Consider the following 57,671-nt stretch of genomic DNA (forward strand, 5'->3'; position numbering starts at 1 on the left):
CGTCTATGTCGTCAGTGAAGACTCGTGGATTCTGAGAGACAACGCGGAGGATCTTGATCAGCCGAGCGAGATGACCACGAAGTGCCTCTTCACCGAGGGCTGCTGCTTCGCACTCGAAGCGGACCGAAATACCTTGGGGAGCACCTAGCGCGTCGAACGTTTCGTCGACCGACACCACCAGTTCGGCATCGGTGTCGACTGCGGGCGTCGCTTCGGTACCGAACGCCAGCACGACGCGGTAAAAATCCTCGCGTGAGAGTTCCTCGAAGACGTCGGCAATCAACACGTCCGCGTGAGCGAGAGCAGCGGTGTCGCTTTCTTGCGCGCGGGAGGCCAATTCGGCGAACGGTTCTCCGCGCACGACCGAGGTTCGAAACACGATTGTGTTGCCTTCGGTGAACGGTGTTCGCGCGCCGATCGCGATGTCGGTCTCCCCCGAAAGGCGGGCCAACAGTGCGACAAGAGCAGCGTGGACCGTGATGAGAACGCTGGACCCCTTCTTTGCCGCATCGGAAGTAAGCCGTCGGTGGACTCCAAGGTCCACGGTGTCCTCGACTACAAATCTCGGCTGCGGGTGAACCGGGGAAGGTGCGCCCTGCGTGGACGTCCCCAGGCCGACTCCGGCCGGTGCGTCGGCAAGCGTTGCCGACCAGTAAGCCAACTGTTGTTGCTCGAGTCTGCGGCGGCGACCGACCGCTGCGCTCTCGACGTGCACTTCGTCGACCAGATCATATGGGCCGGCCTCGACGAACGCGGACAGAATATCGATGAATCCACGATGGTGACGCGCAAGATCGGCATCGATGTATCTGTTCGGATTTCCGCGGAAGTCTACGAATGTTTTTGCTGGAGAGCCGCTTTGATAAATGTTGACCAAAAGATCGTCGACCGGGCCGGAGGTGACGATGTTGAATTCACCGGAGATCGGCCCGAGATGGATTTCCTGATGAAACAGCATCACGTTGACCATGGGCGCAAGTAGGCCGCTGTCGAGGCCCTTGGCGGTCAGGTCGCGTCGGATGTCCTCGATGCTGAATCGCTGATGCCGCAGCGCTCCCATAAGTTCGAGTTGGACATGCTGTACCAAGTCGCCGATGCTGCCGGCCGGAGAGACCCTGATGGGCAGCGGAGCGACGTTGACGAGCATTCCGCCGGAGCGACGGAGAACTGCGGTCGTTCTTGCGGACACCGGAATGTTCACCAGGACGTCTTCGCGCCCCGTCATGCGTGAGAGGTAGCACGCGAAAGCTGCGATGACCACGGCGGCTGCCGTTGCACTCTTGGTTGCGTCCGACTTCTCGAGGTTCTCTACGACGTGCTCGTCAAGAGCCGCGCTTTCGAGCTTGCTCGCGGCCACTGTGGCGCCATCGGAGTTCGCGAGTGTGGCGCCACCCTGCACGTCACGTACGTGGTCGGCCCAGTACTCGCGGTCGGTTTCGAACCGCCCAGAATGTCGGTATTCCTGATCGAGTGAGTACAGCTTCTTCAGATCCGCTGCACTCGCCGGCTTCGGATCCTTTCCTTCGAGCTCGGCTGTATACAGCTCGGCGGTGCGGTTGACCATGGTCATTGCGCCGTAGCCGTCGAGTGCGACGTGATGGATTTTGCTGTACCACAGGAAACGACTGTCCTCGACTTGCAGAATCCACACTGTGACCAGGCGATCGCGGGTCAGATCGACTGGTGCCGTGTAATTTTCGTCGATCCATGCCTTTGCAGCGGCCATGGGATCCGGTTCGCTACGTAAGTCCAGAAAATCGACGTTGTCGTCTATTCCGTGATCGACGATCTGGATCGGTTCCCCGTCGATCTCGGACAGTCGAAGAAAGGCAGATTGGAATTCGTGCCCGGCGGCACGTGAAGCCTTTCTCAGTAGCTCGAGATCGAGGTCACCTCGTAGGTCCACGTACTGCGCGATGCAGACCGGGACCTGGGGCGCCAATTGCTGCGCAAACCACATTCCACGCTGCGCCGAGGAAAGCGGAAATCCTGCTGTCTCGTCACCACTTCGAGGAAGGGAGCTGTGCGACTCCCCCGAGATCACGGCTCGCATTCATTCGCCTTTCTGACGCGGGAACGTCGTCGAACTGATCGTCGGCTTCGACACCGGTCGTCGATACGATGCGCGAGCAGGATCGATCAATGTGTTCACTGTCCGTTCTGATCGGGTGCAGCTGTGCAGGCCAGTACTGAGCAATCGGGTTCTCGGCGCGGGTTTGCGCTCGGGCAACTCAGGTTGATTCGGAGCGGACCACATCATGGATTGGAAATGTGCGCGGATTCAGAAACATGCTTGCAGTCTGTTTCCGATGTCGTGCAGTGCCGCGAGTCGGCTGTCCATTCACTCCGTGCCCTCTACGGCAAGACTCATCACCGGCGCCCCCTCTCATGTGCATACACCACCGAACGTTCAGGGCCCCGGTCTTCCTGGCGAACGGTTGGCGATATGCGTTGCTGCATATCGCGCTCATGACAATTTCGACCTACCAACACACAATAGTCAGCCGCCATTGCTTTAGCGGACTATTAATTGAGAATCGAGAACAATTCCCTGTCCGTTACACCTTCGGTGAATCCGAGGTGAATCGCGTCAATTGTCCTGGTCTATGGCGACCGATATCAGGATTCGAATATGTTGGCGGCTTATTTACGAACTTTCGAGACGCTTTCTTCGCCGATAACAAACTCTTTGCCTGTTGTCCGCGCGCGCACTGCTGCGTACAACAGAAACAGTGCCGCGCTGACGCACAGGAGACGTTCGGGCCATGCACCCAGATCCGTCGCGACTGTCGTTCGATTGTGTAGTCCGATCTGGGCGACGAGGGCGTCGGCGACGAATAAAGGGGTCTGATCGACGATTGCCCCGTCGGGCGAAACAATTGCACTTACCCCGCTCGTTGCGGCGACAACAACAGATCGCCCATGCTCGACAGCACGAATTCTCGACATCGCCAACTGCTGATAGGTCATCTCGGTATCACCGAAGGTGGCGTTGTTGGTCGGGATTGCGATGAATTCTGCGCCGGATCGGACAGATTCGGTCAATGCTCGGTCGAACGCGACTTCATAGCACGTCGCGATACCGGCAGCGATATCAGCAGCGTGGACGACGCCGTTTCCGCTACCCGGGATGAAGTAGCCTGCTTTGTCGGCGTACTCCGAGAACATTCGAAAAAAGCTTCGGTAGGGTAAGTATTCACCGAACGGTTGGATTATCTTCTTGTCGTGACGTTCGCCGGGCCCCGCGGCGCCATCCCATGCGATGACCGAATTCGTGGTGGTGCGATCGTCGTTGACCAGGACCGTGCCGACAAGAATGGGTGCCCCGACGGCCTCGGATGCCGCGGTGATTTCGGAGGCCGCGTCCGCGTTTCGCAAGGGGTCGATATCCGAAGCGTTCTCGGGCCACACGACCAGATCCGGTCGATCCACGCGCCCTGCCGATACTTCGTCGGCCAACGCGAATGTCTCACGGACGTGGTTGTCCAAGACCGCCCGGCGCTGCGAGTTGAAATCCAGACCCAGCCGAGGCACGCTGCCCTGGATTGCGGCCACGGTGATGGTGCGCTCTCCTGCCTCCGGTTCATTGCTCACCAGCGTCGGAAGAAGCGCAACTGCGACAATGGATGCTGCGCTCGTCGTCGCGACCGAGACGATCAGCATGCCTCGGATGGGACGTCTCTTTCTCGCCGCGAGAGTACAAGCGATCGCAGCAAGTCCAGTGCCTGTCAGCGCAACTCCGAAGCTCAGCAGCGGAGCTCCGCCGATGCTCGCGAGGGGCAGCAACCAACTATCGGGTTGCCCGAACGATAGTCGGCCCCAAGGGAATCCACCGAACGGAAAATTCGACCTTGCCCACTCGACGAGACTCCACACGGCAGCCGTGGAGACCGGCCACCAGCGGTTTCGGGAGACAACGACGGCTAGTACGCCGAAAAGCCCGATGAACAAAGATTCTGCTGCAGCGAGTGCAAGCCACGGCAGCGGACCGACGTAGACACCGATCCAAGGAAGCAGTGGAACGAAGAACCCCAGTCCTGCGAGGAATCCATAGCCGAAACCGCTCTTCTTCGAGACCGACCCGGTAGTTCTGAAACGCCGCAGGACGAGGACGAGAAGTGCCACCCCGACTGGGGCGAGAAACCAAAGGGGGCGGGGAGGGAAGCTCAGGAACAGCAGGAGGCCGGACGCCACAGCGGACAAGACCGACACACCAGTGCGGACCACCTGCGCCCGTGCGACCCCCACCCCTTCAAGCGCCATGAATCGTCCGCCCACGATGCACGGTGCGGAGACAGGTCGGGGACGGCGAGCCAGGCTCGAGCGATGGCAGGGCAGGGACACCGGCGCGCGGGTCGGTCGACCAACGCGCAACACTGTCCTTGGGTGCCCTGACCACGAGATCGGTTGCGTCCCAGATCGCGTAGCTTGCCGGAGCCCCCGGCGTCAGGGTGCCGGCAAGGCCATCCCGCACGCCGCCCGCGCGCCACGCACCGCGCGTAGCGGCCGAGAACGCCGCTCGAGGCGAGATTGCACTCCCCTCGGTCCGGTGATTGACCGCTGCGCGCAGCATCCTCCATGGATCGAGCCCGGTGACGGGCGCATCGGAGCTGAATGCAAGGGAGACGCCGGAGGAGGCCAATTGTGCAAGCGGGTTCAGCATCCGCGCACGATCCACCCCAAGTCGACGCGCATACATCCCCTCCTCGCCACCCCACAGCTCGTCGAACATCGGCTGCATACTTGCGATGACTCCCCAGGACGCCAACTTCGCTGCTTGTTCGCCGGACACCATCTCCACGTGTTCGACGCGATGTCCGAGGGCGGCCAGGGCGGGGCCACCGATGGCGGCCGCAACGCGGGAAAAACCCTGTACGACGGCAGATACAGCAGCATCGCCGATAGCATGGAAGCCCGCTTGGATCCCGACTTCCGTGCAAGCAGCCACATGAGTGGCAATCGCGTCGACGTCGAGGAACGAGAGTCCTGTGCCGGGCCCGTCGTTGTAGGGCGCGCTGAGCCAGGCCGTGCGTGAGCCGATCGAGCCGTCGATGAACAGATCTCCCCCGAGAGCATGCGCACCTGTCGCTTGGGCGAGCGTGCGCGCGTGATCTGCGCTGGAAACAGTCTCACCCCAGTACCCGCGTACTTCGACCCCGTGTTCGGTCGCGAGCAGTTCCTGGAAATCGTCACGGCCAGAGATATCCGGGCCGCCACATTCGTGCACAGCGCAGATGCCCTGCGATGCGGCGTTGTCGAGAGCCAACGTTCTCGCGGACGCGCGAGCGGCGGGGGTCAAGAGTTTCAAGGCGGTGCGACGAACGGCGTGATGAGCGTCGCCGGTAAGTGCGTGCTCGGGATGAAACCCCGCGAGGGCGTTCAGCGCGCCACTGGCAGCGCGGAGAACCGTCGAGCTTGCGGCACTGTGGCCGTCCACTCGGGCGAGATAAATCGGCCTTCCGGGGGCGGCATCGTCCAGGTCCGAGGTCGAGAGCACACCCGGCTCGTCCCACGCCGTGTCATCCCAGCCGTTCCCCCAGATCAACGGATCCGAACTTTCCAGCGCGTAGCGGCGTATCGCCTGCACACACTCCACACGCGAGCGGCACGCACTCAGATCGAGTGCTCCGAGCGCTAGACCGTATGCGGTGGTGTGGACGTGTGTGTCGACGAATGCGGGGGCCACGAATGCGCCGGCAAGGTCGATCTCCTCGGCGCCGGGGTGGAGCGCGCGGCCCGTTCGATCCTCGCCTGTCCAGGTCACGATTCCGTCGGTAATTGCAATAGCGCTCGCGTCGGGAGCCGTCGGACTGTAGATCCGTCCACCGAGAAGCAGTTGGGTACTCACGATGGTTCAGTGTGCCCTCAGCGAACCGGCTTCTGGAAATCCTGCCCGTCGATCTCGACTATCTGTCCCTCGAGCACCGTGGCAGAGGGCGGCCCGCCATAGGTCGTCCGGGTGTGCCCGTCGGACACGACCTCGCCGTCGATGACGGTAGGGCGCATCCTGCCTGCGGCTGTCGCTACCGTCGGCATCCATCTGGCAGCTGCCAGCATCACCAGTGGACGTAGCGCCCAACGCGTGGGGGGCAGAAGAAGCAAGATGCCGAACGCGGTGGTGACCAAGCCTGGAACGAACATCGCGACCGAACCTATGGCGAACAGCACACCGTCGGCGACCGCTCCGCCAGGGGACCGTTCACCGCGACTGGCGCTGCGAAGGCCTTCCATGACGCGACGGCCCTGACCGCGGACGAGTATCAACCCGGCAGCGGAACCTGCGATGAGGAGCAGCACTGTCCAGAGCACGCCGATAGCGCTACCGACAGCGACCAGCGCGGCCACCTCGACGATGACATAGAGGGCAAAGAGCGCAATCACGTGTTCGTTCCTTTCGTCGTCTGTACTGACAACGGACAGCCACGCTGTATTTCTCCCTGAATCCGTCGTCGTTTCGATAACGATTTACAACCGGGGACGCACGACACCCGTTTCGTATGCCAGGACCACCGCTTGAACTCGATCGCGAAGACCTAGTTTCGTCAGTATCCGGCCGATGTGGGTCTTCACCGTGGCTTCGGACAACACCAACTTACCGGCGATCTCGGCGTTGGACAGTCCGGTTGCTAGCAATCCGAGCACCTCCCGTTCACGGTCGGTGAGAGCGTCGAGCACCACCGGGTCCTGTGCAAGGGGTGCGTCCTCCGCGATGAAACGTGACAGGAGACGCCGCGTCACTTTCGGTGAGACGACCGCGTCACCGGCCGCGACGCTGCGGATCGCGGATATCAAATCCTCAGGCGGGGTGTCCTTGAGCAGAAAACCACTGGCGCCTGCCCGCAGTGCTCCCAGCACATGCTCGTCGAGATCGAACGTCGTCATGACGAGCACTCGGGAGTTCGAGTCGGATTCGGTGATCATCGAGGTAGCTCGCACACCGTCGATTCCTGGCATTCGGACATCCATCAGTACGACATCCGGGCGGTGCTCGCGGACAGCGCGCACGGCTGCCGATCCGTCTGCGGCCTCCGCGACGACGGTGATGTCTTCCTGCGCTTCGAGGACCATCGTCAGGCCCATCCGCATCAATTCTTGGTCGTCGACGATGAGAACTGTAATCGGCACGGTCTCAACCTAACGTCATTCGAGCGGCAACTCAGCGCGTACTCGCCACCTGCCGTCCGCCGTTCGGCCGGCCTCCAACGCACCCTGCAGGACGGCAACACGCTCACGCATGCCGAGCAGGCCGTTCCCCGTCCCCTCGAAAGCACTGGTTCCTGATCCGGCACCGTTGACGATCTCGATGAGGATGTCGTCCTCGCGGCGCACGACTGTTACCCGTGCCCGTGGCGCGTGGCCCCCGTGGCGCAGAACGTTGGTGAGAGATTCCTGAACGAGGCGGTGGATACCCAAACTGATCGCGGGACTGATGTCGTCAAGATTCCCGGTTTGTTCGAGTTCTACGTTCAATCCGGCTCGCGACATCATGTCCACCATTTTGGCCAGCCCCGCAGTCCCGTACATCGGCATGTCCTCGGAATGGGGGGTGGTTCGGAGCAGCGCGACCGTGCGCCGTAGTTCCGCGAGCGCCTGCCTGCCGGTAGCAGAGATGTTCGCGACTGCTTCTTCTGCTCGATCCGGATCCCGCCGGATCGCATACGACGCACCGTCGGCCTGAACGATCATCACGCTGACACCGTGTGCGATGACGTCGTGCAACTCGCGAGCGATCCGGGTGCGCTCGTGCGCAACAGCTTCCTCGGCGCGCCTGTCCCGATCATATTCGGCCACAAGCAGTTTCGCCTCGACCGCCTCGTCGTACGCACGGCGAGCTCCGAGGAACTCGGCAGCGATCCAGGCGAACCCGTACAGCAGGACAGTGAACAGCATCGAAAGAACCGCATCGTCGTCCAGTGCCCATACCGCCAGACCTCCATCGAGCAATACCCCGCCCAGATAGAGCAGACCTTGTCGGCGGCCGGCCCACGTAGGCAATAAGTGTGTAGAGCATGATCGGTAGGGCCAGTGCAGCAGGATGAATGTCGGTTGACTCCCCGACGGCAAGTCCGCCGAGCGTGATGAGCAGCGAACCTGCCAGGACCGCCCACGCGACCGTCCGCGGATGCCGTCTTCGCCATGCGATCGGAGCACTCAACGCCGCTGCCCCGACGACGAAAACCATCGGGCTTCTCATTTCGACGTTGCTAAAAAATGACACAATCTCGAAGAAGAACAGAGTGCCTGCTAGCAGCGTGTCGGCGATGGAGGGCTTCCCCCTGAGCCACAAGCTGAATCTACGCATGTGGTTGAGTTTGCCGCATGACTGCCGCCGACTGGGGATTGTTGATGGTCGCAGCGACAGCGGCAGGTTGGGTCGACGCCGTAGTCGGTGGTGGTGGTCTCATCCTCCTACCCGCGATCTTGCTCGTCGCGCCGCAGCTGGCCCCACAGGCGGCGCTCGCCACGAACAAGATGACTGCCGTGTTCGGTACTTTCGCAGCCGTAGTCACCTTCTCCCGTCGAATCGCACTCGACTGGCGACTGCTCGTTCCTGCCGGAGCCCTCGCAGCCGTCGCGTCGGCTGCAGGTGCCGCTGCGGTGTCCTTGATCGACCGCGAATTGTTCATCCCGATCATCATGGTCGTTCTTATCGCTGTCGCGGCTCTGGTGACCGCTCGACCCACGATCGGCTCCGCTGCAGGCTCACACGCCCCGAGCAAGCGGAAGACGCTGACCGTCGTATTCCTCGCAGCGGGCGGATTCGGGTTCTACGACGGCATACTCGGGCCTGGCACCGGGACGTTCTTCATCATCGCCTTTGCGACGTTGCTCGGAACCGAGTTCGTGCGCAGTGCAGCAATGGCGAAGGTACTCAATCTCGGCTCCAATCTCGGGGCACTGGCGTTCTTCGCCGTCACCGGTCACGTTCTCTGGCAGCTGGGAGCGGCGATGGCTGTGTGCAATGTGATCGGCGCAGTGTCGGGCTCACGCATAGCGCTCGCTCGTGGTTCCGGATTCGTGCGAGTGGTGTTGCTGGTGGTCGTGTTCGGGATGGTTATCCGACTCGGATGGCAACAGTTCGGCTAACCTCGATTCCTGTGACCCAGCATCCGCAAAGACATGTGGACCCGGACTTTCTCGAGCTCCCCCTTCGCGAACTTGCCGCGGCAGTACTCGATACCGCGCGGCGAGCGGGTGCCGTCCATGCCGATCTTCGCGTTCACCGGCTGACCACGCAGTCTCTCAATCTTCGCGACGGTGCGGTCCAATCCGCGGTGGACGGCTCCGAGATCGGGCTGGCAGTTCGCGTGGTGATCGACGGTACCTGGGGATTCGCCTCGCACACCGACTTGTCCGTTGCCGCTGCGATACGAACGGCCAAGACGGCCGTCGACGTCGCCACTGCTCTGCGTGCCCTCAATCGCGAGCACGTCGAGTTGGCAGACGAACCGATCTATTCGGACGCAACCTGGGTGTCGGACTACGAGGTGGATCCTTTCGACATCCCTACCCGTGACAAAGTCGAGCTCCTTGCCGAATACTCGTCGCGACTGGCAGCGTCCGACGGCGTCGACCATGTGACGGCTTCGGTTCAACAGGTCAAAGAACAGACGTTCTACGCGGACTCGGCGGGCAGCTCCATCACCCAGCAACGCGTTCGACTGCATCCACAGTTCGAGGCGACCACGGTCGACTCCGACGCCGGTGCCTTCGAGACGATGCGGACTCTTGCGCCACCGGTCAGTCGTGGGTGGGAGTACCTGGCTGCGGACAGCACGTGGGACTGGGCCGACGAGCTCGCGCGCATACCCGACTGGCTCGGTGAGAAAGTGAAGTCCCCCTCGGTAGTAGCCGGTCCGCTGGACCTCGTGATCGACCCGACCAACCTGTGGCTCACGATCCACGAATCGATCGGCCACGCTACGGAGTACGACCGCGCCATCGGATACGAGGCGGCCTACGCCGGTACATCTTTCGCGACGCCGGACAAACTCGGCACACTGAAGTACGGCAGCGAATCCATGCATGTAACAGCCGACCGTACCGAAGTTCACGGGCTGGCAAGCACGGGCTACGACGACGAAGGTGTCGCCGCCCAGAAATGGGACCTGGTGCGCGACGGCGTACTGGTGGGGTACCAATTGGATCGCGTATTTGCGCCACGACTCGGGCTTTCGAGGTCCAACGGGTGCTCGTACGCCGACTCCGCACATCACGTTCCGATTCAGCGCATGGCCAACGTCTCCTTGCAACCGGACCCGAATGTCGATCGCAGCATCGACGACCTGGTGGCGGCAGTCGAGGACGGAATCTATGTCGTCGGTGACAAGTCGTGGTCGATCGATATGCAGCGGTACAACTTTCAGTTCACCGGTCAGCGGTTCTTCCGTATTCGACATGGACGACTCGAAGGCCAAGTACGCGATGTCGCCTATCAAGCGACCACGACCGACTTCTGGGGCTCGATGGATCTGCTGGGTGGTGAATCGACCAGGCGGCTCGGTGGCGCATTCAATTGCGGCAAAGCGCAACCCGGTCAAGTTGCTGCGGTCAGCCATGGCTGTCCGGCAGCTCTCTTCCGAGGCGTCAATGTACTCAACACTCGATCGGAGGGGGTCAAATGATTCGAGCTCAGGACGTCGTCGAGCAGGTTCTACGTGCCGCCACAGTGGACGAGACCCTGGTGATCGTCACCGACTCCAGTGAGTCCTCACTCCGATGGGCCAACAATTCGATGACCACCAACGGCGTCGGAGTGTCCAGACGATGGACGGTTGTCTCCATCGTTCGCGCGGACGATGGGACGCGGGTTTCCTCGTCTTCGTCCAGCAGCGTCGATCCGAAAGACATAGCCGCAACGGTCCGTGCCTCCGAAAATGCCGCTCGCACAGCTGAAACGGCCGAGGATGCAATGCCTCTCGTCGAGGGGAGCACGGTGGCACCGGATTGGGATGCCGATCCCGCACGGACCGACATAGGGGTGTTCGAGTCCCTCACCGGTCCCCTGTCGACCGGTTTCGATGCGCAGGACCAGCTCTACGGTTTCGCCCACCACCAGATCGAAACGGTGTGGCTCGGGTCGTCGACCGGTATCAGACGGCGATTCACGCAGCCGACCGGATCGATCGAGATCAATGGCAAACGTTCGGACGCCAGCGCATGGGTCGGCGCGAGCACGAAGTACTTCGACGACGTGTCGGTCGAAAAGCTGCTCGAAGACCTATCCACCAGGCTCGACTGGTCCAGAAACCGAATCGATCTACCCGCAGGTCGGTACGAGACTCTACTGCCGCCGTCCGCGGTTGCCGACTTGATGATCTATCTGATGTGGACCATGGAGGGGCGTGGCGCACAGGAAGGACATACGGCGCTTTCTCGGGCGGGCGGAACTCGCATCGGTGAGAAGTTGGGCCAGTTGCCACTGACGTTGTTCTCGGACCCTCGGCACGATGGGCTCGAGTACTCGCCGTTCGTCGCAACGGGCTCTTCGAACGACTCCGTATCGCTTTTCGACAACGGCGCGTCCACCTCACGCGTCGAGTGGATCCGAAACGGAACGATCAATGCGCTCGCCTACCCGCGCTTTCTCGCGGAGAAGTACGACACCGAGCTCACCGTCCCGGGCGACAATCTCGTACTTACCGGTGGGTCGGACACCACCCTCGAGGAGATGGTCGCTCGTACCGAACGAGGACTGCTGCTGAGCACCCTCTGGTACATCCGCGAGGTGGACCCGGCGACTCTGCTGCTGACGGGTTTGACTCGCGACGGCGTCTACCTGGTCGAAAACGGCAAGGTTGTCGGAGCGGTCAACAACTTCCGCTTCAACAAAAGCCCACTGGACCTGTTGCGCCGAGCCACGGAGGCCGGGGCAACGGAAAAGACGCTACCCCGGGAGTGGAAAGACTGGTTCACGCGAACGGCTATGCCGCCGTTGCGGATTCCAGACTTCCACATGTCCTCGGTGAGTCAAGCGCAGTAGCTACGAGCTGCGGGTCGGGCTACGCCGGCACGATTGAGATGCCTACCGTGCCGGACTTTCCTCGACGAAGCGAGCTTCCCTTCACCGTAAGCCAACCGAGAATGCCGTACTTGGACGAGATCGCCGAGCGTGCCTTCTCGGTGCCTGCGGCGTCCATGATCTCGGCGACACCGTCGACTGCGTCGCCTTCGACCTTGCCCCGAGCCGAACACGGGGCGATGGTGACCGAGGGATTGCGCTTGATGCGCTTGACCTTCCACGAGTCGGTCGTCGTCCACACGAGCAGGCGATCTCCGTCGCGAGCACCCCACAATGGCGTCGCGACGGGAGTCCCGTCCTTCTTGAAGGTGGTCAGTGACACGTATTTTCCGTCGGCGATGTTCGCAAAGGTGGCCATGACGGTAAAGGGTACGGCTACTCCCCTTCCAGGTCGCCTTCGGTTTCGAGGTACACCTGACGTAGACCGTCGAGGATTGCGGCGTCGGGCTCGGCCCACATCTTTCGTTCCGCTGCTTCGAGCAACCGCTCGGCGATCCCGTGCAGAGCCCATGGATTGGACTGCTGCATGAATTTCTGATTCTGCTCGTCCAGGACGTACGTCTCGGCCAGCTTTTCGTACATCCAGTCGGCGACGACATCTGTGGTGGCGTCGTACCCGAACAAGTAGTCGACCGTGGCCGCCATCTCGAACGCGCCCTTGTAGCCGTGTCTGCGCATCGCTTCGAGCCAGCGAGGATTGATCACCCGAGCTCGGAACACGCGGGCGGTCTCCTCCGACAGCGTTCTGGTCCGCACGGATTCTGGCCTCGTACTGTCACCGATGTACGCGTCGGGAGACTTGCCTGTCAGAGCACGAACAGTTGCGACCATGCCGCCGTGATACTGGAAGTAGTCGTCCGAATCGGCGATGTCGTGCTCACGAGTATCGGTGTTCTTGGCGGCAACAGCGATGCGGCGGTACGCACTGCGCATATCGTCCGAAGCGGGTACTCCGTCGAGACCTCGCCCGTATGCGAAACCGCCCCACGTCGTGTAGACCTGCGCCAGATCCTCGTCGCTACGCCAGGTCTTGCTGTCGATCAGTTGCAGCAGCCCAGCGCCGTATGTTCCAGGCTTCGAGCCGAAGATACGGGTCGTCGAGCGACGCTCATCGCCATGCTCGGCGAGATCTGCCTGAGCGTGTGCGCGAACGTAGTTCTGATCGGCCGGTTCGTCCAATGCAGCGACGAGGCGCACCGCGTCGTCGAGCATGGCCAGCACGTGAGGAAAGGCGTCGCGGAAAAAGCCGCTGATTCGCACCGTGACATCGATACGTGGTCGTCCCAGTTCAGCCAGGTCGATGACTTCGAGCTTGGTGACGCGTCTGGAGGCCTCGTCCCACACCGGTGCGACGCCGAGGAGTGCGAAGACTTCTGCGACATCGTCGCCGGACGTCCGCATGGCGGAGGTGCCCCACACCGACAGCCCCACGGACTTGGGCCACTCCCCGTGGTCCTTGCGGTAGCGGGCGAGAAGCGACTCGGCCATTGCCTGCCCGGTTTCCCACGCCAGGCGCGACGGCACTGCCTTGGGATCGACCGAGTAGAAGTTCCTGCCGGTAGGCAGAACGTTGATGAGCCCGCGCAGCGGGGACCCGCTCGGGCCGGCAGGAATGAACCCGCCGTCGAGCGCATGGAGGATCTGGTCGATCTCCCGAGAGGTTGCCCGAAGCCGGGGAACCACCTCGGTGGCCGCGAAGCGAAGGATCTCGGCAACGACCGTTCCGTGTTCTCCCGCTACTCGTTCGGCGGCGCCAGGATCCCATTGCGTCGTCTGCATCGTCGCCACGAGACCGTGCGCGATCGACTCGATGGCGTCGACTCGTGTTCGCTCCTCGTCCCCGTCTTCGCTCAGTCCCAACGCTTCACGAAGTCCGGGCACGGTTTGTTCGCCGCCCCACATCTGACGTGCACGCAGCATGGCCAGCACCAATTCCACCTCGGCGTCGCCGACCGGCTCCTGACCGAGGATGTGCAGACCGTCCCGGATCTGGACGTCTTTGATCTCGCAGAGCCACCCGTCGACGTGCAGCAGCATGTCGTCGAATACCTCTTCGTCGGGACGCTCCTCCAATCCGAGGTCCTGATGCATCTGTGCCGCAGTCATCAGCGTCCAGATCTGCTGCCTGATAGCAGGCAGTTTGGCCGGGTCCAGCGCCGAAATGTTGGCATGCTCGTCGAGCAACTGCTCGAGCCGGGAGATGTCGCCGTAACTTTCGGCGCGGGCCATCGGCGGAATGAGGTGATCGACCAGAGTGGCGTGGGCGCGGCGCTTGGCCTGCGTCCCCTCGCCCGGATCGTTGACGAGGAACGGGTAGATCAGCGGCAGGTCGCCGAGCGCGGCATCGGTGCCGCACGAAGCGGACATCCCGAGCGTCTTACCTGGCAGCCACTCGAGGTTGCCATGCTTTCCGAGATGGACCATCGCGTCGGCACCGAAGCCGCCGTCCTGACGTGAGGCCTGGATCCAGCGATACGCCGCGAGATAGTGGTGACTGGGAGGCAGATCCGGATCGTGATAGATCGCGACCGGTCGCTCGCCGAATCCTCGGGGCGGTTGAACCATGATGACGACGTTGCCGAACTGCATTGCCGCGATGACGATTTCGCCGTCGCGATCGCTCGACCGGTCGACGTACAGATCACCGGGAGCCGGTCCCCAATGCTTCTCGACGGCGGACGTCAGGTCCTCCGGCAGCTCGGCGAACCACGACCGGTACCGCGCGGCCGAGATGCGGATCGGATTGCCCTCGAGCTGTTCGTCGGTGAGCCAATCCGGGTCCTGTCCCCCGCGCGCGATAAGTGCGTGAATGAGTGCGTCGCCATCGCGAGCGGCTAAGCCCGGAACGGCGTCGGGTCCGTCCTCGGGTCCGAGATCGTATCCCGCTGTGCGCATCTCGGTCATGAGCGAAATCGCGCTCGCCGGCGTATCGAGGCCGACGGCATTTCCGATGCGAGCATGTTTGGTCGGGTACGCCGAGAACATCAGCGCAATTCTGCGCTCCGACGTAGGAATGTAGCGAAGCCGTGCATGACGCACCGCGATTCCAGCTACCCGCGCAGCACGTTCGTGATCGGGTACGTAGGTGGTCAGGCCATCGCCGTCGATCTCTTTGAACGAAAACGGAACCGTGATGAGTCGGCCGTCGAATTCGGGAACTGCAACTTGAGTCGCAACATCGAGCGGGGACATGCCGTCGTCGTTCGCCTCCCAGGTAGCCCGGCTGCTGGTCAAGCAAAGCCCCTGCAGGATGGGAACGTCCAGCGCGGCTAGTTCGGTAACGTCCCATGCTTCGTCGTCGCCGCCTGCCGACGCGCCTGCAGGCTTGGTTCCGCCCGCGGCCAACACCGTCACGATCATCGCGTCGGCCGACTTCAAAGCGCCCAGTAGTTCCGGGTCTGCGGCGCGCAACGATGCGCAGAAGAGCGGAAGCGCCTTCCCGCCCTTCGCCTCGACGGCCGCGGCGAGAGCTTCGATGTATGCGGTGTTTCCGGCTAGGTGCTGCGCTCGGTAGTAGAGGATCGCGATGGTCGGTCCGTCGGCATCGGCGGGTGTCACCGAAGACTCCAATACTCCCCACGTGGGTGTGTGGACGGGCGCAGAAAACCCATGACCGGTGAGCAGAACGGTGTCGGACAGGAAGCCGAAGAGTTCGGCAAGATTCTCCGGGCCACCTTCTGCCAGGTAATTATGGGCTTGAGCTGCGACATTGCCGGGGACCGTCGACAACTCCATCAACTCGGCGTCCGGCGCCTGCTCCCCACCGAGAACGACCACCGGCACGCCCGAGGCGAGTACCGCGTCGACGCCTTCTTCCCAGGACCGCTTCGATCCCAGGATCCGGAGCACGATCAAATCAATGCCCTCAGCCAGCCCGGCAACATCGTCGGCGAGCAAGCGCGAGGGATTTCCCCACCGATAGTCGGCGCCGCTGGCACGCGCGCTGAGCAGGTCGGTGTCCGATGTGGACAGAAGCAGGATCACGGTTACTGCCCTCCTCGGGGTTTTCGCGCCCCGCGTTTGTCTTGCGTGTGGGCTCACGGGAGAGGGTCTGGCTTTCACAGTGGCGCGACCGCGCCGGACTTACACCGGCTTCCTCTCGGCCGAAGCCGTTCGAAGGGGATGCTACCGAAGAAACCACCTGGCTCGTAACATCGGGAAACGCCGACAAGATGCGCTTGTAGCCTGGACAGGTGATGTCGAGCGACCCGAGAACAACCCCCGACCGCTGCCCAGGTGCACTGACCTTGCACCAAGCAGCCGATGGCGCGCTGGCCAGGGTGCGGCTGCCCGGCGGAATGGTCGACCCTTCCCACATGCAGGTTCTCGCGAAGGCTGCCGGCGATCTCGGGAACGGGTCTATGCAGCTGACATCCCGCGGCAACATCCAATTTCGCGGGGTTCGGGACAGCACCGAGCTGGCTCGACGGCTCGCGGATGCCGGTATGTTGCCCTCCCCGTCGCACGAGCGTGTGCGCAACATAATCGCCTCGCCTTTGACTGGTCGGGTCAATGGTGTCACTGATGTCCGAACCTTGATCAACGCACTAGACCGAGGCTTGTGCGCCTGTGCCGAGCTGGCGGATCTTCCCGGCCGGACACTGTTCGCCCTCGACGACGGCCGAGGCGATGTCACCGCTCTGGACCCGGACTTCGGTGTCCAAGCGCTCTCGCCCGAGTTGTTCGCCTTGATCCTCGGTGGCGCTGATACGGGTGTCAGGGTCGACCGCGACAGCGTCGTCGACGTGCTGGTGGACGCCGCCCGGATATTCGTCTCGTTGCGAGGTACGGAGTGGCGACTGACCGAGCTCGCCGACGGACCCGCACGAGTTCTCGCAACGCTGGGCCTTGATTCATCCGGCTACGACCCGACAACTACGGCTCCACTGGCCACTCGGCCGTCCGATACGCCCCCGGTCGGGTGGCTGTCGCAGGGCGATGGACTCGTGGCGCTGGGCGGAGTCCTTGCGCTCGGAGTCCTCGACGCACGGCTCGCCGAGTTTCTCGCTGCAATCGACAAACCGCTCGTCGTCACGCCGTGGCGCGGGATCGTCGTGTGCGATCTCGACGAGGGCGCTGCTGAACAGGTGGTCCGAGTACTGGCCCCGATGGGCTTGATCTTCGATGCCGACTCACCCTGGGTCAACCTCAGCGCCTGCACCGGCGCACCTGGGTGCGAGAAGTCGAATGCCGACGTGCGGGGGGATCTACGTGACGCCGTGGCTGCCGGCCGCAATCTTGCTGACCAACGCGAACATTGGTCAGGATGCGAGCGTCGATGTGGCAGGCCGAAAGGCGAGATCGTGGACGTCGTCGCCACCGGCGCCGGATACCGGGTGTCATGAGGGGTCTCCGTTCTGACCTATCGTGAACTCCATGTACGACTACATCCGCGACGGTGCGGAGATCTATCGACAGTCCTTCGCAACTATTCGAGCCGAGGCGGATCTTTCGGCGTTCGCCCCTGACGTTGCGCAGGTCGTCGTTCGGATGATCCATGCCAGCGGTGAAGTCGACCTCACCGAAGTTGTCGGTGCCACACCGTCGGTTGTTTCCAACGCCCGCTCTGCCCTTGCTGCAGGTGCACCGGTTCTGTGCGATGTGAAAATGGTCGCGGCAGGTGTCACACGTCGACGATTGCCCGCCGACAACGAAGTGATCTGCACGCTGTCGGATCCGAGAGTGCGTGATCTCGCGGCCAAGATGGGCACGACTCGAACTGCCGCTGCGCTCGAATTGTGGGGAGATCGGCTCGATGGCGCCGTAGTTGCGATCGGTAACGCACCGACAGCGCTGTTCCATTTGCTCGAGATGCTGGCTGCAGGCGCGCCCAAACCCGCCGCGATCGTCGGGGGTCCGGTCGGTTTCATCGGTGCTGCCGAATCCAAGGAGGACCTCATCGCATCGAACTTCGGTCTCGAGTATTTGGTGGTTCGGGGACGGCGTGGCGGTAGCGCCATCACAGCCGCGGCAGTGAATGCCATTGCAAGCGAGGAAGAATGAGCGTAATTCCAGGAAAGTTGTGGGGCGTCGGTATCGGGCCCGGGGATCCCGAACTGGTGACGGTCAAAGCTGCGCGGGTCATCGGTGAAGCCGATGTCGTGGCATTCCACAGCGCAAAGCATGGCAAATCCATCTCACGCGGAGTCGCCGCCGGCTATATGAGCGAAGGTCAGATCGAAGAGCACCTGGTGTACCCGGTCACCACGGAGACCACCGATCACCCAGGTGGGTACCAGGGAGCTATCGACGAGTTCTACACCCAGGCAGCCGAACGCCTTGCTGCACATCTCGAGTCCGGACTCTCGGTAGTCCTTCTCGCAGAGGGCGACCCGCTTTTCTACAGCTCCTACATGCACATGCACAAGAGGCTCTGCGACCGTTTCGACGTCGAGATCGTACCGGGTGTGACTTCGGTGAGCGCCGCCTCGGCCGCACTGAAGACACCATTGGTCGAGCGCGACGAAGTCTTCACGGTGTTACCCGGAACACTGCCTGTCGCCGAGCTGACGAGGCGGCTTCGAAACACCGATGCGGCCGCGATCATGAAGCTCGGACGCACGTACCCCAATGTTGCAGCCGCACTGAAAGATTCGGGGCGACTCGACGAAGCTTTCTACGTCGAGCGAGCCAGTACCGGTAGCGAACGGGTTCTTGCCGCTGCCGACGTCGTCGCCGACGAGGTGCCGTACTTCTCCATCGCAATCGTGCCGAGCCCGGCGAACAATACCGTCGAATCGCGCACACTGGGTGAAGTTGTCGTAGTCGGCCTCGGTCCGGGTGCAGACAGGTGGACGACAGACGAGGTTCGTCATGAGCTTCGCGCTGCCACAGACCTCGTCGGTTATGTGACGTATCTCGACCGAGTGCCGATGCAGGCCGGTCAGATTCGGCATGCAAGCGACAACAAGGTCGAGTCCGAACGTGCTGCTTTCGCGTTGGACCTCGCGAAGCGGGGCCGACGGGTTGTAGTGGTGTCCTCCGGCGATCCTGGAGTGTTTGCAATGGCCTCGGCAGTCGTCGAGATCGCCGCCGAAGACCAATGGTCTACCGTGCCGGTGCGGGTCGTCCCCGGAATGACCGCAGCCAATGCGGTAGCGAGCCGCGTCGGCGCACCACTCGGACACGACTATGCCGTGATTTCACTGTCCGATCGCCTCAAGCCCTGGGACGTCGTGGCCGCCCGCCTGTCGGCTGTGGCCGAAGCGGACATGGCGATTGCCATCTACAACCCCGCCTCGAAGTCGAGGACATGGCAGATCTCTGCGACACGAGACATCCTCCTCGAACATCGTGGACCCGATACTCCGGTGGTCATCGGTCGCGCGGTGGGAAGCGAAGACGAGTCGGTGACCACCGTTCGGTTGGCCGATCTCGCCGAAGCGAAAATCGATATGAGGTGCCTCCTCATCGTGGGATCCTCGCTCACGGAGGTCATCGACACCGGAAGTGGCCCAATGATCTTCACGCCACGGAGATACCCTGCTGCAGAGGGACAAGCCTAGCCGGAAAGCGAACCCAGCCAGGCCAGCACGTCGTCCACGGTGTGAACCACACGTCGATCGGGTGCGACTGTCGGCCGGGCGATCATGATCACTGGAATGCCCAGTTCTCTCGCCGCGGTGATCTTCGCTTCCGTCATCACTCCCCCACTGTTCTTGCTGACGACGGCGTCGATACCGCGGCTGCGCATCAGCTCGATTTCGGTGTCGATGTCGAACGGCCCTCGCGCGAGCAATAATTCGTGATGGATCGGCAGTACCGGGTCTGGTGGATCGATGCTACGAATCAGAAACCAGCTGGATTCGACCGCCGCGAAGGCCGCTACCTCCTGACGCCCGATCGTCAGCAGGACGCGACCGGCGTCGGCTGGAATGGCCGCCGCTGCTTCGCCTGGGGTGAATACCTCTATCCACTGGTCACCGGGCCTGCGGGACCACGGCGTGCGATGCAGTCCGAGAAGCGGGATGCGATGGTGTGCAGCGGCGATGGCGGCGTTGTTCGAGATCGTGGAGGCGAAGGGATGCGTCGCGTCCACCATCGCGTCGATCTCGTGATCGTGCAGCCAGCGGGTCAGCCCGTCGGCCCCGCCGAACCCGCCGACGCGCGAAGTGCCCAGCGGGAGTTTCGGGTCTCGAACACGGCCGGCAAGAGAAGTGACGAAGTCGAACCGATCGTCGCCGGACAACCGTGCGGCCAACTCTCGCGACTCGGAGGTGCCTCCGAGTACCAGCACCCTCACTGCTTGATCGATATCCACTGCGCAACCGGAAGTTGGGGTCGCCAACTCGTGAACGAGCCCAACGGCTCCCCCCGGTAGATCTGAAACTTTCGCAGCGACCCACCGTACCGATCCACACTGTGCAACAGAAGTGCCTCGGATTCGGCCGTCACCGCATTCGCGACGAGTCTCCCCCCTGGTCGCAGTTGCGACCAACAGGCCTCGATCATCTCGCTCTGGGTCAGTCCGCCACCGATGAATACGGCATCGGGCTGCTCGCCGTCGCCGAAGCATGCGGGTGCAGCGCCTCGAACCTGGAGCCCCGGTACGCCGAGCGCACGTGCGTTGACTTCGATCTGTGATCGCCTTGCCTCGAGAATCTCGAATGCGACTGCGGTGCATCGTGGATCCGTTCGCATCCATTCGATACCGATCGATCCCGACCCACCTCCGACATCGAACAACACCTCTCCCGGAGTCGGGGCAAGCGCACTGACCGTCAACGCGCGAACCTCGGATTTGGTCAGCTGACCGTCACCGGCGTACACAGCGTCGGGCAACCCCGGGATCCGACTGATCCGAGGTGAAGTGGACGAGGACACGCATTCGACAGCGACGACGTTGAGCGGATCTCCGGGCCCCTCATTCCACGTGCGCGCAGTACCCGTGACCGACCTTTCGGCACGTCCACCCAGTTGTTCGAACACTGTGACAACCGAGTCTGCGAAACCTGATTCACACAGCAGCGACACCACCTGAGCGGGGGTGTCCCGGCCTCGGGAAAGAACGATTACCCGGCCGCCGTGAGCCAAGGCGGGTAACAGCGTCGCGACTTCGGTATTGACGAGGCTGACCGCTGTGGTCGTGTGCACCGCCCAGCCCAGACGCGCACAGGCCAACGACATCGACGACGGGGCCGGCATCACACGCAGCCGCTGGGCGCCGAACTCCCTGGCCAACGTGACTCCGATTCCGTGGAACATGGGATCCCCGCTGGCGAGTACACATACCCGTTTACCGTCGAACTCGTCGATGGAGGCGCGCAGGCCGGGCAACAATGGGGACGGCCACGGACGTGCACGATCGTCCGGTACAGGAAGCGTCGACAACTGCCGAGTCGAGCCGAAGACCACGTCCGAATCCAAAATCACTGCCCTAGCTGATTCGGCTACACCTTCCCAACCGTCCGCTCCGATACCGACGACTGCGATCGGGGTTCGACCGACCGGGGGCATCAGCGAGGCATCTTTCGCCAGAGCCACGACGGCAGAAGATTCAATCCGGCGTACAGCGGTCCGAGGATGCCGGGCACCCACACCCGAGACTTCTTTCGTGCCAGCGCACGCACGACGGCATCTGCGACTTGGTCTGGGGTACTGGAAAACGGTGCGGGAGACATCCCCTCGGTCATCGATCCGATGACGAAGCCCGGGCGAACCAGAAGCAGCGATACCCCCGACCCATGCAGTGCATCCGCCAGACCGCTCGCGAAGCCGTCGAGGCCCGCCTTGGCCGAGCCGTACACATAGTTGGCTTTGCGCACGCGGATGCCTGCCACAGAGGAGAAGACTACGAGTTCGCCGCTCCCCTGGCGTCGCATCATCCGAGTCGCATGAGTGAGCACGGAAACCTGCGCGACGAAGTCGGTATGCACTATCGCCATCGCGTGCTCGGCGTCCGATACTGCCCGTGCATGATCGCCGAGAATTCCGAATGCCAGAACCACAGTTGCCAACGGTCCGAAGTCTTGCGCGACGGAATCGAGAAATTCACCGTGACGGCTCACGTCGTCGGCATCGAACTCCACCGTTGCGATGCTGCGTGCACCTGCGGCTTGCAATCGTCCTACCTGCGAGGAAAGCTGATCGCTCCGTCTGGCGGCGAGGACGACGGTCCGACCGGGAGCAAGTCGCGTCGCCACCTCCATACCGATCTCGCTGCGGCCCCCTAGAAGCAGGACTGTGCCGGAATGGCGCGGAAAAGTGTCACTGGGTGGAGTGGACGTCACGGCTTACAGTGTCTCCGATTACGGTCATAGGATGGCCACCACCCCCGCAGACTCCTCAGCCCTCACCGCCGATGCGACCGAATTTCTCACCCAGCGTCATCTCGCAACATTGACCACGCTCCGCACCGATGGCACTCCCCACGTCGTGGCCGTCGGATTCACTTGGGATCCTGATGCCCGCTTTGCTCGCGTGATCACACGCCGTACGTCACAAAAGGCAATCAATGCTGCGCGAGGTGGATACGCGGCGGTAAACCAGATCGAAGGACCACTCTGGCTGACTTTGGAAGGTCCGAGCGAAGTTCTGACGAACCCCGACGACGTCCGCGATGCCGAACAGAGATACGCCGTGCGTTACCGGGTTCCCAGTGAGAATCCCGAACGAGTCGTCATCCGTATCGCCGTCCAACGGGTACTCGGCTCCGCTTCGTTGCTCGCGCGTTGATCTACGAGGCAGGCAACACTGCCAGCCCACGCGGCCGACGATTGACCGACTCACACCCGTCAGCGGTGACGATCACGATGTCCTCGATTCGAGCACCCCACTGACCTCGGAAATAGATCCCTGGTTCGATACTGAAGGCCATCCCCTCGACCAATTCGATGTCGTTGCCTGCCACGATGTAAGGCTCTTCGTGAACCGAAAGACCGATTCCATGGCCGGTGCGGTGTAGGAACACGTCACCTAGTCCCTCGGCGGACAGCACGTCGCGCGCCGCCGCATCGATGGCCTCGGCCCTCACACCGGGCCTGACTGCATCGACTGCCGCCTGTTGTGCTCGCTCGAGAACGGCGTAGTGCTCGGCAACTTCGGCAGAAGCCTCGCCCAACACGTAAGTCCGCGTCGAATCCGAGTTGTACCCCGGCGCGACGGGGCCGCCGATGTCGATCACAACGACATCTCCTGCCTCGATGATTCGTTCCGACACTTCGTGATGCGGATCCGCCCCGTGAGGGCCGGAACCGACGATGATGAACGCTGCCTCGGTGTGCCCTTCCTCCACGATCGCGGCGCCAATGTCGTGTGCAACGTCCGCCTCCGTACGGCCGACTCTGAGGAAGTCCCCCATTCGGGCGTGCACCCGGTCGATCGCGTGGCCGGCGCGCCTGAGCGCCTCGATCTCGGCGCTGTCCTTCGACATTCGCAGTTGCCGCAGCACCGCGGTCGCCAAAATCGGTGTCCGTCCCAGCTTCTCGGCCAACGGCACGAAGTGCAATGCCGGCATGGCGTCGTCGACCGCGGTTTTCGCGCCGGACGGCAATATGGCGGCGACAAGTGCGTAGGGACTGACTCCATCCACCCAATCCGTAATCACGAGACCCAGATCTCCGACCGCGGAATCCTCCAAGGCTGCCAACTCGATCCGCGGGACGATCACGGTGGGGCTCGAGCCATCCGCAGGGATCACCAGGCAGATCAGGCGCTCGAACGAACTTGCCCGCGAACCGATCAGATATTGCAGATCTGGACCAGGGGTGACCAGCAAGGCATCAAGACCCGCCTGCCCGGCGTACTCGGCCGCGCGAGCCAGCCGCGAGGCATAGATTTCTGTCGCGAATCGGGTGGGTGACGACGTGGAATCGGAACTCATGACTTCAGGCTAACGGCGTTTGGCAAGATGATGTCCATGACAGCCCCGGGAACGTCACCTCTTCTCCTTCTCGACGGAGCCAGCCTGTGGTTTCGGGCCTACTACGCGCTACCCGAATCGATCACGGCCCCGGATGGGCGACCGGTCAACGCCGTGCGGGGATTCATCGACATGGTCGCTGCTCTGATGGCTCGAACCGAGCCGCGCCGTCTCGCCGTCTGCCTCGATCTCGATTGGCGCCCGAAGTTTCGAGTGGATGCAGTGCCGTCGTACAAGGCGCATCGCGTCGCAGAAGTACTGCCCAGCACCGGATCGAGCGAGGAAGTACCCGAAACACTGACACCTCAGGTCGAGATGATCATGAACGTTCTCGCTGCCGCGGGGATCGCAACTGCCGGATCGGTCGGACTCGAAGCTGACGACGTACTCGGAACTCTGGCTGCGCGCGAGCGAGAAGATCCGGTCGTCGTCGTCAGCGGAGATCGAGATCTGCTGCAGGTTGCATCCGATGAACCCAACCAGGTCAGGGTCCTCTACGTCGGGCGGGGGTTGGCGAAGGCCGAGTTGTTCGGCCCCACGGAAGTGGCAGACAAGTACGGGGTTCCCCTGCACCGGGCGGGCGAAGCATATGCCGAACTCGCTCTTCTGCGCGGTGATGCATCGGACGGACTTCCGGGAGTGAAAGGCGTCGGCGAGAAAACGGCGTCGACGCTCATGCTGCGCTACGGCTCGGTGGCCGATCTGCGCGCAGCGGTGGACGATCCAGCATCCGATCTGGCGAAGGGCATCCGAGCAAAACTGACCGCGGCGAGCGACTACCTGGATGCAGCACTGCCTGTAGTTCGCGTCGTCACCGATGCCGAGGTCGAGTTCTCACGGCCGGACATCATTCCAGCTGTGCCCGCCGACCCGGATCGGCTGTCGCAGCTGGCTTCCGAGCTCGGAATCGGCAGTGCCGTGGATCGATTGACCTCGGCACTGGGCACCTACGGCCGTCCCTGACCCGAAACCCAGCTGCACTCCGTATCTCAGCTGGGTTTCGTACGGCAGTTGGTCCCAGTACGTCAGTTTGTCCCAGAACTTCAGTTGGTCCCAGAACTTCAGCGGGGACGTGATACCTCGTAGGTTCCGGTGTCGTCGGTGAACGTCAACGTCACCTTCTTGTCGATGCCATCGACTCGCACCGAGCAATCGAAGGATGCACCTTTTTCGACGGCCTGGCCGGTGGGGCAATCTACGTTCGAAACGCTTGTCGCGCCGTAGGTTCCGGAGACGATCTCTTCGATTCCGGCCTCGGCAGCGTCAGCATCGAGGGTCTTTGTTCCACCCAAGGTCGCGAAAAGCACCCCACCGATGAGAAGAATTGCGACGACCAACCCGCCGATCACGAACAGGGGTGTCTTCGACTTGGTGCCCTGCGGTGATTGTTGACCTGGATTCCACTGCTGCTGACCGGGCTGCTGACCGGGATACATTCCCCCGTACTGGCCCTGCGGATACTGGCCCTGGGGAAATTGGCCTTGAGGAAACTGGCCCTGGGGATTTTGCCCCTGCGGATACTGCCCCTGGGGAAATTGGCCCTGGGGGAACTGACCTTGGGGGAACTGGCCTTGAGGAAATTGACCCTGGGGATACTGCCCCTGCGGGAACTGGCCCTGCTCGTAGGACTGAGTTGGATAGTTACCCTGCCCCTGGGGCTGCGCCGGGTATTGCCCCTGCGGATAGGGCGGCTGCTGAGGGTAGCCCTGAGTCGGTTGGCCCGATGTAGGTCCGGCTTGGCCCCATGCTTGCTGACCAGGTGCTTGCTGACTGGGCGCCTGTTGTTCCCATGGCTGACCGGTCGTTGGGAGTTCACCGCCAGAATGGGTCTCCGACACTGGTTCTTCCTGTTGCCCCTGATTGCGCGACCACTGCTCATCAGGGTTGTTCGGACCGTAAGGGCCGGTCATCTCGCCTCCACTTGATTCGATGTCGTCACACCTTAACGGAATTACCTCACGCCGCATCGACTGCGACAACACCACGTCGTAAGGCAGTAACTGCGCGAGCTGCCGTCTTGGATATCTCCGGATCCGGCGAAGCGAGACGCACTTGGTCGAGTAGATCGATGACCTGTCGGCACCATCGAACGAAATCGCCCCCGGACAGAGCTTTCCCGTTGTCTCCTGCGGTCACGAGAGCATCGACGAGCGAACTGTCGCTGGCCCAGCGATACACGGCCTTCACGAACCCCATATCGGGTTCACGCGTCGGCGGCAGGGAGTGTCGAATCTCGTCGGAGCGCAATTCCGTCCACACCCGGACCGTCTCGGTCAGAGCATGACGCACAGGTCCGGTCGGCCCCTGCGGAGTCGAGTCGCCTTCCTGCCGTGACTCGAACACGACCGAGGACACAACGGCAGCAAGTTCGGCGGGCGCAAGGCCGAGCCAGAGGCGTTGCCGCAGGCACTCCGCGACAAGCAAGTCCGATTCCGAGTAGATGCGGCTCAACCGCGAACCGTTGCCCGTCACCTCAGGTGTACGACCGGCAGTGATGTACTCCCTTTCGGCAAGCAGCGACAAAATCCGGTCGAATGTTCGCGCCAAGGAATTGGTCGTGGCGGACACCTTGCGGCGCATCGATTCGTTCTCCCGAGCGAGCCGGTTGTATCGCTCGCCCACTCGGCCGAGTTCCTCACGATCGGACCTCGAATGAACCGGATGCGAACGGATGCTCCGCCTCAACGTCGCGAGTTCGCGGTCGTCGGCCGCCGTGGATTTACGGCGTCGCTGATCGGACGGCACGGAGATGCCGGTCGAACGTAACGCCGCCGCCAAATCACGCCGTGTCCTCGCCGCTCGATGATCGACGTAACGAGGCAAACGCATCGCGCCCAAGGAATCTGCGGGAGAGGGGAAGTCGGCGGCCGATACTCGTCCCGCCCACTTATCCTCGGTCAGAACCAAGGGCCGAGGATCGGTGAGGTCGTCATCGGGCTCGAGGACAACAGCCAACCCGCTGCGTTTGCCGCTGGGAACGGACACGACATCGCCACGCTTGAGACTCCGCAGCGATTCGACGGCACTGTCCCTTCGGTCCTGCCGTCCCTGACGCTCGAGAGTCTTTTCGCGGTCCTTCAACCGTTCGCGCAGCTTGGCGTACTCGAAGTATTCGCCCTCCGGTCCACCCAGTCGCGCACCCAACTGGGTCAGAGTCACATCGTTACGCTCGATGCCGCGAACGAGACCGACGACAGACCGGTCTGCTTGGAACTGCGCAAACGAGCGTTCCAGCAATGCGCGTGAGTCGGCAGCTCCGAATTGTTCGACCAGATTGATCGACATGTTGTAGCCCGGACGGAATGAGCTCCGCAGCGGAAAGGTGCGGGTCGATGCCAGACCTGCTACTTCGGTCGGCTCGGTTCCCGGCTGCCACAGCACGACCGCGTGACCTTCGATATCGATGCCGCGGCGGCCCGCTCGACCCGTCAGCTGGGTGTACTCCCCCGGAGTCAATTCCGCATGGGACTCACCATTGAACTTGACCAGCTTCTCGAGCACGACGGTGCGTGCAGGCATATTGATGCCCAGTGCCAAGGTTTCGGTGGCAAACACTGCCCGGACCAGGCCTTTGACGAACAGCTCCTCGACTGTATGTCGGAAGACCGGCAGCATACCCGCGTGATGAGCAGCGAGCCCTCGCTCGAGAGCCTCGCGCCACTCCCAGAAGCCGAGTACTTCGAGGTCCTGACGGGGAAGCTCCGAGGTGTGCTTTTCGACAATGTAGCGAATCTCTTCGACCTGCTCCGGCGTCGTGAGAACCAACCGGGAACGCAGACATTGCGTCAGCGCAGCGTCACAACCGGCACGGCTGAAGATGAAAGTGATTGCAGGGAGTAGACCCTCCTGGTCGAGCCGAGCGATAACTTCGGGCCGCGGCAGAGGTCGATTGTTCGCACTAGCCCCGTGTCCACCGCGCCCTCGTCCTCTTCCATGGGGCGCTTGCCATCTGTCGACGTAATCGAGTGACTGCCGTTCCTTCACATGGCGGACCAGATCGCGGTCGACGACAGGTTTTGCCCCACCCCCACTGGAGTGAGCGCGACTGTCGAACAAATCGAACAACCGGCGGCCGACCATGATGTGCTGCGACAACGGCACCGGTCGATTCTCGTCCACCACGACGGTGGTGTCTCCTCGCACCGTCTCCATCCACGCGCCGAACTCCTCGGCGTTGCTCACGGTGGCCGACAGGCTGACCAGTCGTACGTCCTGAGAGAGATGAAGAATCACCTCTTCCCACACCGCACCCCTGAACCGATCGGCGAGATAGTGAACCTCGTCCATGACCACGTGGGACAGTCCCCGAAGGGCATTCGAGTTGGCATAGAGCATGTTTCGCAAGACTTCGGTCGTCATCACGACGATCGGAGCATCAGGATTGATGCTCGAGTCGCCGGTCAGCAGGCCGACAGTCGACCGGCCGTACCTTGCCGTCAGCTCGGCGAACTTCTGATTACTCAGCGCTTTGATCGGAGTCGTGTAGAAGCACTTGCGACCCGATGCGAGGGCGAGATGAACGGCGAACTCACCGATGATCGTCTTACCCGCACCGGTCGGGGCGCACACCAGAACGCCGTGGCCCGCCTCCAATGCCGTACAGGCATCGATTTGAAAGCGATCGAGTGGAAAGCTCAGCTCACCGGCAAACTTTTGCAATTCGGACGTCGAGACGCTCACTCGATCACGTCAGATGGTGTCGGTGAAGTCCTGCTGGGGATGACGGGGTGCCTCGACCTTGCTCGGTGCCTCGACCCTGTTCGGTGATTCGATGGATCCAGAGAAATCGATCGACGATGCTTCGTCATCGGATACATCACCCCATTCCTCGCTACTCTTGCGCAACTTACGCCTGTCGTGAATGCGAGCGATCTGCACTGCCATTTCGAACAGGATCGTAAGTGCCAACGCCAATGCCAACATCGAGAACGGGTCTTGTCCAGGCGTTGCGATCGCAGCGAAGACGAACAGTCCGAAAATCAGTCCGCGGCGCCATGCTTTCAATCGTTCGTAGGTCAAGATTCCGACGAAATTCAACGCCACCACCAGGAGCGGAATCTCGAAGCTCACACCGAAAATGATCAGCAAATTGATCAAGAACCCGAAGTACTGGTCACCGCTGAGCGCCGTGATCTGAACGTTGTCACCGATGGACAACAAGAAGTGCAGGCCCTTGGCCACGACGAAGTACGCGAGAATCGCACCTGCGACGAACAGTGCAGCCGCGGACGACACGAACGCGATTGCGTAGCCGCGTTCCTTCGCGTACAGACCTGGGGTGATGAACGCCCACAGCTGATAGAGCCATATAGGACATGCCAACACCACGCCGGCGGTGAACGCGACCTTGAATCGTAGGAGGAACTGATCGAATGGGCCGGTAGCAAGCAAGCGGCACGAGCCGTCTTTGCTCAGATCCGCTCTCAAACTCGGATCGAGTGAGCAATAAGGACCTCGCAGTAGGTCACCGAGGCTCTCGAAGCCGAACAAGGTATGTGAGTACCAGAAAAAGCCGAAGGCCGTCGTCACGGCAACGGCCAACAAAGCCCACATCAACCGAGTCCGCAACTCGTACAAGTGATCGACCAACGACATCGTGCCGTCGGGATTCAGTCGGCGCTTGCTTCGCCTTGGGTCGAACGGGATTCGCATTCTCTGTCTTCGCTCAGCAGTGAACCGGGGTGCTGATCAGCACCCCGGTTTGCTACGTATCGTTCTTCTCAGGCCGACTTGGTGTCAGGTCGGCTGCTCACACCATCGACGGGGTGAGCGTCCACGGCGTGCGGGTCGACCGGCACCGCTGGATTGAGCTGCGTTGGCGCGGCAGGTTGAGCGGCAGGAGCTTCGGCCTTGCCGTCGTTCTGCATTTCCTTCACTTCGCTTTTGAAGATGCGCAGCGAGCGGCCCAGTCCACGAGCTGCTTCGGGCAGCTTCTTGGAACCGAACAGAATTACGACGACCACCGCGACGATGGCCCAGTGCCACGGGCTCAAGGCTCCCATGTGTACCTCCCAGAATCAGATATCTCGAGCGTACCCGACATCAGACCTAGTCGGACCCGAAGAAACCGAGTGTTAACTGTCAGTTCACTGATATTAAGCAGTGCGAAACAACCTCGTTCGAATCATTCACCGAGCTCAGCATAGGCAGCCAGCGCGGTCCGGGCGCGTTCGTTGACGCTGCGCTGCAGCTCCGGCGGTCCGAGCACAGCGATCCCCGTACCGAAACCAAGCGTCAAACGGGTCATCCACGCCAAGGTCGCGAATCGCATCGTCACCGTGATCGAGCCGTCTGCCGCAGCACCTACCTGAGTCATCGGGTAGTAGTCCATCACCCACACGAAACTGGGTTGGATCTCGAGAAGAGCCTGTGGGAGCGACGGATCGTCATTGAAGATCTCGAAACTGTCGTCCTGTGGCACGCCCTCGGGCGGGCGCGACGGCTCGGAAAGCTCGCCTGCGCTGTCGATTCGATCGAATCGAAACAGTCGCACGCCCTCGGCGCGACGGCACCAAGCCTGCAGGTAGCTGTGATCGTCGATCAGAACAGTTCGGATCGGATCGACGATTCGTTCGGATACGGCGTCACGCGAAGCGGAGTAATAGGTCAATTCGAGCGCATGTCGATTCCGAAGGGCAGAGCGGATGGCGGCCGCGGCCTCGCTCTCCGGTACCGATGTCGCCGTATCTTGCCCGGATGATCGGGGGACGTTGGCGGCAGCAGCTCCTGCAGCATCCTCGATCTTCGCGATCGCGCGCTGCGCCGCTGACGGATCCACCATCCCTGGCATCGAGGTCAGTGAGCGAAGCGCGACGAGCAGGGCCGTGGCTTCGGTCGACGTCAGCCGCAACGGACGATCGATTCCGGCAGAGAACGTCACCTCGATGCTTTCCTCGGAGAAGGACAGGTCGATGAGATCTCCGGGGCCGTAGCCGGGCAATCCGCACATCCAGAGTTGATTCAGATCGGTCATCAGGGTCGCGGTGGATACGCCGAGCTCGCGCGCTGCTTCGGCTGCGCTCAGGCCCGGATTGGCCAGAAAGAAAGGCACCATGTTGAGGAGTCGGGCCAACCGCACCGACAGTCGCGCGCTCACCGTGACGCCGCGACCGCTGCTGAACGCAGCGCACGAATGACGTCGGCGCGTAGCTCTGGCGGATCCAGCACCAAAGCGTCACCCCCGTGCCCTGCCACGAGACGGGTCACCCATTCCCACGAACGCACCGGGATCTGTACGACCGATCCGCTTCTTCCGCCGACCGTGCGGTCCTCCAACGCAGTTCCCAGTCTTCTGATCTCGAATGCGGCGTCGTCGACAACCCAGACGGTTGCCGATCCGTTGACCTCGGCGGTTCCGGCAACTCGTTCGACGATGGATTGAAGATCGATGCCCTCGGGCTTTCGAACACTTCCTGTGCGCCCGAAGATGGAAACATCATCGCCGATCCGCGACAACCGGAACGTCCGAATGTCGTCGCGATCGACGTCGTGCCCCACCAGGTACCACCGCCCGCGAAACGTGACGACGCCCCACGGTTGCACGGTGCGAGTGACGAACGGGTCTGTGGTGGAGCCTCGATGCTCGAAGCGGACGGACCGCCCCGCGTCGATTGCGGAGAGCAATGCCCCGAGAGCAGGTTCGGAGCCTCTGGTTCGCGCTGGAACCGCGGTGACCGATGCCGCCGATTGGTCCTGATCGACCTGAATGCCTGCGGCACGTAGCTTGAGGAGCGCGCTTTGCGCTGCAGAAGTCAACTCCGGGGACTCCCACAATTGCACGGCGACGGCGACGGCAGCGGCTTCTTCTCGGCTGAGATCGATGTCCGGGAGCTCATAGGCATCTCGATTGATCCGATACCCCTCGACCCCTCCCGAGCCGGCAGCAAGTCCGGTCTCCAACGGAACGCCGAGATCGCGGAGTTCGTTCTTGTCTCGCTCGAACATGCGACTGAAGGCTTCGTCGGTCCCCGAGTCTCCATACCCGGCGACGCTGTCTCGGATCCGCTCCGCGGTCACGAACTGCCGCGTCGACAGGAGACAGATGACCAGGTTCATCAATCGCTCGACTTTGGTGATCGCCACTATGGCAGCCTAATGGTCGATACGTGACCCGCTACATCGAAGCGATCAGACGCTCCACCCGTTCGTCGACCGAACGGAACGGATCTTTGCACAGCACGGTGCGCTGTGCCTGGTCGTTGAGCTTGAGATGTACCCAGTCGACGGTGAAGTCGCGTCCTGCTTCCTGCGCGGCGGTGATGAATTCGCCTCGCAGCTTCGCGCGAGTCGTTTGCGGTGGCAAATTGACCGCCTCGTCGATTTGTTCGTCTTCGGTGATGCGTTTGACCAAGCCTTTGCGTTGAAGAACATCGAACACCCCGCGACCGCGCTTGATGTCGTGATACGCCAAGTCGAGCTGGGCGATCTTCGGATCCGACAGCTCCATCGAGTAGCGATCCTGGTAGCGCTGGAACAGCTTGCGCTTGATCACCCAGTCGATCTCGGTATCGACCTTCGCAAAGTCCTGCGCTTCCACGGCATCGAGAGTGCGGCCCCATAGATCGACCACTTGCTCTACCTGTGGGTCGGGTTCGCGGGACTTCAGGTGTTCGACGGCTCGCGCGTAGTACTCACGCTGGATCTCCAATGCGCTGGCCTGACGGCCACCGGCCAGGCGGACAGGCTTCCGGCCGGTCAGATCGTGGCTTACCTCGCGAATCGCCCGAATCGGGTTGTCCAGAGCGAAGTCTCGGAAGGAGACGCCTGCCTCGATCATTTCCAGAACAAGCGCAGCGGTACCGACCTTGAGCATGGTGCTCGACTCGGACATGTTCGAGTCACCGACGATCACATGCAGACGCCGGTACTTCTCGGCATCGGCATGTGGTTCGTCTCGGGTGTTGATGATCGGTCGTGAACGCGTAGTCGCGGAGGACACACCTTCCCAGATGTGTTCGGCCCGCTGAGAGAGGCAGAACGTCGCAGCTTTGGGGGTCTGCAAGACCTTGCCTGCACCACAGATCAATTGGCGAGTCACCAGGAAAGGCAGCAAGACGTCGGAGATTCGTGAGAACTCCCCCGCGCGCGCCACCAGAAAGTTCTCGTGGCAGCCGTACGAGTTGCCAGCCGAATCGGTGTTGTTCTTGAACAGGTAGATATCGCCGCCGATACCTTCTTCGGCGAGACGCTGCTCTGCGTCGATCAGGAGGTCTTCGAGCACGCGCTCACCGGCTCGGTCATGCGTGACGAGCTGCAGAAGGCTGTCGCACTCGGCCGTCGCGTACTCCGGATGCGAACCGACGTCGAGGTACAACCGCGCGCCGTTGCGAAGAAAAACGTTGGAGCTACGGCCCCAGGACACGACGCGGCGAAACAGGTAGCGGGCCACTTCGTCGGGACTCAGCCGCCTGTGCCCGTGAAAGGTACATGTCACACCGAACTCGGTCTCGATGCCCATAATTCGTCGTTGCACACTTCGACAGTACAACGACCCAGCACCTACCTGGGGTCCGAACGTCCCGACTTCTGTCGTGTCCAATCACTCCGCATAGGCTCGAACTGTGAAGCACAGGCCATCGCGACTACCCGACCTGATCCATACCTGGGACGTAAGAGTGTTCGATCGCATTGCCGTGAGCCGCGCGTCCGCTGCCGATCCAGTGTTGCGCGAACTCAGTACGGCCGCGAATCACAGTCTTCTGTGGGCGGCCTCGGCAGCCCTGCTTGCTGCCCGCCCCGGCCCGCGGCGTCGTGGCGCGGTTCGCGGGCTTCTTGCCGTCGCCGGCGCAAGCGCAGTCGCAAACGGCGTTCTCAAGCCACTCCTACCCCGCACAAGGCCAGGGTTCGAGCGGACTCCACTCGTCCGGCGAATGTGGTCTCCACCAGAATCGTCCTCGTTCCCGTCCGGGCACTCCGCATCGGCGGCGGCATTCGTCGTCGGGGTGTCCCTGGAATCACCGCTGGCAGGAGCGCTTGTGGCTCCGCTCGCAGCCGCAGTCTGTTATTCGAGGGTGCACACGGGCGTCCATTGGCCCTCCGACGTCATCGCCGGCGCTGCTCTGGGTGCGGGTATCGCCCTGTCGACCAAAAGGTGGTGGGCGGTTCGCACGGAGGAAGCAGCAGAGCTCGGTACTTCCCTCGAGGCGCCTGCGTTGCCGAAGGGAAGAGGACTACTCGTCCTCACCAACCCTGGGTCCGGGACGGACGACGACATGTCCGCCGTGATCAGCAAGATGCTCCCCGAGGCCGAACAATTCACCCCAGATACCGACACCGATTTCAACGAACAGCTCGAGAAGCGCATCAGCGGAGGCAGACCGCGGGCGCTCGGAGTCTGCGGCGGCGACGGCACGATCGTCAGCGTGGCGGAATCGGCTGTTGCACACAGACTCCCGCTTGCAGTATTCCCTGGAGGAACGCTCAACCATTTCGCCCGAGACGCCGGGGTAGCCAGCGTCGAAGCGACGGTGCATGCCATCGAGAGTGGATACGCATCGCGGGTCGACTTGGCATCGGTGATCGTCGACGGTTCTCGGTCTGTGCATTTCGTCAATACGGCAACGTTCGGCGGGTATCCGGATTCCGTACGACTTCGAGAACGCTTGGAAGGCAAGATCGGTAAATGGCCGGCAGCGGCGGTAGCGATGATCCGTGTTCTGGCGGCGGCGGAACCCTTGAAGATTTCCCTCGACGGCCAGCCGAAATCGGTGTGGATGCTGTTCGTCGGCAACGGCCAGTACCACCCCAGTGATCAGGTTCCGATGTCTCGACGCTCCATCGGTTCTGGCACGCTCGATGTTCGGTATCTTCCATCGAAGCCGTTTCTGTCGCGCACGCGACTGCTGATCGCAGCGTTGACCGGCACGCTCGGAACTTCGGCGACCTATGTGCATTCCGTTGCTCGAACGTTGAGTGTGAAGGTCACCGGCTCGGAGGTTGCACTCGCGACCGACGGTGAAGTCACCGCTGACGGTAGTGAATTCGCCTTCTCCACCGACGACAACGGCCTCGTACTCTACCGCGACAGGTAGCGCACGAGGCCGGTTCGAAACAACTCAATCAGCCGTCGAGGACTCGGAAGTCGATGCGAGATTCGGCAACATTTCCTGCAACGCCGGGCCCGCTATGCGTCGAAATGCACGCCGGGGGCGAGCTTGATCGAGAACGGCGACTTCGAGGGAACTGACTTCGAGAACTTTCTTCTCGGAGTCGGCACCGTTCGTGGTCGTGGTCGTAGTCGTCGACACCGTGCCCTGCGCAAGTGCGTCGACTGCGATCTTCACCGCAGCGCTGAGGTCGAGACCCGGCCGGTAGGACGTCCGCAACGCGGTCACGATCGGTTCGGTCGTGCCGCCCATGACGATGAACTCTTTCTCGTCGACGATCGAACCGTCATAGGTGATTCGGTACAGCTGCGTCGACGACGGCTCGTCGGAGTGACCTACCTCGGCAACACAGATCTCCACCTCGTACGGCTTGAGTTGCTCGGTGAAGATCGTGCCGAGCGCCTGGGCGTAGGTCTTGGCGAGAGAACGTCCGGTGACGTCACGCCGGTCGTAGGTGTAGCCCTTTGTATCAGCGTGCAGAATCCCAGCCTTGCGGAGGTTTTCGAACTCGTTGTACTTGCCTACGGCTGCGAAACCGAGTCGGTCGTAGAGTTCGCTGACCTTGTGGAGTGCCGAAGAGCGGTTCTCGGCGACGAACAACACACCCTCGGCGAAGGTCAAGACGATGACACTTCGACCTCGTGCGATGCCTTTGCGTGCCAGCTCCGAGCGATCGCGCATGATCTGCTCGGCAGATGCGTAATACGGCATCGTCATGACGAAAGCCCCTCGTCCTGAGCGCGCTCGGCTATCACTGCCCGAGCGGCATCGGCAATTCGTGATTCGGCAACGTCGACCGCACCGACACTCGTGATGGTGACCGCAGTCGGATAGATGCCGCGCGTCACGTCCGGTCCACCAGTCGCGGAGTCGTCATCTGCTGCGTCGAAGAGGGACTCCACGGCTGCACGCAGCGCGGCTTCCTCGTCCATCCCCGGTGAAATCAGCTTCTTCAGTGCCGATTTCGCGAAAAGGGATCCCGAACCCACCGAGTGGTAACCGGATCGCTCTTCGTACCTGCCGCCGACCACGTCGTACGAGACGATGCGACCAGCAACCTCGGGATCGGCTGCGTCGACGTCGAATCCGACCAGCAGGGGCACTGCTGCCAGGCCCTGCATTGCGGCACCCAGGTTGCTACGGACCATCGATGACAGCTTGCTCGCTTTACCGTTGAACGTAAGCGGTACGCCCTCGATCTTCTCGTAGTGTTCGAGTTCGACGGTGAACAGACGCACGAGTTCGATTGCGATGCCTGCAGTCCCGGCAATGCCCGCCGCCGAGTATTCGTCCGTGACGAATACCTTCTGCATGTCCCGGTTGGCAATGAGATTGCCCTGCGTCGCACGACGATCGCCGGCAATGAGAACGCCACCGGCGAAGGTAACCGCGACGATGGTCGTACCGTGGGGCGCCAGATCCGACATCGTCACGAAATCGCCTGCACTTCCGCGTGGATCCGCACCTGCTTCCGGCGAAAATCTATTTCCCGGAAGCAGGTGCGGTGCATGATCACGTAGGTGGTCGGTGAACGAAGAATGATGCGAGCCGAATGTCGGCAGCAGATCATCGAGCACAGACGCCGTCCGGTCCAACCTCACTGGCCGCCCTTCTGAACGTAAGCACGTACGAAGTCTTCGGCGTTTTCTTCGAGCACGTCGTCGATCTCGTCGAGTAGGTCGTCGGTTTCCTCTGCCAGCTTCTCGCGCCGTTCCTGACCACCGCCGGCCTCACCGGGGACCTCGTCGTCGCCGTCGCCACCGCCAGAGCGTCGTGTCTGCTCTCGAGCCATAGTCGCCGACCTCCTTACGTATTCGCAGTACCTGCTCGGACCTTCACCCTACCGATTCGGCGCTGGGTCGGACGGTAAGACACCAGATCAGACAGGAGCGGAGCCCGCGGAGTGACCGAGATGAGCAGGAGCGGAGCCCGCGGAGTGACCGAGATGAGCAGGAGCGGAGCCCGCGGAGTGAGAGCGATGTGGGTCAGGTGGTGAGTTGTTCGACGAGTTCTGCGGCAGTGTCGGCGGACTCGAGGAGTGCCCCTACATGCGCTTTGCTGCCCCGGAGCGGTTCCAGGGTCGGTATTCGTACCAAGGAATCGCCGCCGAGGTCGAAGATCACCGAATCCCAGCTTGCGGCCGCGATGTCGGCGCCGAATTTACGTAGAACCTCACCGCGGAAATAGGCCCTGGTGTCGGTCGGCGGGTTGGTGACTGCGTCGAGGATCTGCTGTTCGGTGACGAGGCGCTGCATGGATCCGCGCGCCACGAGTCGGTTGTAGAGGCCCTTGTCGAGCCGCACATCCGAGTACTGAAGATCCACGAGATGCAGCCGCGGCGCTGACCATCCGAGGCCTTCGCGCTGCCGAAACCCTTCGAGCAGGCGGAGTTTCGCCGGCCAGTCGAGCAGATCCGAGCATTCCATCGGGTCGCGTTCGAGTAGGTCGAGGACCATCGCCCATTTCTCGAGGATGTCTGCAACCCGTGGGTCGTCGTTGCCTTCTCCGGCTACGAACTTGGCGACGCGTTGATGGTAGATCCGCTGCAGTGCCAGTGCTGTCAGTTCTCGACCGTCGGTGAGTGCGACGGTCTGCCGCAGTGTCGGGTCGTGGCTGATCTGGTGAACGGCGGTGACGGGACGCGCAAGCTGAAGGTCCGAGAGATCGACGCCTGCCTCGATGATGTCGAGGACGAGCGCGGTCGTTCCCACCTTCAAGTAGGTCGCCATCTCGGCAAGGTTGGCGTCGCCGATGATGCAGTGCAGTCTCCGGTACTTGTCTGCATCTGCATGCGGTTCGTCCCGGGTGTTGATGATTCCGCGCTTGAGTGTCGTTTCGAGGCCTACTTCGACCTCGATGTAGTCGGCGCGCTGCGAGAGCTGGAAGCCTGCTTCGTCACCGGACTGACCTATACCTACCCGGCCCGATCCGGTGAAGACCTGACGGGATGCGAAGAACGGAGACAGACCGGCAATGACAGCCGAGAAAGGTGTCGCGCGAGACATGAGGTAGTTCTCGTGAGTTCCGTACGACGCGCCTTTGCCGTCGACGTTGTTCTTGTACAGCTGGAGTCGCGGGGCACCGGGCACGCTGGAGGCATGCCGTGCCGCGGCCTCCATCACCCTCTCGCCTGCCTTGTCCCAGATGACTGCATCGAGCGGATCGCGTACTTCTGGTGCCGAGTACTCCGGATGTGCGTGGTCGACGTACAGCCGTGCACCGTTGGTCAGAATCATGTTTGCGGCGCCGATCTCGTCGGCATCGATGATCGGCGCGGGTCCGCTGAAACGGCCGAGATCGAATCCACGAGCGTCACGCAGGGGCGACTCGACCTCGTAGTCCCAGCGGGTTCGCTTCGCCCGAGGCACTCCGGCTGCGGCTGCATAGGCGAGCACTGCCTGAGTGGACGTGAGAATCGGGTTGGCCGTTGGATCGGTTGGGGAGGAGATTCCGTACTCGACCTCGATGCCAATGATGCGCTCCATACATCCGAGCCTAGGTGATGGCTGGGTCTGCAATCGAACGACCAGGCCGGACCGGACCGATATCGGCGCATCATTGCGTCGTGTCACTGAGGGCGACGTGCCGTTTCTTCGCTAAATCAGAACTGCTCGACGCACCTACCGAACGAGCGGCGGTGTGCGTCGAGCAGTTCTGGACGAAGATATTGCCAACGAAAACTCGGTTGCTACAGGTACTGCCCCGTGTTCGATTCGGTGTCGATCGCGCGGGAAGCACTTGCGTTCTTGCCGGTGACCAGGGTGCGAATGTAGACGATCCGCTCGCCCTTCTTCCCCGAGATCCGAGCCCAGTCATCCGGGTTGGTGGTGTTGGGCAAGTCCTCGTTCTCCGCGAATTCGTCGACGATCGAATCGAAGAGATGCTGAACGCGAAGTCCAGGGGTCCCCGACTCGAGAACAGACTTGATCGCGTACTTCTTCGCACGGTCGACGATGTTCTGGATCATGGCACCGGAGTTGAAGTCCTTGAAGTACAGGACTTCTTTGTCTCCATTGGCGTAGGTCACTTCGAGGAACCGATTGTCGTCGCTTTCCGCATACATTCGGTCCACCACACGTTCGATCATCGCCCGAATGCAGGCCGTCCGGTCTCCGCCGAATTCTGCGAGGTCATCAGCATTGACCGGTAGTGAATCGGTCAGGTACTTCGAGAAGATGTCCTGAGCCGACTCGGCATCGGGGCGCTCGATCTTGATCTTCACATCGAGCCGACCGGGACGAAGAATCGCCGGATCGATCATGTCTTCACGGTTGGACGCACCGATGACGATGACGTTCTCGAGTCCCTCGACGCCGTCGATCTCGGCGAGAAGCTGTGGGACGACCGTTGTCTCGACATCCGAGGACACCCCAGAGCCACGTGTACGGAAAATGGAATCCATCTCGTCGAAGAACACGATGACGGGCGTGCCCTCGGATGCCTTTTCACGCGCACGCTGGAAGATCATCCGGATATGCCGCTCGGTTTCACCGACGAACTTGTTCAGCAGCTCTGGACCCTTGATGTTCAGGAAGAACGATTTTGCTTCCTTGGCATCCTGGCCGCGAGATTCGGCAATCTTCTTCGCCAGCGAGTTCGCGACAGCCTTGGCGATCAGCGTCTTACCGCAGCCGGGTGGGCCGTAGAGCAGTACTCCCTTGGGGGGCCGTAGGGAGTACTCGCGGAACAGATCCTTGTGAAGAAACGGAAGCTCCACCGCATCGCGGATTTGCTCGATCTGGCGGCCGAGACCACCGATATCTTCGTATCCGACATCCGGCACTTCTTCGAGCACCAAATCCTCGACCTCGGCCTTGGGTACACGCTCGAAGGCGTATCCGGCTTTGGTATCCACCAGGAGCGAATCGCCGGGCCGCAGTTTGCGGGACGGCTCGTCCGGATCTTGGGGAAGGGTGTCGTTGACCATGTCGAACAGCGGCTTGGCGAGCCACACCACACGCTCTTCGTCCGCGTGACCCACGACCAGAGCGCGGCTGCCGTCACCGAGCAGCTCTCGGAGCGAACAGATCTCCCCGACTTGCTCGAACGATCCCGCCTCGACGATCGTCAGCGCCTCGTTCAACCTCACCGTCTGGCCGGGCGCGAGTGAGGCTGCCTCGACGTTGGGCGAACACGTCAGCCGCATTTTGCGACCGGAAGTGAACACGTCCACCGTGTCGTCCTCGTGCACCGCCATCAATATGCCGTAACCGCTGGGGGGTTGTCCGAGCCGATCGACTTCTTCACGCAGCGCGATGAGTTGCTGACGCGCCTCCTTGAGGGTGTCCATCAACTTCGAGTTTCGTATCGACAACGAGTCGATACGGGTCTCGAGTTCACGGACACGCTCCGGCGATTCCCCGAGTTGACCGAGTTGTCGCCGTAATGCCGCAGCCTCGGTACGAAGCTCGTCGAATTCAGCCCGTGCCGCAGCCGATTCTGGATTGTCCGTTGAGCTCATGAGCGACTCCTCCCAGTCCTATCTTTCAACGCTACCGGCACAGCGACCAAAGCGCGTGTGGACGCGTTCGAGTGTTGTCGGCCGGGTGACGAATAGAGCCATCGAAGACTTCGTAAAGCCATGTTAGCCTCGCCTGACCTAGCGGCCTGAGAGCCCCGCCAGAAAGAGGCTCCATCAGCGGGGATGCGAGGTTTCCGGGTGCTGATTCCACCCGCGCAACAGTGATGGCCGTTGCCGGTTGCCGCGACAGCGAAGGTTCCGATCACGCTGATCACAGTTCGGACTCCACCGTCGATACACCCGAAAACGACGTCGACCGTGTGCGGTGCCGGCAGTCAGGCAACGTGGACCTGGCATTGGGCCAGGAGCCTGTACCGAGAGCTGTCGAGATCCGTCAGCCCTTGCCGGATCGACGCTGCGGCTTCGGGGTAACGGTCCCGGCTGCCAGTTTGCGAGCGCTGATCAAGAATGCGGTGTGCCCCTGCATACGGTGCTCGGGGCGCACCGCCAATCCCACGACGTGCCAACCGCGGACGATTGACTCCCACGACTTCGGTTCGGTCCAGCATTCTTGCGCGCGCAGAGCTTCGACGACGCGTGAGAGTTGCGTTACCGTCGCGACGTAGACGATCAACACCCCTCCGGGGACGATCGCATCCGCGACGGCGGGCAGGGCATCCCACGGCGCGAGCATGTCGAGAATTGCGCGGTCCACCGTCTCACCGGGATGATCCGCGGCGAACTGATCGATGTCGGCCACGGTCAAATCCCAGTTCGACGGCCGTTCGCCGAAGAACGTTTCGACGTTCTTCACGGCATAGTCGGCGTGGTCCTGCCTGATCTCGTACGAGATGACGGTGCCCTCGGATCCGACCGCCCGAAGCAGCGAACACGTCAGCGCACCGGAACCCGCTCCGGCTTCCAATACGCGCGCTCCGGGAAACACGTCGCCCTCGTGGACGATCTGCGCAGCATCCTTGGGGTAGATGACCTGTGCGCCGCGCGGCATCGACAGAACATAGTCGGTCAGCAATGGGCGCAGAGCCAAATACGGAGTGCCGTTCACGGACGTGACGACGCTGCCCTCGTCGGCACCGAGGAGCTTGTCGTGGGTGATTCCGCCGCGGTGAGTATGGAACTCCTTGCCGGGCTCGAGTACCACCGTGTAGTGCCTGCCCTTGCCGTCGGTCAGCTGGACTCTGTCGCCGGTGCGGAACGGTCCGCTCCTGGCGGGTCCGGCACTCTCGGTGGGCTCAGGGGCCGCATCGTGTGTGGGAGCTGGGTCGGATGCAGGAACTGGGTCGGATGCGAAAGCCTCCTCGGATGATTCGATTTCGCCCGAAGACACGCTCTCGTCCGAAGACACAGCCATTCCCACTTTCTAGTACTTGCACCTCAACCATCCGCCCGCGCGTAAATCTGCATGGGAAGGCGGCCGCCGATCCGGATATTCGGAAGCGACTCGACCGCCCAGACTACGGCCTTCCCCGATTCTGTCGGGGCAGGGGCTTACCCTGCCCTATGTGAGTATTTTGGAATTGCCGGCGCAGTCACGTCCGCGTCGGAGTAGGCCCGCACTGTCACCCTCCCGCGCGAACGACTTCAAACAGTGTCCTTTGCTCTACCGATTTCGAGCAGTGGATCGTCTTCCAGAGAAGTCGACCACAGCTCAGGTCAAAGGAACCGTCGTTCACGCTGCACTCGAAGCGCTGTACGCAATGCCAACCGAGGCAAGGAATTCCGACACTGCGGTCGAGCTGGTATCCCCCGCGTGGGATCGTGTGCTCGAAGAATCACCGGAACTGCACGCACTGTTCGAAGATAAGGATCGCGAGACACTTCTCGACCAAGCGCGGGCTCTGGTGGCCGGGTACTACGAGATGGAAGATCCGACCAGATTCGATCCGGAGTCCTGTGAACAACGAGTGGAGATCGAACTGGCCGACGGCACTCCACTTCGCGGATTCATCGATCGAATCGATGTTGCACCCAACGGCATGATCCGCGTAGTCGACTACAAGACCGGCAAGTCTCCTCGTGAGTTCACCGAGGCCAAGGCTCTCTTCCAGATGAAGTTCTACGCACTGGTGATCATGCGGATGCGCAGCGTCGTACCCTCCCAGCTCAAATTGATGTACCTCGGTGACAAGAAGTCGCTGACCTACACACCCGACGAGGAAGAATTGATTCGGTTCGAACGGATGCTGTCGGCGATATGGAAAGCAATTCTCGAGGCAGGGCAGTCCGGCGACTTTCGACCGAAGCGAACCAAACTGTGCGGGTGGTGCGATCACCAGGCCGTATGTCCTGAGTTCGGTGGCACTCCCCCGGTCTATCCAGGGTGGCCTGACGAACTTCAGGATCAGAACCTGCTCGTGTCGGAGATGAGCCTGTGACCTCGAGCGAGCACACCCCGAACTCCGAGACCCCCGCTGCCCAGAACGAGCCGGACGCATTCTTCGTGCCCCTCGGGCTCAATGCTCAGGGCAACGAGGTGTTCTCCACGACTCGTCGTACGGTCAGCTTGTGGGCACCGACCATGCAGCACGGCGCACCTCCGTCAGCCTTGCTCGTTCGCGCTCTCGAGCGCGTCGCACCGCGCGAGGACGTACGCGTGAGCCGGGTCGTCGTCGAATTGCTCGGCCCCGTGCCCATCTCGGACATCGAGGTTCGTTCCTGGGTCGATCGACCAGGCGCGAACATCGAACTTGTCGTCGCCGAATTATGGGCTCGGTCTCCTGACCGAGTCGATCGGGACGGTGTCGTCCGCGCGGGTGTCGAACGCGCGGTTGCCCGAGGCACAGCGTGGCGCATGACCACCGTCGACACCTCGAGCGAGTCCCACCAAGCCGACGCGTCCTTGAAACCCTTGTCGGAGGGGACAAGTCACAACTGGGGAGGAATGTGGAAGTCTGGGTATCTCGACAACATCGAGATCTTCGCGCTCACCGAACTGGGCGGTAACGGACCGGGACAGGTATGGGCAAGGCCTACACCGGCTTTGGTATTGGGCGAGGAGATGACGCCCCTCGAGAGACTGTTCTCGATTGCCGATATCGCGAATGGTATCGGTGCCAAACTCGACCTGAACCGGTGGACCTTCCTCAATACCGATCTCACCGTTCACATCTTCCGCGTACCGGAGGGTGAGTGGGTCGGGATTTCGGCCGAAACGTCCACCGGGCCAGATGGGTTCGCAATGTCTGCCGGTGTGTTACACGACGAACGAGGGCCGATCGGACGTATCGCACAGACAGTGCTGGTCAGACCGCGCCCGTAGGGACGAGCGCCGACCCGGTCAGAAGGCGCGGCAGGACCTGATATCCGAAGCGAGAATAGCTTTGGCTCCCAGGTCCGCCAGCTCGTCCATGACGCTGTTGTGCACCTTGCGAGACACCATTGCCCGCACCGCAACCCAGTTGTCGTCGACCATCGGTGAGAGCGTCGGGGATTCGATGCCGGGCGTGATCTTGACGGCCTCGTCAAGAATGGACTTCGGGCAGTCGTAATCGAGCATGAGGTACTGCTGAGCGAACACGACGCCCTGCACGCGAGCGATCAACTGCTTGCGAACCTTGTCGGTGTCCTCGCTACCTGCCCGCGAAATCAGAACACCCTCCGAATCGCACAGGGACTCACCGAACGCGACCAGATTGTGTTGCCGCAAGGTACGACCGGAGCCCACGACATCGGCGATGGCGTCGGCGACACCGAGCTGGATGGAGATCTCTACGGCGCCGTCGAGTCGAATGACCTCTGCTGTGAGTCCGCGACGAGCCAGGTCTGCGCGTACGAGGTTCGGGTACGAGGTTGCAATTCGGAGTCCGTCGAGGCTCTCCGCAGTCCATTCTTTTCCTGCCGGCGCAGCGTATCTGAAGCTGGATCGTCCGAAGCCGAGGGCCAAACGCTCATCGACCGGGGCACCTGAATCGAGAGCAAGGTCGCGGCCGGTGATGCCGAGGTCGAGCTCGCCGGAGCCGACGTAGATGGCGATATCTTTCGGGCGCAGAAAAAAGAACTCGACCTGATTGGCTGGATCGAGGACTGTGAGATCACGAGCGTCGGTCCGGCGCCGATATCCGGCCTCGGACAGAATCTCAGCGGCGGATTCGGAGAGCGAGCCTTTGTTGGGAACTGCTACACGCAACATGGAGTTTTCCTGTTCGGGGGTGTCGGTCGGGAATCGTCGGGGCGGAGCTCACAGATGTCGGTAGACATCTTCGAGTTCGAGGCCCTTACCCACCATCAACACCTGAACCCAATACAGAAGCTGGGAGATCTCCTCGGCGAGCGCTTCGTCGCTCTCGTGTTCCGCGGCGATCCACACTTCGCCTGCTTCTTCGAGGATCTTCTTTCCTTGCGCATGCACGCCTGCATCCAACGCAGCGACGGTGCCGGACCCCTCAGGGCGTGTCGCGGCGCGATCGGTGAGCTCGGCGAACAGGGATTCGAAGGTCTTCACGGGTTGTGATTCTTTCATGACGAAGTAGTAGAACGCGCATCGCACCACGCCGAGGAGAGTTCGTCGGCGGTGAGCCCGACGAGCGAGCTGCGTACGACATAACCCGCACGAGGGGTTACTGCGAGTTCGGAGGGCACAAAAAGCACGGAACAACCTGCGCGATGAGCGGACAACGATCCGGTCGGTGAGTCCTCGACAGCGAGGCAGTCCTCCGGAGCGACACCGAGCAACGAGGCCCCGCGGAGATAGGGCGCAGGATGCGGTTTGCCGGCCTCGACTTCGTCGCCGCTCACAGTGGCGTCGAAGTAGTCACGGCCGACGGTGTCCAACGCGTACTCGACCAGGCCCCGCTCGGTGTTGGTCACCAGAGCAGACCTGAGACCGAGATCGCGGACTAGCTGAAGAGCGTCCTTGGCACCGGGGCGCCACGAGATTCCCTCGGCGAACAACACAGCGACACGGTCGGTGAGCCAGTTCCTTGCGGTGGCCAGCGACCGGTCGGTCACCTCGGTGCCGGTGTGGGCGAACACTGTGCGGAGGGCGTCCTGCATCGAATTTCCGAGAGTGCTCTCGCGAACCTCCGGCGTCAGTTCACGTCCGAGATCGAGCGACAGTTCCTCGACCGCGACGTCCCAGATCTTCTCGGAATCGAGCAAAGTTCCGTCCATGTCCCACAGCACAGCCCGCAGACGGCGGTCAGAAGAGTCAGACATTGAAATACTTGGCCTCCGGGTGATGAAGAACGAATGCGTCCGTGGACTGCTCCGGATGCAGTTGTAGTTCTTCCGACAGCGTGACGCCGATCCGTTCGGGTTCGAGAAGTGCAGCCAACTTGATGCGATCCTCGAGGTCCGGGCACGCACCGTAACCGAACGAGTAACGCGCACCACGGTATTCGAGTTTGAAGTATCCCTCGGCCTCGGTCGGATCCTCGGCCGCAACACTCGCACCACTGGAAAGCTTCAGTTCCTCACGGACTCGACGATGCCAATACTCGGCGAGCGCCTCGGTCAGCTGCACACCGATGCCATGCACTTCGAGGTAGTCACGGTACGAGTCCGCAGCGAACAACTCGTTCGCGAAATCCGCGATCGGCTGCCCCATCGTGACCAGATTCATCGGAAGGACATCCACCTGACCCGATTTCGTGGCGTCTTCCCTCGACCGAATGAAGTCGGCGATGCACAGGAACCGATCACGATTCTGACGTGGGAAAGTGAACCGGAATCGTTCGGGCGCATCGACGCGCGGCTCGGTCAGTACGACGACGTCGTCACCTTCCGAGACCGCCGGGAAGTATCCATAGACGAGGGCAGCATGCGCGAGAATGCCGTCGGTGCTGAGACGATCCAGCCAATACCGTAGTCGCGGTTTGCCTTCCGACTCGACGAGGTCCTCGTACGTTGCTCCTTCGCCCTTTCGCGCGCCACGCAAACCCCACTGGCCGAGAAAGAGTGCGCGTTCGTCGAGGAGTTCGGAGTAGTCGGACAACGACACGCCCTTGACGATGCGAGTGCCCCAGAACGGCGGAGTCGGAGTCTCGATATCCGTCGCGACGTCCGAACGCTCCGGCACCACGATAGGAACCTCGTTCGCCTTGCGCTGCTCGGCGATTCGACGTGAACGTTCGTGGCGGGCCTTGCGCTCTTCCGTTTTCGCCTTGGCCGCCAACGCCTCCGGGCTGTCCGGCGCCGGCCCACCTCCACGCTTGGTCGTCATGATGGTGTCCATCAGGCTCAGACCCTCGAACGCGTCGCGGGCATAGTGGACATCGCCTTGGTAGACGTCCTGTAGATCGTTCTCGACATAGGAGCGCGTCAAGGCTGCGCCACCGAGCAGCACCGGAAACTTCTCGGCAACTCCCCTGTTGTTGAGTTCGATCAGGTTGTCCTTCATGACAACCGTGGATTTGACCAGCAGTCCCGACATGCCGATGACGTCGGCACGCTTGTCTATCGCCGCTTCCAGAATTGTCGCGATCGGCTGTTTGATCCCAAGGTTGACGACCTCGTACCCATTGTTGCTGAGAATGATGTCGACGAGGTTCTTGCCGATGTCGTGAACGTCGCCCTTGACGGTGCCGAGGACGATTCGCCCCTTGCCGTCGTCGTCCGACGCTTCCATGTGGGGTTCGAGGTACGCGACAGCGGCCTTCATCACCTCAGCGGACGCCAACACGAACGGCAGCTGCATCTGACCGGAGCCGAACAACACTCCCACGGTCTTCATGCCCGACAGGAGCGTTTCGTTGATGATCTCCAGCGGTGGCTTTTCCTTCATTCCCGCATCCAGATCCGCTTCGAGACCGTTGCGTTCGCCGTCGACGATGCGCCGCTCGAGCCGCTCGAACAGCGGCAAACGGCCAAGTTCTTCGGCACGAGACTCGCGCGCCGACGCCGCCGAAACCCCTTCGAAGAGCTGCATGAGCTTCTGTAGCGGGTCGTATCCCTCGGATCGACGGTCGTACACCAGATCGAGCGCAATCTCGCGATGCTCGTCGGGGATCTTGTTCATCGGCAGAATCTTCGATGCGTGCACGATGGCCGTGTCCAACCCGGCTTGGGTGCACTCGTGCAGAAACACCGAGTTGAGGACCTGCCGTGCAGCGGGATTCAAACCGAAAGAGATGTTCGACAATCCGAGCGTGGTGTGCACCCGGGGATAGAGTTCCTTGAGCTGGCGGATGGCCTCGATCGTTTCGATTCCATCGCGTCGTACTTCTTCCTGCCCAGTGGAAATCGGGAAGGTGAGTGTGTCGACGATGATGTCTTCCTGACGAAGACCCCAGTTGCCGGTGATGTCCTCGATCAGGCGTGCGGCGACGCGGACCTTCCACTCCGCGGTGCGTGCCTGACCTTCTTCATCGATGGTCAAGGCGACGACAGCAGCGCCGTGCTCCTTGACGAGCCGCATGATCTTCTGAAAACGCGAGTCCGGGCCTGCTCCGTCCTCGTAGTTGACCGAGTTGACTGCGCTGCGACCACCGAGATGCTCCAGTCCGGCTTTCAGTACGGCAGGTTCGGTCGAGTCGAGCATGATCGGCAAGGTCGATGCCGTCGCCAGACGACTGGCGAGTGCAGCCATGTCAGCGGCCCCGTCCCGGCCCACGTAGTCGACGTTCAGGTCGAGCATGTGTGCGCCGTCGCGAGTCTGGTCCTTGGCGATGTCGAGGCACTTCTCGTAGTCCTCGGCGAGCATCGCGTCGCGAAATGCCCTGGAGCCGTTGGAATTTGTACGCTCGCCGATCACCAGGATGCTGGAATCCTGTTCGAAGGCCACAGCCGAATAGAGCGAGGAAACACCCGGTTCCGGGGTGGGCGTGCGCTCCGCCTGACGGGTGCCGTGAACGAGATCGGCGACCTGACGAATGTGCTCGGGCGTCGTTCCGCAGCACCCGCCGACCAGTGATAGACCGTATTCGGAGACAAAGCCGCTCAGTGCGATCGCCAGCTCGGGCGCAGTCAGTGGATATTCGGCTCCCCTTGCTCCCAGAGTGGGTAGCCCGGCGTTCGGCATGACGGACACCGGCAACCTCGAGTGCTTCGACAGATGCCGAAGATGCTCACTCATCTCCGCGGGTCCAGTTGCGCAATTGAGCCCGATCATGTCGATACCGAGTGGCTCCAGCGCAGTCAGCGCTGCGCCGATCTCACTTCCGACGAGCATGGTGCCGGTGGTTTCCACGGTGACGTGCGTGATGATCGGAATGCGCGCACCCAGCTTGTCCATCGCGTGCTGGCTACCGATGATTGCCGCTTTGACCTGTAGCAGGTCCTGGCAGGTTTCAATGAGAATTGCATCGGCACCGCCGTCGATCATGCCGAGCGCGGCCTCGGTATATGCGTCACGTAGGCGTGCGAAGGGCGCGTGACCCAGCGTCGGAAGTTTGGTACCCGGGCCCATCGAGCCCAGCACGAATCGGTCCATCCCGTCGCGACCGGGGCCCATCTCGTCAGCCGTTTCACGCGCGAGGCGTGTCCCCTTCTCGGCCAGTTCGCGGATCCGATCCTCGATGTCGTAGTCCGCCAGGTTCGGAAGGTTGCAACCGAAGGTGTTGGTTTCGACGGCGTCTGCGCCCGCATCGAAGTAGGCGCGGTGGATCTCACGAAGTACATCGGGACGGGTGTCGTTGAGAATCTCGTTGCAGCCCTCGAGACCGATGAAGTCGTCGAGCGTCAATTCGGCGTCCTGCAACATAGTCCCCATCGCACCGTCACCGATGACAACGCGCGAACGAATCGCTTCCAGCAGACCGGTCTTGTGTAGCGCAGGCATTGCTACAGCCTAGTGGTCACACAGCGATACCCAAGACGGGCCGGGCTGGTCGTAGGCTGTCGTGGTGAGTCCCCGAAACAGCGACGGCAATATTCCAGCCGACAACGACGTTACAGAACGCGACAATTCAGACAACGCTGCAGAAGCGCTGCTCGAAGCCGTCTCCGACGCTGTGTCCAATTCCACATCGTTATTCGTCCCCGAAGACGAAAATTCGGACGTCGAGCCGGAGCTTCCCACGCTGCGCGACCCGATTCTGGTGGCCGCATTCGAGGGCTGGAACGACGCGGGGGACGCAGCGAGTGGCGCGGTCGAGCATCTGGAATTGATCTGGGATGCCAGTCCGTTGGCCGAGCTGGACTCCGAGGACTACTACGACTACCAGGTGAACCGTCCGACGATTCGACAAGTAGAGGGCGTCACGAGAGAAATACAGTGGCCGTCGACGCGCTTGTCGGTGTGCTCGCCCCCCGGCAGCAGCCGGGACGTCGTGTTGCTGCGCGGTATCGAACCCAACATGCGCTGGCGAAGCTTTTGCGACGACCTGCTGGAGTTCATCGAGCAGCTCGGCGTGGACACCGTGGTCATTCTCGGCGCTCTGCTCGCAGACACCCCCCACACCCGACCTGTACCGGTGACGGGAAGCGCGTACAGCGTCGAGGCCGCCGAGCGTTTCAACCTCGAGCAGACTCGATACGAGGGGCCGACTGGCATCACCGGTGTCCTTCAGGACGAATGCGTCAAGGCAGGCGTTCCGGCCGTCTCGTTCTGGGCAGCCGTGCCGCACTACGTGTCGCAGCCACCCAACCCCAAGGCGACCGTGGCGTTACTCCAGCGCGTCGAGGATGTACTGGATATCGAAGTTCCGCTCGGTGAGCTCCCTTCCCAGGCCGAGGACTGGGAAGAGGCCGTCAACGAGATGACCGCGGAGGACGAGGAGATCAGCGAATACGTTCGAACGCTCGAGGAGCGCGGGGATGCCGAGGTGGACATCAGCGATGCGATCTCGAAGATCGACGGCGACGCCATCGCAGCCGAGTTCGAGCGTTACCTTCGACGTCGGGGGCCCGGGAACTTCGGGCTGTAGCGGGACTCGGTCCGGGTCGCAGTTGCAGGCCCGAGCGCAACCGCACAGCGACAGAACGATCATCGTGAGGTCTTTCTGACCCCTACGTAACGTCAACGCAGTGGGAGTGCAACCCCGACGCGGCACCGTGGCGTCATGGCCAGCACACCGCGATTTCTCCAGGGCGTCTTCCCGTTCACCGGGCACGGGCTGAGCAAGCCCGAGTCGATAGATCCGTCGACCAGGTTCGTCGTTCCATCCGGGGCTACCGCTCAACCGCTGTACTTTCGTGGCGGTAATTCGAGCGAAGAGCTGGTGGTCGTGACCTTGCTGAGGGACGGGCAGCCCATGCGGATGTTCCCCATGGGCTCCAAGAGCGGGGTCAACATCGCGCTTCGTGTCGTCGAGGACGTGGATCCGGATTCCGTCCTCGAGCTCGTCGTGGCGGCGCCGGAAGGGACGACCGGCGAAGTCGTCGTCGACTTCGGTTTGGTGCTGATCTGATGAGTGCAGACGCGATGGGTGGCGGGAAAACCGCCGTGAGGAAGTTGCTCGTAGTCGGGAACGGTATGGCGGGCGCACGCACAGTCGAGGAGATCCTCAAACGCGGCGGAAGCACACTGTTCGACATCACGATGATCGGCGACGAGCCGTACGGCAACTACAACAGGATCATGCTGTCGCACGTGTTGTCCGGTGAAGCCGGCATCGACGACGAAGATCTGCTTCTCAATCCGATGAGCTGGTATCGCGAAAACGGTGTCACGCTGTATGCGGGCGACCGTGCCGTCTCGCTGGATCGGTTCGCCAAGTCCGTGGTGTGTGAAAGTGGTCGAACTGTCGCGTACGACGTCCTGATCATCGCCACCGGTAGCAACACGTTCTTTCCGAACATGGACGGGCTTCGTGAGAGCGACGGTCGCCTCGCCCGCGGGGTGTTCGGATTCCGGACCATCGCCGACACGAACGGCATGTTGCAGATGGCGGAGGCTCAGGACGACGTCGCTGCGGTCGTGATCGGCGGCGGACTGCTCGGATTGGAAGCTGCGTACGGTCTTCGAACGCAAGGCTTGGACGTCGATGTCGTGCACTCGCCCGGCCACCTGATGAACCAGCAGTTGGACGAACGCGGTGGACGGGTACTGCGCAACAAGATCGAAGCACTCGGCGTCGGTGTGCACACCTCCAAACGCACAACTTCGGTCTTGCGTACCAGCGAGGGCACAGTGGCCGGTGTGGGCTTCAACGACGGCACCTCACTTGCCGCCGACATGATTGTCGTGACCGCCGGAATCCGTCCCAATGTCGAATTCGCACGCGGGGGCGGACTGGTGATCGAACGCGGAATCGTGGTGGACGATCAACTGCGCTGCGAGGACGAGGGGTCGATCTTCGCAGTCGGTGAATGCTGCCAACATCGCGGTGAGGTGTACGGCCTCGTAGCCCCGCTGTGGGAACAAGCCGTCGTCCTCGCCGATCATCTGACCAATGCGAATCCTACTGCGGCATATCATGGTTCACGCCTGACAACTAAACTCAAAGTGGCCGGTGTCGACGTGGCAGCAATGGGAGTCAAAGGACCGGAGCGTGAGGACGACGAATTCGTCCAGTTCTACGAACCACGCAGCGGAACGTACAAGAGCGTCGTTGTCCGCGACGGCAAACTCATCGGTGCCACGCTTCTCGGGGACATCAGCAAAGCGAACTTTCTGACGCAGGCGTTCGACGAGAAGGTTCCGCTTCCCGAGGAACGAATCAGCATGTTGTTCGACATGGGAACCCCGACAGCGGCAACCGGTGCAGCCGAACTGGCCGACGACGTCCAGGTGTGCAACTGCAACGGCGTCACCAAAGGTCAGATCGTCGCCTGCGTTCACGCAGGTGCCACGACAATGAGCGACGTCACCGCCAAGACCCGCGCAGGTAAGGGGTGTGGTTCCTGCAAGGGCCTCGTCGCCGATATCTTGTCCTGCGCTGCCGGAGGCGCAGTCGCCGCCGACCCCGCCGCCGACTGGTACGTGCCGTCCATCCCGTTGGCAAAGCCGCAATTGATCGACATCATCAGAGAGCGCGACCTACGTTCGGTGTCGCAGGTATTTCGCGAACTCGCTGCGGGTGGCCGTGAAGATGCGAGCGCGAAGATGCCACTCGCATCTTTGCTGCGAACGATCTGGGGACCGGACTGGGTAGACGAACGGGGTGCGCTCTTCATCAACGATCGCGTCCACGCCAACATTCAGCGTGACGGCACCTTCTCGGTCGTTCCGCAGATGAAGGGCGGGGTCACTACCCCGGATCAACTTCGCAAGATCGCCGACGTCGCCGACAAATATCACGTTCCGCTGGTCAAGGTCACCGGCGGGCAGCGCATAGATCTGCTCGGAATCAAGAAGGAGGATCTACCCAAGGTCTGGGGTGACCTCGACATGCCGTCCGGGTTCGCGTACGGCAAAAGCATGCGAACCGTGAAAACGTGCGTCGGCAGCGACTTCTGCCGCTTCGGCCTCGGTGATTCGACGGCGCTGGGCATCGCACTCGAAGAGCGCTTCCAGGGACTCGAGACCCCCGGCAAACTGAAGCTGGCCGTCGCCGGATGCCCGCGAAACTGTTCCGAAGCACTGTGCAAGGACTTCGGTGTCGTGTCCGTCGGCGAGGACAAATGGGAGCTCTATGTCGGCGGAGCCGCGGGTGCCCACATCAGGAAGGGCGATCTGTTGGCCACGGTCGTCGGCGGCGAGGAAGTTCTGCGGATGGCAGGGAGATTCATCCAGCACTACCGAGAGACGGCGCAGTGGCTCGAGCGAACATATGCGTGGGTTCCCCGGGTCGGGCTGGACGAGCTTCGTCGAATTCTGGTCGAGGACGGTGACGGAATCGTCGCTGGACTCGAACAACGCATGCAAACATCGGTGGACGGGTACCGGGATCCCTGGCAGGACCGGGCCGAACCCAAGTCGCCTGCGCAGTTCACACCGTCCTTGCCGCTCCTTCCTCTCCCCCAGGTACCGGTCCGATGAGCGTGCCGGTAGGCCCTGTCGAAGACCTGACACCAGGTGAGGGCCGCGCCTACATCGTCGACGGGAGGCAAGTAGCGGTATTCCTCCTCCAGGATGGGAGTGTGCGCGCCATGGACGCGGTGTGCCCGCACAAAGGTGGGCCATTGGCGGACGGTCAGATCGACGGCTCGGTCGTGATGTGCCCGATGCATCAATACGCGTTCTCTCTCGACGACGGCACCTGTCCGAGCGGAATCGCCTCCGTACGAACATATCCCGCAGTAATCGTCGATGGAAAGGTCATGGTGGAGGTGTAGCGGCACCCGCATTTCTTTCGCGACCAACCCCATACCGATCACCGTCAGCCGATCGAGGTGCCGTCCGGCATGATCGCCCCGGTGAGATCGGCACCGTCCAGGATGGCGGTGACGATCTTCGCCCCCGTCAGGTTGGCTTTCCCAAGGTAGGCACTGATCAGGGTGGCACCCGAGAGGTCGGCGTCGCCGAGGTAAGCGCCGGTCATGTACGCGCCGGATAGGTCCGCTCCAGTGAGATCCGCATGCCCGAGGAAGGTCCAGGTAAGGAACGTCATAGTCAGGTCGGCTCCCCTCAGGCGGGTGCGCGTGAGATACGCACGGGCAAAGTTGGCGTCGTGAGCGAACGCGCCGGTGAGATCGGCTCTCGACAAGTCGGCGCCCACGAACTCGGCCGAGGTCACATTGGCGCCCACGAATGAGGCATCGGTGAGATCGGCGCCCGACATGTCAGCGCCGGTCAAGTTCACGCCCGCTAGATTCGCGCCTGCCAGGCTTCGACCCGCCAGGTCGGCGTCGACAAGGCTGACGCTTCCCGGATTGCCAAGTACCCGAGCAGCATTCCAAGCCGCAACATCGAAGTGGAGCAAGTCGAGCCGATGCGCCCGCGTTGTCGATGTCATCGAACCTCCGAATAGGACGACAATGGCGGCGAATCACCACCATCCATCAGGACAGTCACCGTCACCGTCACCGTCACGTTGACGCTGTCAACCTAGCAATGGCTTGTTGACGGCGTCAACCTTCTTCTATCCTGACGAGATGCAAGAACGGGCCCGGGACACACGTCGTGCTTTGATCTCCGCAGCCAGCGAACTCCTCGCGCGGGGCGGACCGGCTCACGTCACACTGAGAGCGGTGGGCGCGGCCGCCGACGTATCGCGTACCGCGCCATACCGTCACTTTCGAGACAAGGACGACCTGCTGAGTACGGTGGCAGTCGAGAGCCTGACCTTCTTGAGAGCTGAAATGCAGCGTGCGGCAGCAAATTCCGATGCCGCCTCCACTCCGTTGTTCCGTGCCTGCCTTGCCTATGTCCGCGTCGCCTGGGAATGCCCCAACCATTACCGGCTCGAGTTCGGAGGCGACTACGCGTTCAAACCGAGCGGGGTGCTCGAGGTGGCCGCCGTCGACTTCAACCAATACTTCCAGGAACTCGTCATCGAGGCGCAGCAGAGCAACACCCTCATCGCCGACGACATCCGAGACGTCGGTCCACTGCTCTGGGTCATGCTGCACGGACTTGCCATGTCCAACCACCTGGTTGCCGACCAACCATGCGAGACCGGTACAGGCTATGGGGCTGAGGATTTGCCGCGTGTACTCGCCCTGGCCCTGCGAAATCTGGCCCCACGATGAGCCTCACCCCACCCCTGGATCGGATCGAACCGGGATGGGGTGACTCTTCCGACTGCGCAAGACACGAACCAGGGGGGCCAAAGGCAGCGAATAACGAGTTCCGGGAAGGCTGGTGAGACTTCAGGACGCGGTCAGGAAAAGCTCAGTGGCGCTGTCAGACAAGGAACTCGAGGCTGTAGGTCACCAGAAGACAACAGCCGATGTTCGCATTGCTCTGCCCAGTCGTCCTACGCAACCACGGCTTTCCATGGTTAAGTGCTATCTGGTGGCGTCTCTCATTCGTTTCCTAATGAGGCACGTAGAGTCGAGACATTTCGTTGACGTTGTGCGGCGATGACCAAGGGGGACGAAGTGTCGAAGTTTGCGCGGTCGCTCGACAGTGAAGTCCTTCAGCGATGGGCAGCTACGGCCGCCTCAATTGGCTTCCAAATGTTGGTGCTGCCTTCCCGCGTGAATCAGGCAGTCGAACATCACACGGGCTGCTTCTCTCGGGGTCGCTGGTGTCCTGATGACGTACCCGCGATCAATTTCGCAGCTGAAAGCCTTTCTTTTGCAAGAGAAGATGCCCGACAGGTGTTGCGCCAGGGTCTATCGAACTACGGCGCTGAACGGCTGCGGCCCTATGTCAAGGGCGCGGCCGACCCAGTAGTCTCGGATTGATGCAGTGCATCGAATACTCGACCACCATGCCGGTCTTACGCGTCCAAGCCAAGGGAGCGACGTCGATGACCGCAAGTGCTCCAACCGGGGCGCTGCTTACGCCTACAGTTGAAGGCGCCAACGTGATTGCTGCAGCCTTCGACATCAACGATCGTTCTGTCGAACGACACATACAGGTATGCGTTGAAGTCCTGGCCTCGGCTCCCAGCCGGTCAGACATCGATCAGTGGGACACAGTTGAAGAAGTAGACGTCGATGTCAACGGCCCACTTGAGGTCACGGACGGTTTCGGAACTCGGTTCGAGTCTCTCTCGCGCGAGATCGGCGCGAACGGTGGTCTGTCGCGGATCCGTGTGGCAGCCCGGGCGCGTTCCGGTGACCGCCCTCGCGTACAAATCGCAATCTGGAGAACGCAGACCCGTACCCAGTTGACGCAACTACGCCATGTCGACGGTGTCGACCTGTCCAACTTCGGTTCTCGGGCGGCACCTGTTGAGCCCGAGACCACGACAGAGACCGACATCGATGTCCAAAACCCTGCAACTTCCGAGCTGAGTCCGACCCCACCAGTACCTCTGCACGCCGCGTGGCGCGAGGTTGCGGACACACTTAGCGGTGTCGCGGGCCCTCTCGAAGGCTTACTTCCTGAAGTGTCGACCGACCCTGCCTCGTCTCCTGTTGATGCCCAGGCAGAGCTTGCAGGGTGGTTCGATCTGATGAACAGGCTCGATGGGGAAACACGCCAGATTTTACTTCCGGGTCTCGTTCTCTTGACGAGTACCGAATCAGAACGCGTGCGTGATCTATCGGTTCGATCGTGGAATTTGGCGAGCGGGGATGTACTGGGGAGGCCACAATCGACCGCGGCAGTACCAGTCCACCGGTTCGTCACTCGATTCGTTCCGATTGCAGAGCGCGATGCCAGTGTCTTGGTGTTCGACACTCGTGAAGGCGAACATCATGGCTGCGTGGTACTTTTCGACAAAACCGAAGCAGATTCCGCAGGTCCGAGATTTCAATCGATCGGTGCCTTGCTACACGACTTGTCGGCGTCGATCGACACTGCAGGCCCTTTCCTCGGAGCTATTCCTCGGATTACTGGTGGGCGACTCACTTGGGAGTGGGTGTGATTTCGCGGACCGTTTCAATTCTGTGTGTCGTCGCCTTGGGCTCAGCCGCTTGCTCCGGGGATGTCGAGGAGGGGGTCCAAGTCGATCCTGCGTCGGTGTCATGCGCCGCCGCCCGCCCCGACGCGGGCGAATTGGGTACGTGGAGCCGCGCTGCAGGGCTAGACGACCGCGAGGGGTATGAGCGTCTTCTCGTTGCCGAGTGCGGTATTGCTGACCCTGAACCGGCTTCATTCGCGAGTTACGACCAAGACGATGGGCAGCGAACTCTCGGGCTTCATCTCCAGACTTTCTGCCAACCTTTCGAGGTAGCGGTCGAAGAGGAGGAAGACGTTGTCTCAGTGTGGGTTCGCACGACGGCAGTAGAAGATCTCACCGCGGTCTGTGCCGGTGATTACGATGCTCGGCTGGGTACGTATGTAGTGACCCTTGCGGGCGATCTAGGCGACCGCAAGGTTCTGCCCGGGTAGTGGGGTCGACACCACTCAGGGGCGAATCTGAGGCGGGGCCTGCGCATCTTCGCGCAGGCCCCGCCTTGTCCAATCGGTCAGTTCACCAAGATATAGAATGGATCACCCTGCCTGATTCTGTTTTTCGTGTAAACCATGATGCCAGGGCCCCGGCGCTGCTGTTCTGCGAAGCCGGGATCATGCATACGCTGTAGCCGCTGTTGTTCACGGTCGAGCCCCACAGCGTGATGTCCGATGGTTTCCTGTTCTGAGTATCGAAGCAATTGTTGAACGTACGTCCGTTCATTGCTCGCGTCGCTCCTTCAGTGGTCGATGCAGACGGATACTCGTCGCAGCTCTTGCCCCTTTTTACGTGGCCCTGCAACGTTGCCGCACGACGCATTTCGGTGCTGGTTGATCTTTGTGGTGTCCGTCTCGCGGTGGAGCGGCGACGATGATGCAAAAGCTGCCTGGCAGTCCGGATTGCTGTGCGCTGGTCACTTGGTTCCTGAAAT

Annotated in this window: 46 protein-coding genes and 1 pseudogene; 17 read left to right on the forward strand and 30 right to left on the reverse strand. The window is 61.9% G+C overall.

Annotated elements, in window-relative coordinates:
• The 6 genes and pseudogenes from H2510_RS00005 to H2510_RS00030 all read right to left on the reverse strand — a co-directional run.
• A partial coding sequence (locus H2510_RS00005) for a condensation domain-containing protein (RefSeq protein WP_261392653.1) occupies window positions 1-2,053 on the reverse strand: 2,053 nt, incomplete at its 3' end.
• Between the two features lie 590 nt (window positions 2,054-2,643).
• Window positions 2,644-4,263 carry an apolipoprotein N-acyltransferase gene (gene lnt / locus H2510_RS00010; protein WP_186626410.1) on the reverse strand — a complete coding sequence of 540 codons (1,620 nt, stop codon included), beginning with the start codon at window positions 4,261-4,263 and terminating at the stop codon, window positions 2,644-2,646.
• Complete coding sequence (locus H2510_RS00015; protein ID WP_186626411.1) at window positions 4,253-5,848, reverse strand: amidohydrolase; 1,596 nt, start codon at window positions 5,846-5,848, stop codon at window positions 4,253-4,255. Before H2510_RS00015 ends, lnt begins: the two co-directional genes overlap by 11 nt.
• A 17-nt stretch (window positions 5,849-5,865) precedes the next feature.
• Window positions 5,866-6,381 carry an FxsA family protein gene (locus H2510_RS00020; protein WP_186626412.1) on the reverse strand — a complete coding sequence of 172 codons (516 nt, stop codon included), beginning with the start codon at window positions 6,379-6,381 and terminating at the stop codon, window positions 5,866-5,868.
• A gap of 84 nt (window positions 6,382-6,465) precedes the next feature.
• Entirely contained in the window at window positions 6,466-7,125 is a 660-nt protein-coding gene (locus H2510_RS00025; protein WP_186626413.1) for a response regulator transcription factor, read from the reverse strand.
• Window positions 7,126-7,140: 15 nt separating this feature from the next.
• Window positions 7,141-8,302: pseudogene (locus tag H2510_RS00030) on the reverse strand (sensor histidine kinase).
• A gap of 17 nt (window positions 8,303-8,319) precedes the next feature.
• On the opposite strand from H2510_RS00030, the gene H2510_RS00035 reads away from it, so the two are divergent.
• Genes H2510_RS00035 through H2510_RS00045 form a run of 3 tightly spaced genes read left to right on the forward strand, consistent with a single transcriptional unit; the run spans window position 8,320 to window position 11,983 of the window.
• On the forward strand, window positions 8,320-9,087 hold the full coding sequence (locus tag H2510_RS00035; RefSeq protein ID WP_136168983.1) for a TSUP family transporter: 768 nt from the start codon (window positions 8,320-8,322) through the stop codon (window positions 9,085-9,087).
• An 11-nt stretch (window positions 9,088-9,098) separates the two neighbouring features.
• Entirely contained in the window at window positions 9,099-10,625 is a 1,527-nt protein-coding gene (locus H2510_RS00040) for a TldD/PmbA family protein (RefSeq protein ID WP_397517301.1), read from the forward strand.
• Window positions 10,622-11,983 (forward strand): metallopeptidase TldD-related protein, encoded by a 1,362-nt coding sequence (locus H2510_RS00045; protein WP_186626415.1) that lies wholly within the window; start codon window positions 10,622-10,624, stop codon window positions 11,981-11,983. The genes H2510_RS00040 and H2510_RS00045 overlap by 4 nt, the downstream gene beginning before the upstream one ends.
• A gap of 19 nt (window positions 11,984-12,002) precedes the next feature.
• On the opposite strand, the gene H2510_RS00050 is transcribed toward H2510_RS00045, so the two are convergent.
• Both H2510_RS00050 and cobN read right to left on the reverse strand, forming a co-directional pair.
• Window positions 12,003-12,380 carry a PPOX class F420-dependent oxidoreductase gene (locus H2510_RS00050; RefSeq protein WP_186626416.1) on the reverse strand — a complete coding sequence of 126 codons (378 nt, stop codon included), beginning with the start codon at window positions 12,378-12,380 and terminating at the stop codon, window positions 12,003-12,005.
• 17 nt (window positions 12,381-12,397) lie between these two features.
• The gene (gene cobN, locus H2510_RS00055) at window positions 12,398-16,006 is read right to left on the reverse strand and encodes a cobaltochelatase subunit CobN (protein WP_186626417.1); all 3,609 of its coding nucleotides are present in this window, start codon (window positions 16,004-16,006) and stop codon (window positions 12,398-12,400) included.
• Window positions 16,007-16,218: 212 nt separating this feature from the next.
• Between cobN and cobG the strand changes: the two genes are divergently transcribed.
• The 3 genes from cobG to cobJ are packed head-to-tail and all read left to right on the forward strand — an operon-like array spanning window position 16,219 to window position 19,527.
• Complete coding sequence (gene cobG, locus H2510_RS00060; protein WP_186627036.1) at window positions 16,219-17,367, forward strand: precorrin-3B synthase; 1,149 nt, start codon at window positions 16,219-16,221, stop codon at window positions 17,365-17,367.
• Window positions 17,368-17,398: 31 nt separating this feature from the next.
• Window positions 17,399-18,025 carry a precorrin-8X methylmutase gene (locus tag H2510_RS00065; RefSeq protein WP_186626418.1) on the forward strand — a complete coding sequence of 209 codons (627 nt, stop codon included), beginning with the start codon at window positions 17,399-17,401 and terminating at the stop codon, window positions 18,023-18,025.
• On the forward strand, window positions 18,022-19,527 hold the full coding sequence (gene cobJ, locus H2510_RS00070; RefSeq protein ID WP_186626419.1) for a precorrin-3B C(17)-methyltransferase: 1,506 nt from the start codon (window positions 18,022-18,024) through the stop codon (window positions 19,525-19,527). Before H2510_RS00065 ends, cobJ begins: the two co-directional genes overlap by 4 nt.
• Here cobJ and H2510_RS00075 read toward each other — a convergent pair.
• Genes H2510_RS00075 through H2510_RS00085 form a run of 3 tightly spaced genes read right to left on the reverse strand, consistent with a single transcriptional unit; the run spans window position 19,524 to window position 22,251 of the window.
• On the reverse strand, window positions 19,524-20,282 hold the full coding sequence (locus H2510_RS00075; RefSeq protein ID WP_186627186.1) for a cobalt-precorrin-6A reductase: 759 nt from the start codon (window positions 20,280-20,282) through the stop codon (window positions 19,524-19,526). The genes cobJ and H2510_RS00075 overlap by 4 nt on opposite strands.
• A complete protein-coding gene (gene cbiE / locus H2510_RS00080) occupies window positions 20,261-21,478 on the reverse strand; it encodes a precorrin-6y C5,15-methyltransferase (decarboxylating) subunit CbiE (protein ID WP_222438172.1) in 1,218 nt (405 codons plus the stop codon). The genes H2510_RS00075 and cbiE overlap by 22 nt, the downstream gene beginning before the upstream one ends.
• Window positions 21,478-22,251 carry an SDR family NAD(P)-dependent oxidoreductase gene (locus H2510_RS00085; RefSeq protein WP_315901135.1) on the reverse strand — a complete coding sequence of 258 codons (774 nt, stop codon included), beginning with the start codon at window positions 22,249-22,251 and terminating at the stop codon, window positions 21,478-21,480. The genes cbiE and H2510_RS00085 overlap by 1 nt, the downstream gene beginning before the upstream one ends.
• A 31-nt stretch (window positions 22,252-22,282) precedes the next feature.
• On the opposite strand from H2510_RS00085, the gene H2510_RS00090 reads away from it, so the two are divergent.
• Window positions 22,283-22,696, forward strand: coding sequence for a TIGR03618 family F420-dependent PPOX class oxidoreductase (locus H2510_RS00090; RefSeq protein WP_186626421.1), 414 nt, complete (start codon window positions 22,283-22,285; stop codon window positions 22,694-22,696).
• A 1-nt stretch (window position 22,697) separates the two neighbouring features.
• Here H2510_RS00090 and H2510_RS00095 read toward each other — a convergent pair whose 3' ends face one another.
• Complete coding sequence (locus H2510_RS00095; RefSeq protein ID WP_186626422.1) at window positions 22,698-23,843, reverse strand: Xaa-Pro peptidase family protein; 1,146 nt, start codon at window positions 23,841-23,843, stop codon at window positions 22,698-22,700.
• Between the two features lie 27 nt (window positions 23,844-23,870).
• On the opposite strand from H2510_RS00095, the gene H2510_RS00100 reads away from it, so the two are divergent.
• Window positions 23,871-24,845 (forward strand): 5'-3' exonuclease, encoded by a 975-nt coding sequence (locus H2510_RS00100; RefSeq protein WP_186626423.1) that lies wholly within the window; start codon window positions 23,871-23,873, stop codon window positions 24,843-24,845.
• Between the two features lie 98 nt (window positions 24,846-24,943).
• On the opposite strand, the gene H2510_RS00105 is transcribed toward H2510_RS00100, so the two are convergent.
• The 7 genes from H2510_RS00105 to pafA form a co-directional block, all read right to left on the reverse strand.
• Entirely contained in the window at window positions 24,944-25,792 is an 849-nt protein-coding gene (locus H2510_RS00105) for a DUF4333 domain-containing protein (RefSeq protein ID WP_186626424.1), read from the reverse strand.
• Window positions 25,793-25,838: 46 nt separating this feature from the next.
• Window positions 25,839-28,562, reverse strand: coding sequence for an RNA helicase (locus H2510_RS00110; RefSeq protein ID WP_186626425.1), 2,724 nt, complete (start codon window positions 28,560-28,562; stop codon window positions 25,839-25,841).
• Window positions 28,563-28,571: 9 nt separating this feature from the next.
• A complete protein-coding gene (gene tatC, locus H2510_RS00115; RefSeq protein ID WP_186626426.1) occupies window positions 28,572-29,534 on the reverse strand; it encodes a twin-arginine translocase subunit TatC in 963 nt (320 codons plus the stop codon).
• Between the two features lie 68 nt (window positions 29,535-29,602).
• A complete protein-coding gene (gene tatA, locus H2510_RS00120; RefSeq protein WP_084348899.1) occupies window positions 29,603-29,884 on the reverse strand; it encodes a Sec-independent protein translocase subunit TatA in 282 nt (93 codons plus the stop codon).
• A gap of 122 nt (window positions 29,885-30,006) precedes the next feature.
• Window positions 30,007-30,978, reverse strand: a complete 972-nt coding sequence (locus H2510_RS00125; protein ID WP_186626427.1) for a YafY family protein — start codon at window positions 30,976-30,978, stop codon at window positions 30,007-30,009.
• A complete protein-coding gene (locus H2510_RS00130; RefSeq protein WP_186626428.1) occupies window positions 30,975-31,964 on the reverse strand; it encodes a YafY family protein in 990 nt (329 codons plus the stop codon). Before H2510_RS00130 ends, H2510_RS00125 begins: the two co-directional genes overlap by 4 nt.
• A gap of 31 nt (window positions 31,965-31,995) precedes the next feature.
• Window positions 31,996-33,354, reverse strand: coding sequence for a Pup--protein ligase (gene pafA, locus H2510_RS00135; protein WP_176224717.1), 1,359 nt, complete (start codon window positions 33,352-33,354; stop codon window positions 31,996-31,998).
• Window positions 33,355-33,442: 88 nt separating this feature from the next.
• Between pafA and H2510_RS00140 the strand changes: the two genes are divergently transcribed.
• The gene (locus H2510_RS00140; RefSeq protein WP_315901138.1) at window positions 33,443-34,912 is read left to right on the forward strand and encodes a phosphatase PAP2 family protein; all 1,470 of its coding nucleotides are present in this window, start codon (window positions 33,443-33,445) and stop codon (window positions 34,910-34,912) included.
• A gap of 24 nt (window positions 34,913-34,936) precedes the next feature.
• Here H2510_RS00140 and prcA read toward each other — a convergent pair whose 3' ends face one another.
• The 6 genes from prcA to H2510_RS00170 form a co-directional block, all read right to left on the reverse strand.
• Window positions 34,937-35,704, reverse strand: coding sequence for a proteasome subunit alpha (prcA, locus tag H2510_RS00145; protein ID WP_186626429.1), 768 nt, complete (start codon window positions 35,702-35,704; stop codon window positions 34,937-34,939).
• On the reverse strand, window positions 35,701-36,588 hold the full coding sequence (gene prcB / locus H2510_RS00150) for a proteasome subunit beta (protein ID WP_186626430.1): 888 nt from the start codon (window positions 36,586-36,588) through the stop codon (window positions 35,701-35,703). Before prcB ends, prcA begins: the two co-directional genes overlap by 4 nt.
• The gene (locus H2510_RS00155; protein ID WP_084348893.1) at window positions 36,585-36,779 is read right to left on the reverse strand and encodes a ubiquitin-like protein Pup; all 195 of its coding nucleotides are present in this window, start codon (window positions 36,777-36,779) and stop codon (window positions 36,585-36,587) included. The genes prcB and H2510_RS00155 overlap by 4 nt, the downstream gene beginning before the upstream one ends.
• Before the next feature lie 193 nt (window positions 36,780-36,972).
• Window positions 36,973-38,472 carry a depupylase/deamidase Dop gene (gene dop, locus H2510_RS00160; RefSeq protein ID WP_084348892.1) on the reverse strand — a complete coding sequence of 500 codons (1,500 nt, stop codon included), beginning with the start codon at window positions 38,470-38,472 and terminating at the stop codon, window positions 36,973-36,975.
• A gap of 203 nt (window positions 38,473-38,675) precedes the next feature.
• Window positions 38,676-40,448: a proteasome ATPase gene (arc, locus tag H2510_RS00165; RefSeq protein ID WP_186626431.1), complete on the reverse strand. Its 1,773-nt coding sequence runs from the start codon at window positions 40,446-40,448 to the stop codon at window positions 38,676-38,678.
• A 394-nt stretch (window positions 40,449-40,842) separates the two neighbouring features.
• A complete protein-coding gene (locus H2510_RS00170; protein ID WP_261392654.1) occupies window positions 40,843-41,820 on the reverse strand; it encodes a tRNA (adenine-N1)-methyltransferase in 978 nt (325 codons plus the stop codon).
• A gap of 151 nt (window positions 41,821-41,971) precedes the next feature.
• Here H2510_RS00170 and H2510_RS00175 point away from each other — a divergent pair, with 151 nt between their 5' ends.
• Entirely contained in the window at window positions 41,972-42,844 is an 873-nt protein-coding gene (locus H2510_RS00175) for a RecB family exonuclease (protein WP_315901141.1), read from the forward strand.
• Window positions 42,841-43,728: a thioesterase family protein gene (locus H2510_RS00180; RefSeq protein WP_186626432.1), complete on the forward strand. Its 888-nt coding sequence runs from the start codon at window positions 42,841-42,843 to the stop codon at window positions 43,726-43,728. The genes H2510_RS00175 and H2510_RS00180 overlap by 4 nt, the downstream gene beginning before the upstream one ends.
• An 18-nt stretch (window positions 43,729-43,746) precedes the next feature.
• Here H2510_RS00180 and hisG read toward each other — a convergent pair whose 3' ends face one another.
• Genes hisG through metH form a run of 4 tightly spaced genes read right to left on the reverse strand, consistent with a single transcriptional unit; the run spans window position 43,747 to window position 49,185 of the window.
• Window positions 43,747-44,598 carry an ATP phosphoribosyltransferase gene (gene hisG, locus H2510_RS00185; RefSeq protein WP_084348888.1) on the reverse strand — a complete coding sequence of 284 codons (852 nt, stop codon included), beginning with the start codon at window positions 44,596-44,598 and terminating at the stop codon, window positions 43,747-43,749.
• A 48-nt stretch (window positions 44,599-44,646) separates the two neighbouring features.
• On the reverse strand, window positions 44,647-44,928 hold the full coding sequence (locus H2510_RS00190; protein ID WP_179142431.1) for a phosphoribosyl-ATP diphosphatase: 282 nt from the start codon (window positions 44,926-44,928) through the stop codon (window positions 44,647-44,649).
• A complete protein-coding gene (locus H2510_RS00195) occupies window positions 44,925-45,623 on the reverse strand; it encodes an HAD family phosphatase (RefSeq protein ID WP_186626433.1) in 699 nt (232 codons plus the stop codon). The genes H2510_RS00190 and H2510_RS00195 overlap by 4 nt, the downstream gene beginning before the upstream one ends.
• The gene (gene metH / locus H2510_RS00200) at window positions 45,616-49,185 is read right to left on the reverse strand and encodes a methionine synthase (protein ID WP_186626434.1); all 3,570 of its coding nucleotides are present in this window, start codon (window positions 49,183-49,185) and stop codon (window positions 45,616-45,618) included. Before metH ends, H2510_RS00195 begins: the two co-directional genes overlap by 8 nt.
• A gap of 172 nt (window positions 49,186-49,357) precedes the next feature.
• Here metH and H2510_RS00205 point away from each other — a divergent pair, with 172 nt between their 5' ends.
• The 4 genes from H2510_RS00205 to H2510_RS00220 all read left to right on the forward strand — a co-directional run bounded on the left by H2510_RS00205 (window position 49,358) and on the right by H2510_RS00220 (window position 53,564).
• Window positions 49,358-50,272, forward strand: coding sequence for a PAC2 family protein (locus tag H2510_RS00205; protein WP_186627040.1), 915 nt, complete (start codon window positions 49,358-49,360; stop codon window positions 50,270-50,272).
• A gap of 135 nt (window positions 50,273-50,407) precedes the next feature.
• Window positions 50,408-50,755, forward strand: a complete 348-nt coding sequence (locus H2510_RS00210) for a molybdopterin oxidoreductase (RefSeq protein WP_186626435.1) — start codon at window positions 50,408-50,410, stop codon at window positions 50,753-50,755.
• Window positions 50,755-53,268, forward strand: a complete 2,514-nt coding sequence (gene nirB / locus H2510_RS00215; protein ID WP_261392655.1) for a nitrite reductase large subunit NirB — start codon at window positions 50,755-50,757, stop codon at window positions 53,266-53,268. The genes H2510_RS00210 and nirB overlap by 1 nt, the downstream gene beginning before the upstream one ends.
• On the forward strand, window positions 53,265-53,564 hold the full coding sequence (locus tag H2510_RS00220; RefSeq protein ID WP_186626436.1) for a Rieske 2Fe-2S domain-containing protein: 300 nt from the start codon (window positions 53,265-53,267) through the stop codon (window positions 53,562-53,564). Before nirB ends, H2510_RS00220 begins: the two co-directional genes overlap by 4 nt.
• 44 nt (window positions 53,565-53,608) lie before the next feature.
• Here H2510_RS00220 and H2510_RS00225 read toward each other — a convergent pair whose 3' ends face one another.
• A complete protein-coding gene (locus H2510_RS00225; RefSeq protein ID WP_186626437.1) occupies window positions 53,609-54,184 on the reverse strand; it encodes a pentapeptide repeat-containing protein in 576 nt (191 codons plus the stop codon).
• A gap of 139 nt (window positions 54,185-54,323) precedes the next feature.
• Here H2510_RS00225 and H2510_RS00230 point away from each other — a divergent pair, with 139 nt between their 5' ends.
• Both H2510_RS00230 and H2510_RS00235 read left to right on the forward strand, forming a co-directional pair.
• Complete coding sequence (locus H2510_RS00230) at window positions 54,324-54,920, forward strand: TetR/AcrR family transcriptional regulator (RefSeq protein ID WP_186626438.1); 597 nt, start codon at window positions 54,324-54,326, stop codon at window positions 54,918-54,920.
• A gap of 659 nt (window positions 54,921-55,579) precedes the next feature.
• Complete coding sequence (locus tag H2510_RS00235) at window positions 55,580-56,710, forward strand: hypothetical protein (RefSeq protein WP_186626439.1); 1,131 nt, start codon at window positions 55,580-55,582, stop codon at window positions 56,708-56,710.
• Window positions 56,711-57,671: the final 961 nt, after the last annotated feature.

Source organism: Rhodococcus sp. BP22 (genome assembly GCF_014281965.1).
In the GTDB taxonomy this organism is placed as follows: Bacteria; Actinomycetota; Actinomycetes; order Mycobacteriales; family Mycobacteriaceae; genus Rhodococcoides.

Bases quoted from the DNA above. Each gene is read 5' to 3' on its own strand.
- H2510_RS00230 (WP_186626438.1), top strand. From the start codon at position 54,324: ATGCAAGAACGGGCCCGGGACACACGTCGTGCTTTGATCTCCGCAGCC.
- H2510_RS00235 (WP_186626439.1), top strand. From the start codon at position 55,580: ATGCAGTGCATCGAATACTCGACCACCATGCCGGTCTTACGCGTCCAA.
- nirB (WP_261392655.1), top strand. From the start codon at position 50,755: ATGAGTGCAGACGCGATGGGTGGCGGGAAAACCGCCGTGAGGAAGTTG.
- H2510_RS00195 (WP_186626433.1), bottom strand. From the start codon at position 45,623: ATGTCTGACTCTTCTGACCGCCGTCTGCGGGCTGTGCTGTGGGACATG.
- lnt (WP_186626410.1), bottom strand. From the start codon at position 4,263: ATGGCGCTTGAAGGGGTGGGGGTCGCACGGGCGCAGGTGGTCCGCACT.
- prcA (WP_186626429.1), bottom strand. From the start codon at position 35,704: ATGACGATGCCGTATTACGCATCTGCCGAGCAGATCATGCGCGATCGC.
- hisG (WP_084348888.1), bottom strand. From the start codon at position 44,598: ATGTTGCGTGTAGCAGTTCCCAACAAAGGCTCGCTCTCCGAATCCGCC.
- H2510_RS00090 (WP_186626421.1), top strand. From the start codon at position 22,283: ATGGCCACCACCCCCGCAGACTCCTCAGCCCTCACCGCCGATGCGACC.
- H2510_RS00095 (WP_186626422.1), bottom strand. From the start codon at position 23,843: ATGAGTTCCGATTCCACGTCGTCACCCACCCGATTCGCGACAGAAATC.
- cobG (WP_186627036.1), top strand. From the start codon at position 16,219: ATGTCGAGCGACCCGAGAACAACCCCCGACCGCTGCCCAGGTGCACTG.
- H2510_RS00155 (WP_084348893.1), bottom strand. From the start codon at position 36,779: ATGGCTCGAGAGCAGACACGACGCTCTGGCGGTGGCGACGGCGACGAC.
- H2510_RS00105 (WP_186626424.1), bottom strand. From the start codon at position 25,792: ATGACCGGCCCTTACGGTCCGAACAACCCTGATGAGCAGTGGTCGCGC.
- metH (WP_186626434.1), bottom strand. From the start codon at position 49,185: ATGCCTGCGCTACACAAGACCGGTCTGCTGGAAGCGATTCGTTCGCGC.
- H2510_RS00065 (WP_186626418.1), top strand. From the start codon at position 17,399: ATGTACGACTACATCCGCGACGGTGCGGAGATCTATCGACAGTCCTTC.
- tatC (WP_186626426.1), bottom strand. From the start codon at position 29,534: ATGCGAATCCCGTTCGACCCAAGGCGAAGCAAGCGCCGACTGAATCCC.
- H2510_RS00050 (WP_186626416.1), bottom strand. From the start codon at position 12,380: ATGGCCACCTTTGCGAACATCGCCGACGGAAAATACGTGTCACTGACC.
- cbiE (WP_222438172.1), bottom strand. From the start codon at position 21,478: ATGCCCCCGGTCGGTCGAACCCCGATCGCAGTCGTCGGTATCGGAGCG.
- H2510_RS00190 (WP_179142431.1), bottom strand. From the start codon at position 44,928: ATGAAAGAATCACAACCCGTGAAGACCTTCGAATCCCTGTTCGCCGAG.
- H2510_RS00045 (WP_186626415.1), top strand. From the start codon at position 10,622: ATGATTCGAGCTCAGGACGTCGTCGAGCAGGTTCTACGTGCCGCCACA.
- H2510_RS00100 (WP_186626423.1), top strand. From the start codon at position 23,871: ATGATGTCCATGACAGCCCCGGGAACGTCACCTCTTCTCCTTCTCGAC.
- H2510_RS00035 (WP_136168983.1), top strand. From the start codon at position 8,320: ATGACTGCCGCCGACTGGGGATTGTTGATGGTCGCAGCGACAGCGGCA.
- cobJ (WP_186626419.1), top strand. From the start codon at position 18,022: ATGAGCGTAATTCCAGGAAAGTTGTGGGGCGTCGGTATCGGGCCCGGG.
- tatA (WP_084348899.1), bottom strand. From the start codon at position 29,884: ATGGGAGCCTTGAGCCCGTGGCACTGGGCCATCGTCGCGGTGGTCGTC.
- arc (WP_186626431.1), bottom strand. From the start codon at position 40,448: ATGAGCTCAACGGACAATCCAGAATCGGCTGCGGCACGGGCTGAATTC.
- H2510_RS00170 (WP_261392654.1), bottom strand. From the start codon at position 41,820: ATGGCTGTGTCTTCGGACGAGAGCGTGTCTTCGGGCGAAATCGAATCA.
- H2510_RS00220 (WP_186626436.1), top strand. From the start codon at position 53,265: ATGAGCGTGCCGGTAGGCCCTGTCGAAGACCTGACACCAGGTGAGGGC.
- H2510_RS00225 (WP_186626437.1), bottom strand. From the start codon at position 54,184: ATGACATCGACAACGCGGGCGCATCGGCTCGACTTGCTCCACTTCGAT.
- H2510_RS00210 (WP_186626435.1), top strand. From the start codon at position 50,408: ATGGCCAGCACACCGCGATTTCTCCAGGGCGTCTTCCCGTTCACCGGG.
- dop (WP_084348892.1), bottom strand. From the start codon at position 38,472: ATGGAGCGCATCATTGGCATCGAGGTCGAGTACGGAATCTCCTCCCCA.